Raw genomic sequence first — 57,671 nt, 5'->3', positions numbered from 1 at the left:
TTATTAGTACTTTTGATGCCGTGGGTAAAATGGTCGGTATCGATCTACTAAACGCTAAAAAATAAACTTAAATTTCTCAATTTTAAATAGGAATACAATAATGTCTACAGCACGTATCGCTGGCGTTGGAATGATTAAGTTCACCAAGCCAGGACAACAAGAACCTTATCGTGTAATGGCTTCTAAGGCCATTAAACTAGCATTGAGTGACGCTGGTATTAACTATAACCTGATACAACAAGCGTATGCTAGTTACATATATGGTGATAGTACCTGTGGCCAACATGCACTTTATGATGTTGGTATGACAGGAATTCCTGTGGTTAATGTCAACAATAACTGCTCATCAGGCTCAACTGCGCTTTATTTGGCACGTCAGGCAGTCGCTTCTGGCACCGTTGAATGTGCTCTGGCTTTTGGTTTCGAGGAAATGCAACCGGGCGCACTAGGCTCAGCTTGGGAAGACCGTGAAGACCCTTTTTCAAGTATGTTAGGTGCACTGGTAAAAGTAGCACCAGAAACACCGCAAGGTCCAGTAGCGCTAAGAATGTTTGGCCAAGCAGGTACGGCTTATATTGATAAGTATGATGCGAATCCAAATATTTTCGCCAAGGTTTCCTCGAAAACCCGTAGCCATGCGATTAAAAACCCGTATTCATTATTTACCACGGCGCTTACCGTACAAGACGTGATGGATTCGCCTTCTATTTTCCCTCCTTATTTAACCCGTTTTATGGCCTGTCCACCTACGTGTGGCGCAGCCGCAGTAGTCGTTTGTAGCGAAGCCTTTGCTAAAAAACATAATGTTAATGCCGATGTTGAAATTATTGGCCAGTCAATGGCAACCGATTTAGCCAATACTTGGGACAATCCAATTGATTTGGTCGGCGCAAAAATGACTGCTAAAGCCGCTAATGATGTGTATGAACAATCAGGTATTAGTCCACTGGATGTTGATGTTGTTGAACTACATGATTGTTTCACCCCAAATGAAGTCATCAGCTATGAAGGGCTAGGTTTATGTCCTGAAGGTGGCGCTGAAAAATTTATTTGTGATGGGGATAATACCCATGGAGGTCAAGTTGTGGTTAATCCATCGGGTGGTTTAATGTCGAAAGGGCACCCTATTGGTGCGACTGGTTTAGCACAATGCACCGAGCTGGTTTGGCATCTTCGTGGTGATGCAGGTGACCGTCAGGTTCAGGGCGCGCGTGTGGCATTACAGCACAACATAGGGCTGGGTGGTGCTGTTGTTGTGACCATGTATCGCAAGGTATAAAAGGGCTTTAGAAACGTTTTATGCTGCGTTATTGATTTTGAGAAGGGATCAACCATTCTCTTCAATCAATGCCTTGCCTAAAGGCGTTTCTAATTCCAGCTGAATCATGCATTTTCAAGTGGAACGGGTATATACCCAATGAATAAGGATTATAAAATGTTAGACCGTAGCAAAGTAGGTCATGAATTTACTTCCTTTAGCACAGATGTTGAAAAAGGACGGCTGAAATTTTTCGCCAAAGCGATTGGTGAAAAAAACTCGCTATATAGCGATGAACTGGTGGCACGTGCTGCTGGTTACAAAAACATTCCTGCACCACCAACGTTTCCTTTCGTGCTGGATTTGGAGGGACCTGAATTTTGGCCTGTGCTGGATTTATTGAATATGGATATTGGTCGGGTTCTGCACGGCTCTCAGGAATTTGAATACCTAGGCATGATTTATGCGGGCGATACCATCACAGTAACCTCGATACTGAAAGATATGTTTGATAAAAAGGCTGGCGCCCTTGAGTTTATTGTGATGGAAAGCTCGTATACAAATCAACATGGTGAGCTGGTTTCTAAGGCTGTTAATACGTTAGTTTACCGTACCCCTTAAGTGAGAGGAATGTGAAAATGTCTGATATTAAAATAGGGACTAAAATCCCATCATTGAATTTACCGCCGATCTCTCGTGTTACGCTAGCACTTTATGCGGGTGCTTCGGGAGATCATAACCCAATACATATAGACAGTGACTTTGCCAAGAAAGCGGGTATGCCAGATGTGTTCGCGCACGGCATGTTATCTATGGCTTATTTGGGACGTATGCTTACCGACTGGAAGCCTCAGTCACAGCTGCGCAAGTTCAGCAATCGTTTTGCGTCGATGACACAACTACAAGATGTGATTACCTGTAGTGGTAAGGTAGTTGAAATATTCGAAGAAAAGGGCGAGAGACGTGCCCGACTAGAAATTGTTGCAGCCAAGCGTGATGGTACTCAAACCTTAGTGGGCGAAGCGATAATTGCCTTGTAAGATAAAATGGCTGCCTTGTAAAAGAAACTGAAAGGGTTGTATCGCCGTTACACTACAGCGTTTTTTATTTGGTTTTTCACTCGTAACAAAACGGTTCTTAATCAAAACCAACGAAAGTTTGTTGTTTCAGTTTTTATGGTTGGGCATAGTTTTATTGTGAACGGTCGCTGTTAGGATGAACACTGATTTGCATAACCCCTAAAAGGGAGAAAGCAAAAAAGGTGACCTGATGATAGCCGCCCCCCTCAATAAACGCTCAAGCCATTTTGAGTCAAACTATAGGTGTGATAACAATGACTAATGATGATATAAGACATGAAGCGACAGCCGCAATTGCCCGGGGATCTTCAGACCCCTTAACTTTTGAACAAGTCACGTTGCAATCACCCAGAGCAGATGAAGTACTGATTAAAATTGTTGCTTCTGGGATATGCCATACGGATCTGGTTTGCCTTCATCAAGAATTACCTGTGCCACTTCCTATAGTGCTAGGACACGAAGGCGCAGGGATTGTTGTTGAGATAGGCAGCGCAGTGCAAGATCTAGTACCGGGTGACCATGTTGTTTTATCGTTTAATTCTTGCGGTCAATGTCCTTCTTGCGATAGCAAATTGCCTTCCTACTGTTACCATTTCATGGCGAATAACTTCAGCGGAAGTCGTAGCGATGGTACCGGCACCATGGAACAAAATGGTGCCGCGGTGAACGCTAATTTCTTCGGCCAATCCTCTTTTGCAACAATGGCCATTGCCAACGTTAGAAATACGGTGAAAGTTAGCAAAGAGCTGCCGCTCGAAATGCTTGCTCCATTGGGCTGTGGCATACAGACCGGTGCAGGGACTGTTTTGAACTCGTTGCCAGTGACCGAAAAGCATTCGCTTGCTATATTCGGCGGAGGGGCTGTTGGTCTCAGTGCACTGATGGCTGCCAAGTTAATAGGTGCAGCTCCTCTTGTTGTAGTCGAGCCTTTAGCAGACAGAAGAGCTTTGGCGCTAGAGCTTGGAGCCGATCATGTCATTGACCCATTTGCTGTGGAAAATGTTGTCGAAGAGATAAAAAAATTAGTCGGTGGAGTTGACTTTAGCCTAGAAATGACAGGCATTCCAGCAGTCGCCAAACAATGTATTGATGTCCTTAAGCCATTAGGAACTTGTGCACTCGTTGGTGCAGCACCCGCCGATGCTGAAATAAGCATTAATATCATGGAAATGCTCGTTACCGGAAGAAAGATCGTTGGCATAGTAGAAGGAGACGCTGAACCGAGAACGTTTATTCCTCAGCTCATTAAATATTATGAAGAAGGGCGTTTCCCTTTTGACCGCCTCATTGACTTCTTCCCTTTCGAATCGCTAAACGAAGCGATCAAAGCGCAGGAGAGCGGACAAAGTATCAAACCTGTCGTTCGTATGGTGTAGTCGCAGCAAGCATCAGCGTTGTGATATTTGTCATTGTTAATTTACATTCTACTTTTTAGTTACTGATTTTTATATTGGTTACCCCTTTAGGGCTGTTTTAATCGACAGCCCTTTTTTTGCCCATAGCTAAATTGCTGAGAGCTCAATAATGGTTTGTCTTTAGCTAAAACCAACGAAAGTTTGTTGTTTGATTTCCTATAGTTGAACATAATTTTTAATGAACAGTCGCTGGGAGTATCGCAGGGGGCTGTGAATTATTCAGTACATGATTTTAATTACTGAATAAGCGAAAAACGCAACTGATTTAAAATCCAGGCTTTAAATAAATTATGAACGTTATTCCAGTGTACTGTTGCAGAGGTGAAATATGAGTTACAAAATTTTAGAGTGTTTAGTCTGTGGATTTATCTACGATGAGGGTAAAGGTAATCCAAAAGAAGGAATCCCTGCAGGAACCCGTTGGCAAGATGTGCCTGATGATTGGAAATGTCCAGATTGTGGTGTAGGAAAGGAAGATTTTGAAATGGTGGCTATAAGCCGCATTGCTGTTGCCGTAAAAGAAAAGGTTGCTGAGGTTGCGATTGAATCAGCACCAGCCATAGCGGCTGTGTCGGCAGTTCCTAAAATTGACTGGAATCGTAGACCCGTTGTTATTATTGGTACTGGATTAGCGGGTTACCATTTGGCGCGTGAGTTCAGAAAACAAGACAGAGAAACACCGCTGATAATGCTAACTGCTGATGATGGTCGTTTCTATTCTAAACCCATGATCTCGACAGCTTTTGCTAAAGCCAAACAACCTGATCAACTTGCCAATGCTACGGCGGCTGATATGGCTGAGGAGTTACAGGCAGATATACGAATATTTAGTAAAGTGACAGAAATCGATGCTGATTTACAGATCTTAAAGGTAGGCGAAGACACTATTGAGTATGGAAAGCTTGTATTAGCTTCCGGTGCTAAATGTACTGAAGCGCCACTGACAGGAGATGGCTTGAGCCGAGTTTACAGTGTGAATAATTTATTAGATTACACTCGATTCCGTACCTCATTGGTTGGCAAGAAAAAGATATTAATTATTGGGGCAGGCTTAATTGGTTCGGAGTACGCCAATGATATGATCCAGTCTGGCTTCATGATTGAGGTTGTTGAGCCTATGCCTAGCGTACTCGGGACGTTATTGCCGGAACAGGCCTCACTTGCGGTTCAGGAAAGCCTTGAACAGGCAGGAGTACAATATCACTTTGGTACTGTGGTTGAGAAGGTGGATAAGTCTGGAAATGGCATTAAGGCGACGTTGGCTAATGGTACTGTTATTGAAGCAGATGCAGTGTTATCCGCTATTGGCGTTCGCCCTGACTTAACACTAGCTAATCTTACCAAATTGGATACTAATCGAGGTATCCTAACCGATCGTTCATTGCAAACCAGTGCTCAAAACATCTATGCGCTAGGCGATTGTGCCGAGGTAGATGGCAACTTGTTGTTTTATGTTGCACCGTTAATTGAAAGTGCCAGAGTGTTGGGTAAGGTGCTCAATGATCAGCAAGCTGAAGTACATTATGGTGTGATGCCTGTGATGATAAAAACGACCCTGTGCCCGGTGGTGGTATCGCCGCCACCGAGGGATGCAGAAGGGGAGTGGCATGTAACAGTTGACAGTTGTAATGTACTCGCAAGATTTATTACATCAGAAGGCAAGTTGCTTGGATTTGCGTTGACGGGTGATGCGACAAAAGAAAAGGATGCATTAAGTGCTGAGACACGACCACTAATGGTCTCTGTTTAATTTTATGCAGTCAAAATAATGGGTTGTGGTTTCTATTAGTCAAAAAAAGACTTAGAGAAGCTGCAACCTTTATTAGTTTGAAATAAGTGATTTTAGCTACCTGATACCTACGTTATTGATCAAATAGGTTGTTATACCAATTGCATTTAATAACTACCCACTTTTACTAGTTGAATTCTTTTAGCACAACAAGAGCAGATACTTAATGTAATTGATATTAGACTATAGGTAGTCAAACGAAGCGAAAGTGAAGAGACCTTGAACTGTAAGTAACTTTTACATTATAGTCTTAGATAAGTTTTCAAAAATAATGAATTATTGTCGATGTTAAATCAAGAAGAAAAACAAAACTCGCTGCATCAGACCACAGTTATACGCGGAAAACTCCTTAAACCTAAGGTATCTGAAAACCTTATTAATCGAGAGCTTGTTAACACTTTTACCGATAAAATTATGAAAGGCATAAGAGCAGCTCTAGTAGTAGCACCTGCTGGTTATGGCAAGTCTATACTACTAGCCCAGAGCTCAGATGTTTTAACAGATAAAGGTTATAACTGTAATTGGCTAAGCATTGATAATAAAGACAACGATCCTCTGAGGTTTCTATCCCTTTTAATCGCTTCGGTAGGCACACAAGATTCGTTTGAACGTCACTCTAATGCGAGTTACTTTGGTGCGGAACGTAAGATGGCGATCGATTATATTATCTCAGAGGTTGCTAATGATTTGGAAAATAATCCGTGTCGGTACGCATTTTTCCTCGATGACTATCATACAATCAGCAACCCGGAAGTTCATAGTATTCTGGAACGGTTAATCAATTATTCTCCACAGCAGACGGTCTTTGTTATTTCAAGTCGCAATGAACCTGGGTTGGCTCTTAATACGTTAAAAGTTCGCGAGGAGGTATTTCAGTTAACAAGGAATGATTTGGCCTTTGCGCTGGATGAGACCGAGAAGTTTCTTAATGCCTCCAAACAACTGGGACTTAACAGTAAGCTTGTATCCGCGCTTGCTAACCGAACTGAAGGTTGGGTGGCTGGGCTGCAATTAGCCTCTTTGGCATTGGTTGGAAGTTCTAATTATGAAAAATTTATTAATGAATTTACCGGCACTGATCGCGACGTCATGGACTATCTTGGTGAGGTAATTCTCGCTAGGCAAAGTGACGAAGTTAGGCGATTTTTACTGTGGTCATCAGTGCTTGAACGTATGAGTGCTGATCTGGTTAATTATGTACTTAACATAGACTCAGCCCAAATTATGCTTGAGCAGCTAGAGGATAAGAGCCTATTTATTATTCCACTTGATAGAAACCGTATCAGGTATCGTTATCATCATCTTTTTGGTGATTTTCTAAGGAATGTTTTAAATAAAGAATACCCAGGTAAAAGAGAAAAAATTTGTCGTCGGGCTTATACATGGTATGAAGAGCATGGTAATAATCATGAGGCGATAAACTATGCATTAATCGCCCAAGATTACAGCCAGGCTCTAGATCTGATTGCCCGTATCTCCAAAAAACTCTTACTCGAATCGGGTGAAAACTGGACGTTACTTAACTGGATACAACAGTTGCCTGATGGTTATGCATTGAACAGACCGGTAATCAGCGTGGCTTATTGCTGGTCGCTGGTTTTTTCTCGGCAATATCCTCAAGCCCGAGAACAAATGGCTTTGCTAGAGCGCCACTGTGAGCATAATGCGAACAAACTCAAACAGGTGGAGCTTGATCAACTGCGTAATACCATCAAATTAATTCTATGTCTTATTGAAGCCGCCAGTGATAACTCTGTGTATGCCAGCTCTTTGCTCAAAGAGTGGGTTGTAGAAAATCCTGCGGGTAAATTTCAGGACTTGCTCACCGCCGCTGTACTGCAGGCCTATAATTCATTGTCTACATTTGAGTTAGACTTGGGTGAAGTTGCGGCTAACAAAGCCATATCGGTTGGCGCGCAGAGTTCTATTGGTTATCTGGAGGCTTGGGCACATGCGGTTGCGGGTTTAATAAAAGTACAGCGGGCCAATCTGAACGGTGCAGTAAAACATTATATTAAGGGAATGAACTGTAATAACGAAAACGCCAATGAGTTCTCGTATATGGGGTCATTAAACGCCGTATTGCTTGCCGAGGTTTATTACGAACAAAATGAAGTAGCCAAGGCAGAAAAACTACTGGAAAATCGCTTTGAGTATATTGATAGCGAGGCTGTGGTGGAAGTAGCTTTTGCCGGTTACCGAGTGATGGCAAATATACAGTTATTGAAGTCTGGCCTTGATGAGGCCTTGGATGTTATTCATTTAGGCCAAGAGTCTGCCGATCGCATACGACTACCGAGACTTAAGGCAATGCTAGCAGCGGAGGAGATTCGCCACTTGCTACAATTCGGCAAGCGTAAAGAAGCACAAATAGTTGCCAAAGACCTTGGGTTCGATGAATCGAGAGCGCCATCATTAGATCAGGATTCTCGACAGGTTTTTCAGGAAATACAAGAGCTAGTTCGGGTAGAACTTAATATGCATAGCAACTTGCCGAAAAAGGCATTGGTTATTTTAAATACACAAATTTTACAGCGTGAAGAGACTGGGCGGCATCTTCGTTTAATGGAACTGTTGTTGCTACGTAGTAGGGCATTACATGCGCTTAAACTGACAGATGACGCGGTGGCTGATGTATCTCGGGCATTGGAACTTGCCGCGCAAGGTGGTTTTTACCGATTATTTCTTGATGCTGGTGGTGAAGTTCACCAGCTATTGCGACTTGTAATGAAAGGAGATACCAATAAGCAGAAGAAAAGTACGCTTATGTTTCTAGGTAAAATTAATGAATTATTACTTGCTGAACATGAAAAACAACAAAGTAAAAGTAAACATGACATGAAGCCTGATACTCTGCTTGAGCCAATGACCAAGCGAGAAAGACAGATGTTGGACTTTATTAAAACCGGAGAAACTAATAAGGATATTGCTGACAAGTTGTTTATTTCAGAACAGACTGTCAAATGGCATTTACATCAACTCTATAAAAAATTGGGTGTAAAAAATAGAACCAGTGCTATTGCCAAAGCTAGCGCTCTCTCGTTGATATAATTGATAACTAATTTTTAAGCCTTTAACGTATAAGTCTGACCTAGATTGGGAGTTCGCGACAGTCAAGCGACGCCAGTACTTATAGATATGTTGTCGAGTACAGATTATATCATTGCAGACAGAGGCTATGTTCGTGAAGCACTAAGAGAGCAATCACGCGATAAAATGCTATCCCTGTTATCCCAAGGAAGAAAAACTACAAAGTAGGTAATGATGATATCGATTGGTGTTTACACAAACACCAATATTGAGTTGAAAATTTATTTGCTTGGCTCAAGCAATACCCAAGCATAGCGACAAGATATGATAAATTAAAAAGAAACTATGTGAATGGTAGAATTATGGTAAGCGTATGGGGAATGGCGTCTAGCCTTGCTTGATATTCCAAGGCAGCAGGTGATCTAGGCTCTCTGGCTTTTTAGCCAGTTCATTTAAACAGGTTTGAAAATAGTTATCGACCAACAATCCATTGGCTTTGGCCGTTTCAACAAAGCTATAAAGCATGGCGCTCGCCCTAGCACCGCGTCCGGTGTTTGAGAACAGCCAATTTTACGACCAATTACAAACGGCTTTACTGCTCGCTCAGCACGATTATTATCGATATTGATACGCCCATCTTTAAGGTAGGTTTCGAGTTTGTGGGTTTGGTTATGCCAATAGGTTAACGCTTCGGCTAGTTTACTTTTCGGCGGGATTTTTTCTTTATTGTTCGTTACCCACAAATTTATTTTATCGAGTATTGGTTTTGACTTTTCTTGCCGTACTTGGTGTTTTTCACCCCAGCCTTTTGTTTTTATCGCCGCCTCAATACCATAGAGCTTACCGATTAAATTTAATATCACATCCGCTTTACCTGTTTTATTTTTACCTTGCACGGTTTTCGCATCAATGAATTTACGACGCGCATGCGCCATACAGCCTGCTAATATTGCCTTTGTTTTTCCGTACGCAGCATAACCATCAACTTGTAAGTAATTGCTATAACCTTCAAGAAACGTTATTGGGCATTGCGCTGCTCGGCTGTTGTGATAATCATACAAGACGATGTTCGTTGTCTTATTGTTGTTCAACTTATCCTCTCCACAACAATACACCCACATATAACTAGTGCTTTTTTCTTCTCGAATAACCTTCAACGGCGTTTCATCTGCATGGATCACCCTTTGTGCAAGCAACTCGCTTTTTAATACGTTATACAGTGGTATCAGTAACTCACTGCAACGCATTAACCAATCTGACATCGTTTGACGACTTAACATTATGCCATAGTCCTTAAACATACTTTCTTGTCGATAAAGCGGTAAACCATATTGGTATTTGGCCGTGATAAGTTGGCTGAGTAAACTGGCCGTAGCAATGCCTTTTGGGATAGGCGTTGAAGGCATTGGTGCGGTTTTAATGTGATTCGCTGTACCTGTTTTCTCACATTGTTTACAAGCATATTTGGGGCGAACGGTTTCAATAACCTTAATGTGTGCGGGGTCGAACTCAAGCTTTTCGCTACGTGCTTCACCGATTTTATGTAAGCGGCTTTGACAGCAATCACAGACTTGCTCATCAATAGGTAAATCTATTGTCACGACTTTACGTGGTAAGTCTTTAGGAAGAGGCTTTCGTTTCGGCTTGTTTTTAATGATGTGTGTTTGCTTGCTATCAACCTCTGCTAAGAGCATTTTATCTGCTTCATCCAAGGTTTCTTCCGCTTCATTGAAGATTTCACCACCGCCAGGGCTTTGCTCTGAGCTTTTGCCAAACTGTTTACGCTTGGCTATTTCATAGCGCTCAATAAACTGATTAATTTGAATGGCCTGCTCAGTGATGGTTTTATCTTTTTCTACTAACGCTTTATCTTTTTCTGTCATAGCCTGCTGCAACTCAAGTAACATTTCCTTGAGTTTTTCTGGGTCGTTGGGCAATGAGTTGGCATCAATCTTCATGCCCACAGTTTAGCAACTTTTTTATCTGTGCTCTGCTTTGTACGTCAAATAATATAAGGGTTTGTGGACACGATCGTTGACTGTCAATGTGATCGCATTAGGCCAACATTAGATCGTCGATTCATAGTGTAATGGCTCGTGACCGACCACATCATAACCTGAGAGTAACCAAGTCAACTGCTGCTCAGTTAATTCAAACGCTTGGCTTGATACTTTACTCGGCCATTTGAATTTCTGTTTTTCCAGCCGCTTATACCACAGCGCAAAACCTGTTTTATCCCAATAGAGAATTTTGAGTTTGTCTTTAGCTTTATTACAAAAAACAAACAACGTACCAGTGTAAGCATCGTATTCAAGCTCGTCCTCGACGATACCCACTAAACCATTTATTGATTTGCGAAAATCGACCACATCTCGGTGTAAAAAGACTTCGGGTACTTCTAGAAACATCTTCATTAAGCCAACGCTCGTAATACTTGGCCTAAGTAGGTTGCACTAGTATTTGAAGGGAGCCTTAATGTTGCTTTACCGAACGTCAGTTCAATCGGGTGTTGCTCTGCTATCAACTCAACTTGTTGGGTGACTTTGGTACGAACAAAACTACTTGATGTGATACCCAACTTTTTACGAAACACATAAAAACTGGAAGTTGCTAATTGATGCTCACGGCAATAATCAATGATGGTTTGACCGCTAGTTTGTTGTTCATTAAGAATAGTTCGCCATTGCTCCTGGCTTCGAGTGGTTTCATAAGTTACTCCAAATAATTGTTTGAAGTAACTTAACTTGATCGCGACTTATTGTTTAGATGCACTTTGCCAGACGCTTACGAATTATGAGCTTGAAAGGTCACAGGTGCTAGTCAATGCGATCAAAATTTTAAACATCCAATGAATAATGTATTAAAAAACTATGCAAATTAAAACGCCACTAAAAAGTAGCGTTTTAATAATAATCATCCATTTACTGTGTTTTTTAAGCTAGAATAAACTGCTTCCAACAATGAAAGAGTGAAGCTTAACAACAATAAAATTTCAAATTAAGCTTCTACTTGTAAAATCACCGTATTAGCTTTTTTAGTGTACTCTTCCATTTTATCAAAGTTCAAGTAACGATAAGTATCAGCAGCAGTAACATCTATTTGAGACGCGTACTCCTTATACTCAGCAGGACTTGGTAGCTTACCTAATATAGCACCAACACCGGCAAGTTCTGCAGACGTTAAGTAAACGTTTGCGCCATTACCTAAACGGTTAGGGAAGTTACGTGTTGAGGTAGACAATACTGTCGTATTATCGCCTACACGTGCTTGGTTACCCATACACAATGAACAACCAGGCGTTTCTACTCGTGCACCAGCTTTACCAAAAATATTGAAATAACCTTCCGCTTTAAGTTGGGCACTGTCCATTTTAGTCGGTGGTGTAACCCACATACGTGTTGGCAATGAACCCCCACTCTTATTAAGGAAAGTTTCAATCAATTTACCCGCAGCACGGAAATGACCAATGTTAGTCATACATGAGCCAATGAATACTTCATCAATTTTAACCCCTGCAACTTCGGATAATAATCTTGCATCATCTGGATCATTAGGACAACAAACAATTGGCTCTTTAATATCAGCTAAATTAATTTCAATAATATGCGCATATTCAGCATCTGCATCAGCTGTCATTAATGAAGGATTAGCTAACCATGCTTCCATACCTTTAATACGACGAGTAATAGTACGAACATCAGCGTAACCTTCACTGATCATCCATTTAAGCATGACAATGTTAGACGTTAAGTATTCAGCAACGGCATCTTCTTCAAGTTTGATTGAACAACCTGCAGCAGAACGCTCAGCAGACGCATCAGATAATTCAAAAGCTTGCTCAACAGATAAACCTTTAAGGCCTTCAATTTCTAATACACGCCCTGAAAACTCATTCACTTTACCTGCTTTTTCAACCGTTAATAAACCGTTTTTTATACCATAGTAAGGGATTGCATGCACTAGATCACGTAAGGTGATACCGGGTTGCATTTCACCCTTAAAGCGAACCAATACTGATTCAGGCATATCAAGTGGCATAACCCCCGTTGCGGCTGCAAAAGCCACTAAACCAGAGCCCGCAGGGAAAGATATACCTAATGGGAAACGTGTATGAGAATCACCACCCGTGCCTACCGTATCGGGTAATAACATTCGGTTTAACCAAGAATGAATCACACCATCACCTGGGCGAAGTGATACACCGCCACGATTCATCATAAAATCAGGTAATGTATGATGGGTAATAACATCAACAGGCTTAGGATAAGCTGAGGTATGACAGAAAGACTGCATGGTTAAATCAGCAGAGAAACCTAAACAGGCTAAATCTTTAAGCTCATCACGTGTCATCGGCCCCGTAGTATCTTGCGAGCCTACCGTCGTCATTTTAGGTTCACAATATTGACCGGGGCGAACGCCATCAACATCACATGCTTTACCTACCATTTTCTGTGCAAGAGTAAACCCTTTAGAAGAGGCGGCAGGATCAACAGGTGTTGCAAATAAATCAGTCGTTTCTAAACCTAATGCTTCACGAGCTCGACCGGTTAAACCACGGCCAATAATAAGCGGAATACGTCCACCAGCTTGAACTTCGTCAAATAATACCGGGCTAAGTTTAAATGTTGAAATCACCTCACCAGCAGCATTTTTAACAACACCGTCGTAGGGATAAATGTCAATGACATCACCCATGTGCATTGCTTGCACGTCTAATTCAATGGGTAAAGCACCTGAATCTTCCATCGTGTTATAGAAGATAGGCGCAATTTTCCCGCCTAAACAGACACCGCCACCACGTTTGTTAGGGATACAAGGAATATCATCGCCCATATACCATAACACAGAGTTAGCCGCTGATTTACGAGAAGAGCCTGTACCAACAACATCACCAACATAGGCTAATGGAATGCCCTCTTTTAGCAGCGCTTCAATTTGCTTGATTGGACCAATATGGCCATCTTTTTCAGGGTTAATACCTTCACGAGCAATTTTAAGCATTGCTTTAGCATGTAATGGAACATCAGGACGAGACCAAGCGTCTGGAGCGGGTGATAAATCATCCGTGTTCGTTTCACCAGTCACTTTAAAGACTTTAACGGTGATTTTTTTCGCGACTTTTTCTTTTGATGTAAACCATTCTGCGTCAGCCCACGCTTGCATAACCTGTTTAGCTGCAGCGTTACCTGCTTCAGCTTTTTCTTGTACATCATGGAAGGCGTCAAACATAAGTAAAGTATGTGATAAGCCTTTAGCCGCCGTTGCTGATAATGCATCGTCGTCTAACAGATCAATCATTGGTTGAATGTTATAACCGCCCAACATGGTGCCTAATAATTGCGTGGCTTTTTCAGGCGTTAAGATAGATGAAGTCGTTTCACCCTTAGTAACGGCTGCTAAAAATCCCGCTTTAATGTAAGCGGCCTCATCAACACCGGCGGGTACACGATTTGTTAATAAATCAATTAAAAAATCTCCTTCACCTATTGGTGGGTTTTTAACTAATTCAACTAATGCTGCTGTTTGTTCAGCGTCTAAAGCTTTAGGCACAAGACCTTCAGCTGCACGTTCTATTACGTGGTTACGATATTTTTGAAGCACGACATTCACCTTTTATGATTGGACTCGATTATTTGGTTATCAAGATTAGTCTCTGAGATTAAAATTATCGATACCTTGCTACTATTTGTATTTAAGTCTAAGCGTGGCAGGGATATTTATATTAAGTTATTTAGTTTTTACCAATATTATTTTGTGTTTTAAAACGTTACAATTCCATCTTTCTTAAGAGCATTTATTTTGCTGTTGTTAAAGCCAAGTTGGGTGAGTATTTGCTTGCCATCGGCACCAACCTCACCGCCCACTTGTTGATACTGTGTTTGGTACATTGAAAACTTAATGGGACAGCCTAGTTGCTTTTGCATGCCTGATTGCGGGTGTGGCACATCGACAATCATACCTCGGGCGACTATCTGTGGATGCTCGCTGGCTTCTTTTAGGTTAAGTACTGGCTCGACGCATAAATCATGCTTGATAAATATTGCCTGCCATTGAGCATAAGTTTTTTGTTTAAAAGCGTGAATAAAACTGTCTTTAATGTGTTGTTGAACTGAGGTTTTGTTAGTGATTGGAAGCAGGTGCTCTAAACCGAGGAGTTGGCACAGACCACTAAAAAATTTAGGCTCTAAGCTACCTATGGATAGGTAACGAGCATCGCTAGTCTGGTAATAATCATAAAAAGTACCACCATTAAACGGATGTGATTCAGCCTTTGGTACATCATTACCAGCGAGTGTTCCTGCAGCGCTCATTGCATTTAAGGCAAAGGCACAATCGGTCATGCTGATATCAATCATTTGACCTTCTCCCGTGCGTTGACGGTGATGTAGAGCTGTTAATATACCAATAACCCCATGAAGAGAACCTCCGGCAATATCGGCTATTTGAATTCCCTGAGGCGTTGGAGATTGTTCTTTTCTTCTGGAATAACTGCTAATACCAGCGATGGCAAGATAATTTAAATCATGTCCAGCACGACTCTTGTAAGGCCCTGTTTGACCATAACCCGTGATTGCACAATAAATTATTTTCGGGTTTATTGCTTTTAGGACCTCATAACCAATACCGAGTCTGTCCATTACGCCAGGCCTAAACTGTTCAAGCACCACATCATACTCTTTGACTAACGCTTTGATTATTTCAATGGCTTCTGGTTGTTTTAAATCCAGTGCTATTGATTTTTTTGAACGATTCAAATATTGATGCGCGACAGAAGAGCCTTCTACTTTGGGTGTCATTTCTCGTACCAAATCAACCCGAGTTGGAGATTCAACCCGTAAAACCTTCGCCCCGAGATCAGCGAGCATCATTGAAGCGTAAGGGCCAGGAAGTAAGGTGGATAGATCCAAGACTTTAACATCACTCAACATAAAGCGCTCCAATAAAAAATGAAAGAATAGCAAAAAAAAGGAGGGGCAATTTCCCCCTCCTAAAAGGAAAGGGTTACTTATTTAGGCTCCATTCGAATAGCGCCATCAAGTCGAATAACTTCGCCGTTGAGATAACTATTGGTAATGATGTGAGCTGCCAAATCAGCATACTCAACAGGATCGCCAAAACGCTTAGGACTTTGTACCATGTTGATAAGCGGTTCGCGGATTTCGTCACTAAACCCTTTCATCATGGCGGTATCGAAAATACCCGGTGCTATGGTCATAATACGAATGCCAAGAGGAGCTAAATCACGGGCAATTGGCAGGGTCATCGCAACGATGCCACCTTTACTTGCGCTGTATGCTGCTTGGCCGACTTGACCTTCGAATGCTGCAACCGATGCTGTGTTGATAATGACACCACGCTCACCTTTTGCATCAGGCTCGTTTTTAGCCATTTGCTCAGCCGCTAAACGTAGCACGTTAAAGCTACCAACCAAGTTAATATTAATAACCTGCGAAAATTTCTCTAAGGCTAAAGCGCCATTGCGACCAACGGTTTTACCGCCAGGAGCAATGCCTGCGCAGTTAATACACGCGTGAATAGTGCCAAACGCATCAACTGCTTGTTTAATGCCGGTGGCAACAGAAATTTCGTCGGTAACGTTTACTTTGGCAAAAATGGCATTATTACCTAAGCTGGCGACGAGTGTTTTTCCTGTCTCTTCGTTTAAATCAAAAGCAACAATTTTTGCACCTTTTTTGGCTAATTCTTGGCAAGTGACTAACCCTAAGCCAGAAGCTCCGCCTGTTACGACAACAACTTTGTTATTTAAATCCATGATAAATCCTTAAATTAGTTAATTTCGCGTAACAATTCTCGAGCGATAATCACTCGTTGAATCTCGCTGGTGCCTTCATAAATGGTTGCCACGCGAACATCACGAGCATAACGCTCTAGTGGATAGTCTTTAATGTAACCTGCGCCGCCCATTAGTTGCAGTGCGGTGTAACAGACCTGATTGGCTTTTTCTGAAGCAAATAGTTTAGCCATTGACGCTTCTTTACCAAATGGTAGCCCTTTATCTTTTTTATCCGCTGAGTTCATTAATAATAAACGTGCCGCTTCTAAATCGGTATAAGCATCGGCTAGCATCCATTGGATACCTTGAAAACTAGTGATTTTTTGACCAAATTGTTGACGTTCATTTACATATTCACGGGCAAAATCGATGGCAGCTAATCCTATACCTAATGATTGTGAACCAACACCGATGCGGCCACCAGCCAGTTCAGAAACCGCCACTTTAAAGCCTTGGTTTAGCGTACCCATTAACGCCTCTTTAGGCAGTCGACAGTTGTCAAATACTACTTCGTTAGTAGACGAGGCATGTTGGCCCATTTTCTTTTCAGCTGGCGATATAATCAGGCCAGGCGCATCGGCTTCAACTAAGAAACATGAAATACCTTTACCTTTTGGCGCACTTGGATCAGTTACCGCCCATAATACAAAGACACCGGCATATTCAGCGCTAGTGATATATTGCTTAGCCCCATTGATTACCCATTCATCTCCCTCTAAAACGGCTTTAGTTTTCATGCCTGAGGGATCTGAACCCGCACCAGACTCGGTCAAACAAAAACCACCAGCGGCGTATTCACCACTGCAAAGTTTGGGTAGATATTTTTGTTTTTGTGCTTCATTGGCTACAGATTGAATCACTTCACCAACCATATTGGTAACAGACATAGTTACTGCTGTTGAAGCACAGGCGCGTGAAATTTCAGTCATTGCTAGGCTAAAGACTACCGTACCAGCTTCAGCGCCACCGTATTGTGAGCTAACATTTAGCCCCATAAAGCCAAGCTCAGCGAGTTTTTTTAAATTGCTTAAGAACAGCTGGCGATCACCATGTTGATCGAGTTTTTCAGACACAGGTGCAAGTTCAGTTTGTGCGAACTTAGCGGCCATCTCTTGAATCATGGCTTGGTCTTCGGTTAGTGAAAGATCCATAATATTTCTCTTCTAAATTTATTTTAATAATAGGTTTTTAAAATATAGGGGTTAAAGTATTTCGATTGTAATAGCCGTCGCTTCACCGCCACCAATACACAAGGCCGCAACACCGCGCTTTTTACCTAAACGCTTAAGCGCATAGATTAAGCTGATGATAATGCGTGAACCCGATGAGCCAAGAGGGTGACCAAGGGCACAGGCGCCACCATGAATGTTAACTTGTTTCGGGTCGAGCTTAAGCTCTTGTGTTGCCAACATAGTTACCGCTGCAAAGGCTTCATTAATTTCCCATAAATCCACATCGTTGATTGACCAATTGGCTTTATCTAGTACTTTCTTTATTGCACCAATTGGCGCAATAACAAACTCGCTTGGCGCTTGTGCTTGAGTCGAGTGCCCTTTGATACGAACTAATGGCGTTAAACCTTGCTCTGTTGCTTGGCTCTCGCGCATTAACACAACAGCGGAGGCGCCATCTGAAATTGAACTGGCATTGGCCGCCGTCACTGTGCCATCTTTCTTAAATGCAGGACGCAGAGTCGGAATTTTAGAAATGAGGATTACACCTCATCCTTTCTATTTTCGTGGGGTGCTGTTTCTACAAACCCCCAGAGTTTGTAGTTTTATTATCACGATTAACTGGCGTAAATTCTGAGTTTTTTTCATAATTAATAGGCGTAAGCCCAAAAGATTTTTGTATAGCAGGATTATATGCTGCAATCTCATCGTACTTTAGGTGCCAGATTTTTATATAGTTATAAAAAGGTGCCGTCGGCCAAAGGTGATGGATTAGATGATAATTTTGGTAGACGAAAATGGGAGTTAATAACCATTCCCAGCCGCGTCTGATAGTAGAAGCCTGATATTCGTTTTCTTCAGCGGAAATATCGCCTGGATAATGGGGAAGAAATACAAAAATTAAGGCAATCATTGCAAGTGCTACCCGGGTAGGTAAAAACCACAAAAATAGTAGCTCCATGCCGAAACCAAAATAAATCAATGTTGAAATTACGGTTGTGAAAACTGCTAGGTTGATAAAGAGCGACTTTGAATGACGTTCTTTCTGTTTACCACCATCACGAAAAAAACAGTACAGATAGTAGAGATCGAAGTTGGCCCAGCGTACAGGTATAGTCCACCATTTACCATGGTGGATAAACTGATCCGGATCTCTTTCGTCGCTGGTAAATCTATGATGTTGAAAATGAGCCCAGCGTCCAATCTCAAAAGGAGCAGCTGGAATCAAAAGCATCATAGAGAAGCGGCCGAGAAAGTCATTGACGAAGTTATTGCTGGACAGTGCACGATGCATGGCTTCATGCATAATGGTAAACAGTAAATACAAGCCGACACCATTGGTAAGCGTGGCTACCCACAGAGGCATTTCGCCACTTAATGCCATATATGAACCACCGGCCATAACTGCTAGGCCGAGCAGGAACAGTCCGAATGCTGGCAACGAAAGTGCAGGGGTTTTCTTAAGTTCAAGAAAGTATTCTTCTTTACTTGCTAGTTTTGATGTTATTACTTCGCTAGACATGATTGGTTACTCCAAAAATCTATAATTATTTACGTTAAGGAAAAGGGAATTGTTAACTTATATCCCTGCTATCCGTTTTTGTGCTGTTTGGTATTCGCGCTCAAGTCGCGATATAACTTCTTTGGCTGGAAGGAGCTCTTTGACTGCGCCAATACCATGACCACAGCCCCAAATATCCCGCCAGGCCTTCGCATCGGTACTTTCATTTGAGCTGAAATTCATTTTTGACGGGTCACTCTCAGGCAGATTGTCGGGATCCATGCCGGCCGCCTCAATGGAAGGGCGTAGGTAGTTTCCGTGTACCCCGGTGAACAGATTACTGTAAACAATGTCTGAGGAAGCATGATCTATTACCGCTTGTTTATATTCGTCAGAGGCGTTTGCTTCCTTGGTTGCAATAAAGGTTGAGCCCATATAGGCCATATCTGCCCCCATTGCTAGTGCAGCCAGTATTGAATCCCCAGTGGCAATAGAGCCTGACAATAACAGTGGACCATCAAACCATTCGCGGATTTCTTGTATCAAGGCGAAAGGCGACGTGGTACCAGCATGCCCTCCGGCTCCGGCTGCTACCGCAATAAGCCCGTCAACGCCTTGGGATACTGCTTTTTTTGCATATTTATTATTGATTACATCGTGAAACACTAAGCCACCGTAAGAGTGAACTGTATCAATGACGGACGCTTTGCATCCCAGCGAGGTAATTACGATAGGCACTTTATACTTAACGCAAAGCGCTAGATCGTGTTCCAGACGATCATTAGAGTTATGGACGATTTGATTCACTGCATAAGGTGCTGCTCGTCTTTCTGGGTCAGATGCATTGTGTTTCTCTAGTTCGCTGGAGATTCTTTGCAACCAAACGTCCAACTCCTCAGCAGGGCGAGCATTAAGTGCAGGAAAAGATCCAACAATGCCCATCTTGCATTGGGCGATAACAAGATCTGGATTGGATAGGATAAACATAGGGGCAGCCACAACGGGCAACGATATATTTTCTGCTAATGATATTGGTAGTGCCATATCAATTCTCCGAAATAAAAACGATATTTTAGCTAACTAGAAATGGCCCTAGTGGCAACCATCTCTTTGTTAGCATTTAAAATTTGTGCTGGTTTGGCTTAAATTAAGCTTCAGTAACTTTTTGCTCTAACATGGCACGCATGGCATCGGTATATGGAGGTCGCATGAATCCGGCTATTTCCTCTACAGGAGACTGCGAATAAACCGCCTTTAAGTGAGAGAACTCGCGAAAACCATCAATACCGTGGTAATGACCCATACCACTTGCTCCAACGCCACCAAAAGGAAGCTGATCGCAGATCACCTGCACAACAACATCGTTTATAGTCATGCCACCGGATAAAACATCATCACGTAAGCGTGCTTTGTTTGCGTCATCCTCTCCAAAATAATAGAGCGCTAGCGGATTATCTTGGCCATTTAAGTACTCAACAACTTCATCTATCTGGTGGTACGTTTTTATTGGAAGTAAAGGACCAAATATTTCATCTTTCATCACGGCTGCATTTTCTGAAGGATTTACCAGCAATCGTGGTAACAGTTTACGGTTGACTGATTCGTCATAGATTTCGTTTGCTGGGTTTAATGTTATAACTTCGACACCTTGATCTGCTGCGTCATCAATGAGTGATTGTATTCTACGGAAATGGTTTTGATTGACTATTGACGTATAGTCTGGATTATTTTCGATGGTTGGATACAATATTTTGGTCGCTTTTTCCAACTCTTCGAGAAAAGCCGAAAGCATTTCTTCAGGCACAAATACGTAATCTGGGCACACACAAACTTGGCCAGAATTAAATAGTTTTCCTGTCATTAAACGAGCTGCAACAACTTGTAAATCAGCATCCTTATCGATAATTACGGGTGATTTTCCGCCTAACTCTAACGTCACAGGCGCTAGATTATCCGATGCGGCACGCATAACATGACGACCGTTATCCGTTGAGCCGGTAAATACTATGTGGTTGAAGGGAAGTTTGGTAAATTGCTCAGAAATATTATTACCCAATATAACAGTAACCTCTGTTGGATCGAAAAACTCCGCCACCATTTCACCAATTAATTCCGCGGTCTTTGGGGTAACTGAAGAGGGTTTTATCATGGCTCTATTACCAGCTGCAAGTACACTAACCAGTGGTCCTATAACCAAATGAACCGGAAAATTCCACGGGCCTATGATGCCGACAACACCTTTAGGCATATAACGAACCTCTGCGGTAGCTCCAGCCTCGGCAGCAGGGCTAATTGCTTTTCTTTGTTCTGGCTTCATCCACTGCGCCAATCTAACGATGGCATCTTTAGCATGCTCGATTGTAGCAAAAATCTCGGTCATTCGAGAAAGCTCGTAGGAACGATTGCCAAAATCTTCTGAAACGGTATTACAAATTTTTCGGTCAAATTTTTTGATCATTGCCAACAGGCGATCTAAACGGTCAATTCGGATTTCTAAGTCAGGAAAGCCAGCCTGCTTAAATGATTCCTGCTGATTTTTTAGCAGCGAATGCATGCTGCTTTTGTCAACTATTACACTCATATCAATTACTCTCTTTAGTATTACCATTTAAAAAAAGGATTGCCCCGAAAGGACAATAATTCATTACATACAAGACTGCCAAATGTCAGATAGAATGGAAACCAACGAAAGTTTGTTTTGAAAATCAACTATTATGTTATTTGGTTCATGATGTAGACCAATGATCTTGAATAATATCGATTGCTTAGAGATTAAATATCAAAAAAATTGAGCGCAATAAGGCCTAACCACCAATTTGCTAGGAAAAATGAAGAACAACCCCCCATAAATACCCAATGAATTATAAACGTATGTGTTAACGCTTTAAGTTAATGACATTGAAGTGCCCAGAGATATGAGTATTAGTTAATTGGGCAGTATTTTATAGTTGAAATAAATTTACTTTTCTGGTGCTCGGGGCGAAAGCGCCATACAAAAACTCTTCTAATGTTAGCTATCGGGACTTCCTAGACTTTTCTAGACAAAAATGAGTCAGAGAAAAGATACTGACTTGAATACAAATCCGTGGTCAGTTTTACTTGATCACTACAAGAAAGAGTTCCCCAGTATGTTGAGTAATGCGCTCAACATACATTACTTCCATTACTAATACTTTATCAGCCCAATCAAGCATCTCAACACTGCACCGTTGAGTATCATATTGTTTGCAATACTTTTCACTTAAGCCCACAGATTGAAATTTATGCTTGTTATTAACTGATCGAAAATAATCTTCAGACGTGCGGGAACGATGTAAGTTAGCGGTGCAAAGAAGAAGGATATTCATCATATTGGCTACAAAAGTTTGTAAGCGGTGGCTAGGTTGTTTTGGATGGCGTGGCTAAATATTTTCGGAACGCTGGTGAATAGTCGTCGGAGCAGACAATTATGAGAATTTATTGACATAATTCCCCCTCACAAACTCAATTAATACATCGGTAACAAAATAAACGCGCCTTGTCAAGTTAATGCTTTGAAAAATATAGTTATTTTCTTTACATGATTATTTATTAGACTATAATCCTCCTTGTAGCGACTTTAAAGGAGAAAAATATGAAGTCGAAAATCAGTAGTGTAAAAGCCACGAAAAAATATAAGGAATGGCAGAAAAAAAATGAAAAGTCTGGTCAATACCAACCTTTTCTGACGGTTCAGAAAGTTCGTAAAATTAGCCGCAGGCATATGCTATTTTGCAATAAGCAAAAACGTATAATTCATCTATTATCAGATGGTGAAACTAGAACTTATATCGGATTAATACGTGAAAGAAACGTCGTAGAAATACATGAACAATGTCCTCTCGATATTCAGCAAACACTAAACCTTTCTATAGAGAAAAACATACTTCACCCTCGATGTTATATAACTAACCAAGCGTATGTCATGTCAACCGACTTTGTTGTTAGATATATAGATTTTGATTCAGGTAAAACTTGGCGAGTAGCTTATACCTTCAAGTATCGTAATGACCTGTATGACTCTAATGGTTACGTTAACAAAAGCTCTCGTACATGGCAGAAACTATCACTCGAAGCTGCATACTGGGCAAAAGAAGGCATCAAATATAAAATTCTAGACGAGACTATTTTTAACAAAGAAATGATCTTTAACATCAATTGGTTTGCCACTGAGAGTCAACTTGAGGTTGAGAAAGAAGAGTTAATTTTATTTACAGGGGCTTTTAAGTCTTTGTGGGAACTAGATCCTCGGCAGACCATTGAAAATATAATCATAAAAGTTGCTGATCAATTAAGTCTAACCTTTCAAAAATCTCAAAGCCTTTTCAAGTACAGTGCTTACCACCAATTACTTTCCATCAGTATTGAACAGCCTTTAGGCCTATCTTCAAAGGTGGACTTATTATGAGTGTTGTACAAGGACAGTTTTATAAAAACAAAACCAATTCGCAATTATTTAGGATTTGTCATGTTAGCTATGCTCACCGATGTGTTGCCTATGTTGATTGGAATATAGTACTCAACAAAACACATCAGAAAAAACCATTAGTTTGTAGTATCGAAGAAGTAGTTGGTGGGATTTTAAATAAAGAATGGATCTTGGATAAAGGCCCTCAGTTATCCCCGTTGATTACTAAATCGGATAAAGCACTTATTGATGATGGGAGAATAAGTTGGATAGAAAAACGTGATGTACAATATAGAAATATTCAACCGCTTACAAATGATCAATTTATTGAAAAGCATCTATATGAAAATGGGATCAGAAAGCATGTTCTACAACTTATTGAGAGTAGTGACTGGAAATCTGAAGGTGCATTTTATAATGCATTGAACAAGTATATTACTTTTGGTATGTCACCCAATGCTTTGTTGCCTGTCGGTTATGCAAAATGCGGTTTAAATTTTACGGATAACAAAACAGGAGAAGTAAATATTAAGCGAGGACGAATAAATAATATTTTAAAGAAAAATGGTCAATTAAGCGAAAATGAAAATAGACTTAAAAATAATGTGACCAGAGGTATAACCGCAGAGGATAAGAAAAATATTAAACAGTTGATCTGTTCTCTAAAACATCTTAAGAAGATAACTTATGCATATTTATATCGTCAATATATGAAGAAGTACGCCTTAGTATATATAACAAAAGAAGTTGAAGGCGAAATGAGAGAAGCAGTAATACCAATGGATCGTAGTGATAATATTTCTCTATCTCAATTCCGTTATCACGTTCAGAAGATCTTTACCCCTACAGAGTTTCTGAAATTAAAGCACGGTAATATAAAATTTACTAAAGATATTGAACCTAAACAAGGCGTAGCAAGAGATGGAGTTATTGGTGCAACATTTCAGTATGAGATTGATGCAACAATTGCTGATATATATGTTCGAGATCCTTCAAACAGGAGCGAGATTTCAAGTCTAGGACGGCCAACCTTTTATATCGTTATAGATAACACTTCAAGCATGATTACAGGTTTTTATCTAGGTTTTGAAAAACCAAACTGGGCAGGAGCGGCAGAAGCCTTACTTAGTGTTTGTGAAGATAAAGTAAAGCTGGCTAAAAAATTTGGTGTTTATATTGATGCATCTGATTGGCCTTGTAGGCATCTCCCTGTCAGAATTATGGCTGATAATGGAGTTGAGTATACCGAAAAAAACATCTCATCTTTATTATTATCAGAGATTGGTATTTCTGGCGCTGGTTTCGCTCCCATTTACCAAGGGAATTGCAAAGGGACTTGTGAGCGATTACTCGGAAAAATGGGCATTCAGGCCTTTACCAATGAATCAGGAGGGGTAGTAAAAGAACCAAGGAGAGAAGATCAACACGCATCAAACCTTGCCTTGTGGGATATTGATACCCTGACGGCATCTTTAATTAAAGCAATTCTAGTTCACAATAAATTTGCCGTGAGGGATTACTTACATACCAAGGATATGGCTATAGATAGAGTTGGTATCACACCAAATGATATTTTTACCTATTCACTTAAAAGAGAGATGAACGGTGGGAATCTTGTTGCAGATGAAGATATGGATAAAATTCGCTGGGCACTTCTTCAAGAAAGAGAAGCAACAGTTCGCCACGACGGAATATTGTTAGATGGTCTTTGGTATAAGGGATTATATGCAACTGAAGCTGGTTGGTACAACAGGGCTAAATTTAAAAAAAGCTTTAAAATTCAGGTAAAAAGAAGCAATGCTCTTCCTAGCTTGATTTGGTATCGAAATGACCATAATGAAATCATAATCTTTGAGCTTGATAGACACAAGTCAGGGCAGTTTGATAGCCCTAGGATAGAAATATCACAACATACTCAATATGAATACCGTGTAGAAAAAGAATTGCAGCAGCAAGAGCTTGAGCAGCAGGAGGCGATACTTGCTAAAGAAGTTGATGATTTAAGGAATGAAAATTATAAAGACTCGAAAGGAGTTAAACGCTCAACCAGAAAGTCACCTGCCCAAGGAGTTAAAGTTAGGGAAGCATCTAGAAGAGACTATGAAAGGCATAAAAGAGAAACTGAAAATGCTCAACGTTTTGGTGGAGGTAGTCAGTCAACTGAAATGTTACCGACAGATGATGATTACTCAATTCAAGAAGAGATCAATAACAACCTGCTAAAGGGGGGCGAAAATGAGTAATAATCCTTTGCAAGCCTTTACAAAGTATTTAAAAAATCCAGCTGAACTTCTTAATGACTTGGCAAAGCCACTAGCAGCAAATAGTTCGTTTGAAGAGCAATGGATAAATGATGCTGTATCATCAATTTCATTGAGGAAGATTTATATCCCTCATGGTAAGTTACTGTATTTATATCAAAAAATTGTTGGGGTTATTTTGTATGGCTATGAACAAAAAGAAATTGATAGTAATGTTATAGTTCGGTTATTAGTTCATTTAATTGAAAAAGGAAAAGCAAAGGATAAAGCTTTGTTTTCATTAAACTCATATGACACCACCTTACCTTCAATTTTTGTGAGTGGAATTTCTGGAGTTGGTAAGACTAAAACAATTAAAACCGTACTTAGTAATATACCTCAAGTCATAGAGCACTATGACCCAGTTACAGAAGGTATAACTCATAAACAAGTCGTTTGGTTATCATTTAACTGCTCTCCCTCGATGTCTATGAAAGGTTTTGTGCTAAATTTCTTCAAAGCAATTGATGATATTTTAAATACTGGTTATTATAAAGAATGGAGCGTTAAGTCACGGGGGACAAGTGTTGATCAACATACCATCGAAATGCAAAAAGTTACTCTCATTCATTCTATCGGGCTAATACATGTAGATGAACTCCAATTTCTAATTAATAAAAGTTCAATTAAAGACTCTGCATCAATAAGTAAAGTTGAGGCTACGTTTAATGAAGTTAAAGTGCCTATGCTGCTTTCATGCACAGCGCAAGGTGTTGCATGGCTTAAAAATAATGAAAGTTTAGTTCAACATCAAGAGATAACGCTCGTTAGACGGCTTTGCTCTGATGCACATATTGAGTTTCATCCCATTGATTATGACTCCCAGTTTTTTAATCAGTTTATTGAGAATTTTTTTGAAAATAACACTTCAGATAAATGTACCAAGGCACCTGAAGGTTTTAAAACGTTATTTATAAAACTAACAGCAGGATTAATTGCTGCAATGACTCGTTTGGCAAGTTTGTACATCGAAATGATTAAACTTAGAGGGGTTATTAACTTTTATGATAATGGTGAGTTGCTTAGAGTATTTCATAATAACTTTAAATTATATGAGCCTGCTTTAGAAGCACTAAGAAATAAGCGGTTCGTTGACTTTGAATCTGAATATCTTGCAGCTCAAAAACGCTCAGGTGATACTGGTAAGGAAAGTCATCAGGTAGAATCTCCTGAGGTAGTAATCAAAAATGTTCAATTATCGGCACCAATAAAACACTTACAAAAACTTAATACTTTGACTAAGGATATAGGGGTAAGTTTTGATGATATATGATGACATTCAAGGCTTTGCTTATCAATTCCCTATTCATTCTAGAGAGCACTTCTTAGGGTACTTTTTTAGGCTAAAGCAGTTGATATCCAATAACGTAGATATTGAACTAAATTTGGTTAAAAGAGAGCTTTCATTAAAAGTAACCAGTAGTGACTCACAAAATAAAGTGTGTAACTTTTTAGAAAGAGTAACAAGAAAAGATGATATAGCTGCCTGTCATAGCTTGTACCCTTTTTATCAAAAATTTTATGCTATCGCTCTAAATGGGAATAAACACCGTTCATTGCCTAGGCAATCGGATAGTATTTTAAATGTGCGACGTTGGCGCTGGTGTTCATTATGCGTAGAAGAAGATAAGAAAGAATATGGTGTGAGCACTTGGCATACTAACCATCAAAACCCTTTAGTTCATAACTGTGATTTACATCAATACCAACTTTTAAGTCAGTGCCGTCATTGTCGTTTTGAAGTCACCTCGTTAGATAAGAACTATTCCCCACCTAAAGATAATAGATGTCCGGTGTGTGGAAAGGCGTTTTCGAACAATAAGACAGAAGAATATTGTTCGAATAGACTTTGGCTAGACTCAATTTCTCAACGATTACTCTGTTCGACCAAAATGATTGATCTTAATTCTATTAAGGGCCAAGTTCGTAATGAAATAGGAGTTGAACAAATTAAGTTACATTACCAACCTAAAGAAAAAGAGTTAATGCGAAAAGCTAGACTTGATTACTTTAACACTTGTCACTCAAAGGGGGTGAGGGTTATGTTTCAATTTAATACCCCTTTTATTACTTTTCAAGATCCTCCTGCCGCTTTTTCACTGACTAAAGTTGTTTATTGGGAGCCATTACTGCCCCCCATAGTCTACTTGCTTCTCATGAGAACTTTTTTACCAGAATCTAAAATAGAAAGCTTGTTGTTTGATTTGTAAATAAAGGAGGGAGCATGTGGCTAAATGAGATGATTTACCCTGATGAAAGCTTATATAGTATTTCATCTCGCTTAGTTTTAATTCAGCCATCACCAACGTTTGCTAGTGCATACGAGTACCTGTGGGGGAATCGAAATGTACAGTTAGATGCCGTATTTCCATCGAATCTACCTCAATTATCTCAACTGACAAATAAGCCGGTTTATTACTTAATTGAACATCATTCGATGGTCAATTATTACCGAGCTTTTTCTGAACCAGATAAGTTTTCAAATGCTTTGTCTAGATTAATAAAAGGTGACGCAAAGCATATGTCAGCTATGTTCTCAATTGTGGCTAACTGCCTAGCAGAGAGTAAAACTCTAAAGTATTGCCCCGTTTGTTCTGCGGGTGATGCTAGTGAGTTTGGTATTGCTTATTGGCATCGTAGTCATCAATTGCCTGCTGTTGAAATCTGTATTAAACATCACGTAAAGCTAATCGATGTACCTCGTAGCCGTAAAGTACCAATATTACCTCCTCAGTCAGGTTATGGTTTAGCAGATGAAGACATAAATGCTGATGAACATTGGTGGTGTAAAATCAGTACAGATTTATTATTTAATAAACCAGCTATCTATATAGAACAAAATAAATTCATCAAGTGTCTGATGGTGCGTTTGTACTACAAAGGCTTTATAACGTCATCTTTTCATATTAGACAACATGAGTGGGGCTTCGCTATCCAGAGGTACTGGGAAGGGATTAAAGAGCAACCATTGATACATCAGGCTATCAATAGTGTATCAGGCGCAAATTATTTTCCTCAATATGTATCGTACCGAAAAACAGGCCATTTTCACCCGGTTAAATATTTACTCATAATCGGTCATTTATTTGAGGGTTTTGAAGATTTTGTTGATTCATACAATAGCTGTGAGGAAGAACTGATTTTTATACTTTCTAGACGATATTGTAAAAGATTACCACGCAACGAAATCCATACGAATGAATCTCAGGTAGTTGAGAAGTTAAATGAAGGGAACTCCTTAAGAGCTGTTGCTAAAATTTTTCATCGAAGTGTTCTCTTTATTAAAAAAACAGCTGAAATACATGGTGTTTCAATCAATCGTAGAGAACAGGTGCTTTTCGCCAAAGAACGTCATCAGGTCATGCTGCGGTTGTCTGCCTATGAATCGACAGAGAAAATAGCTAAGGCATTTGGTGTGTCCCAAACTGCTATTGAGCATATTTTATCGTCAGCGCCAGATGTTGTTTTAAAAAGGAAAGAGCAACGCTTTATCATTAAACGAGATATCGAAAGAAATTTACTTATTAAGTTCTTAGTGAACAATCCTAATTGTTTAAGGAATACAGTAAGAAAAACGATAACTAGTACTTATCTTTGGTTATTCAAGAATGATAAAAAGTGGTTTTATTTAAACTTGCCAGATGCAGTACCTAGAAGTGAGAGAAGGAATAATCGCATAGGTAAGATGCCTAAAATAGACTTAGATGAATGATAAAGACTAACTAAAGCAACTGTTTAATAAGTGAAGGTTCTTGAACTAAATTGAATTTTAAGACATCAGATTGAAACTCACTAAATAGTTGTCAATACTGAGAAAAGTAACGCTCACTTTGTGGCATTAGTGATAGTAAACTTAATTAGTCGGTTTTGAGTTTTTGTTAAAAAACTGAAAGTTAATAAGATTCTAGTTATTAATAATATAGGCTTTCACAAACTTAATTAAGCGTTATAGCTATAATTCAAAGACTTTACATTATGGTTTTACAAACTTAATTAAAAAGTAATGGTTTTAAGTTTATGATTTTATAATTCTCTGTTTTACAAACTTAATTCCGATATGACATTGTTGTGAGGATCATTAATTAAGTTGGTTAACGATTTAATGAAGTTGGTTAACTTTCATTAATTTGATAAAGAAAAAGACAAACTGAGGTTTGTCTTTTTTTATAACTGCTTTTCATCAAACCTCGGTTACTCTTTTAAGGGCTAGGTATAAAATTTTTTAGTAGACATGAAAACCTAGCTTTTTAAACTTTTCTATTTCTTCTGTACTAAGGCTCTTTACAGCCCATATCAATCGATGTCGTGGTCTAGAAGAGGCAACATAAGCAAACCTTGCAGATTCTGTGTCTGGACTACCTAGCCAACTTTTCCAGTGAGAACCCGGTTGCCCTCCATATCTAGCCGTTGAAATCAACATTGTCACATCATGGGTTTCACCTTTAACTCCATGAATGGTTGCTTTTCTATGTACATACTTTGAACCTCTAACTTCACCAAAAAAATCACGCACAACTTCTTTTGTCTGTCCTCGTGGAGCACTTAGGCATACTGAATTCAATGGCTCTATAGCACATTTAATTTCATCATTAACAAAATCGTTACTGCTCAAACGTAAGCGTATAGCTAACAGGAGGTGCTGTTAGCTATACGCTTACGAAACACCCTGAGATAAAGTCTTTATTCAAGTACTACCCAATTGGCAAAAATCAGTTGAATGCTCTTGCGCAAGGCAAACTGTGGTATGCCAAACCAGCTAGTTTTAATGATCCATTTGACACTCGCTTTTATATAGATGGTCGAGTTTATACATACGAACAAGAGCTCGACGCTAATAAATTAAAAGAAGTCTTTGGTAACGACATGTCTGATGCAATTGTGACTAAAAAGGTATCTTTAAAAAGTAAGTTGGAGACATTCAAAAAAGAAATTGAAGAGCTTGGAATACTATCTTTAGCGTCAAGTAATAAAAATTTATTGATGTGGTCGCATTACGGAGATGAGCATTACAGTATGTGCTTGGAATTTGTCCGTGAATCTGGAAATAAATTAGCAAATGATATTGAAACGCGGCCTATTCATTACACTGATAATCATCCTACGTTAACCCCAAAAGCACTTTTAGATAGTGATAAAAAAATGTCTAGTAAAAGGCGAATACTGTACGCTAAATCTAAGCACTGGGAATATGAAGATGAATGGAGACATATTGTTGAAGCGGGAAATCAACTATACCCTTGGCCAGCACCTCTCAAAGCTGTTTATTTCGGTTGTAAAGTAGAGATGCAGGATATCAACTTAGTCCAGAAAATTATCAACAACAAAAAGGTTAAATACTACAAAGCAGATTTAAATAAATCTACATTTGGATTAAAATTCAATGCTATATAACTTCTGATTTATCCCTTAAAGCAATTAAAAATTATCTCGCCAGTCAGATTCTCGCTAAAACCTCCTAGACAAAATATTCTCCTAACACCCAATACAGGGTTAACCAAAAGGAAATATACAATGTCTAAATCAAAAAGTACTCCAATCATTCCAAACCTACCAAGTCAAACCGGCCGTCCATCGGGCGGTGGTCGTGGGAATGGTGTACCTAAAGGAAGTGGAAATAGCGTACCAAAAGGTAAGTAAGGATTAATAGCGTTTTGGTGCGGTTTTAACCGCACCTATTTAAGGATATAAATATGCGAAAATTTAGTAGTGATAAAGATATAAACAAACTAGTTAAAAAATTGTGTAAACTTGGCTGGGAATATAAGAATAGAAAAAAACATGGAGCTTTATTAACTCCTAAAGGAAAAAAGATAACAGTGCCTTCGTCTCCAAGCGATAGGCGAGCATTTAAAAATTTTTCAAGTGATATTCGAACAATACTTTGCAAGGAGTGCAGCTATGCCTAACTTTCCCTATCCAACTTATATAGAAATTGTGAGAGCTTTGTCTAAATGCTTTGGTGTAAAAAATTCAAATAAAACTCTTGATGATAAAGCTTTCGATAAATCGGCAGACTTTTGCCAGGTTTCAGAATTAATAGAAGAAGCCTTCCTGCCTATCTCAAAATACCTTGGACAAGATTTAGCGACTCGAATCAAAAGTTATATCACAGATTTTTTTGATGAGTACAATTCGATAATTTCAAACATTTATGCTGACGGTATTAGTCGAAAGAAAATGCTAGATATATTATCAAGCTCTACATTTTCTAAAAATATTTTAAGCTCTTATACTAAAGAGCTGTCCTTAGTCTCAGGGCCAAATCCAATTTTATTTTTTTCATTTGATAATAGCTGTATACCACAAGTGCTGAAATGGATAGAAGACAAAGAACCTGGTTGGTCAAAATTTGTAGAAAGGTTAGATAAGGTAAATCGAGATAAAGTTAAGAGTTGGGAAAACGAAGACCATATACCCTCAATTCAATCAATAGGGTTAATTCAGTCATGGTCAAACGGCCCTTTACCTGAGCAAATAAATTGGGTAAGAGTTCGAGTATTATTATGGTTAGCTTCGGTTATGGATAGAAGTAATCGTGAATATGATATAGCTAACCTTATCGAAACTTGTCGGCTTAGTTCATGGGGAGTTAATAGTGATTCAGATGTTGGCAAAAATATTTATAAGACTCAAAAACTCTTTAAGCTTGAAGCATCAAAAATATTGCCGAAAATCTCAGTTGTTCAACAAGGGCTGAAAAGAACTGTTTCCAAAGATACTAATGCACAAGAGCACTTTAGGGATATTCTGAATGAGCTAAGAGCTGCAATCTATAACGATGAAAAAGGTTACCATATTACATACTGGATAGATTGGCATGAAGCTCGATGGGCGGTATTCAGTGGTGATTTGGTAAAAGCTGTAGAGTTATATAAATCAGCATTTGATAGTTGTTTATTTCGAGCGGGAATAAATCAAAAGTTTATAATTGAAGAGGCGTTAGTTGTTGCTTCATGTGCTAAGTCTCCAGATCGCGTATTTCTTAAGAAATTGAAAAGCGCACTATTAACTTTCAAATATGATATTCCATCAATAAACAAAACCAAGTCCTCAAATAAATTCTCAGACTTTATTGAACAATGGGAGATTGAGAATTGGAGAGCAGGATTTAAATTGGTTTTCCCTGATATAGGAGCATTTCCTAATACATCTAGAGAAGTGCCAGAAGCAAAAGTAGGGCCTATTTTATCTATGGGGAATGAAGATATTACCCCTGATTACGATAACGTAAATAAAAAAGTTAAAGTCGGAGAAACGTGGAAAAAGACTTGGCCTCAGTTAGCTTGGTTTATATATCAAGAAGATAAGGCGGTTGTTAGTAAGCTCTTGGATGAAGGGGCTTCTGTAAATGTTTCAAGCAGCTCAGGCGATACCCCATTAATAATGAGTTTAGAATGTATGGATGTACTTGCTACTCCATATGCATCTTTGGATGTGAGCTTTTTTCATAAGGTAAGTAAAGTCATACATAATAAGGATATTGTTAATCAAACAACTCAAAAGAAAAAGTTACTTGCGATAATATCTGCTGTGCAATCAGGACGTCTTGATATTGTAAGGAAAGTTATTGAAATGGGGGCAGATGTTGATAAACGTGGAATGACTGATAACCAAACGGCACTTAATGTGTGTATTAAGCTAATTGGTATGATTAAGGACCCTTCAAAATATTGGAAAGAGCAACTTAGCATGGAAGTTACTCCTGAAGTGTTAGACTCATATAGAAGACATACAGCTGGTATATCTGGCTTTAGCTTGAATCATCAAGCTAGTGCTTTAGGTAAACAAAATGGAGATCCTATTTTTCAACAAGCTATGAATTCTATAATCAACCTTCAAAAAGAAAGGGTCGAAAAATACTACGGTATAGAGGAGCTAAGGGAAATTTCTGAATATCTGATAGATGTATCCGCTGATGTTAATTCAGAACATTCATCTCCTATCAAGGGGTACACACCCATGATGTTAGCTGCTGAGTTGGATGAGGTCGATATTTTCAAAACAATGTTAGTTAAACAAGGGAACCCAAGAAAGACTTATTTTTGCAAGAATACTCATAAATTTGTGGATTGCTGGGATATAGCTGAATACTTTGATTCAAAACTTGTTTTAGCACTATTGAATGATATTAAATTTGCCTTTCCAAAGGAGCTAAATACGGCAGGGTTTCATTAACCAACTTAATTAATAAAGTGCCTTAGTATTCACAACTCTTTCCTGATGAATTAACCAACTTCCATTATTAGAAAGTAGTGAAAACCTTAAAATAAACAGCCCCTGAATTAACCAACTTCATTAACGATCCTCAGTTGATCACGACTATTCAAGTTGGAAACCGATCAGATCTAGTTGGAAACCGCTAATCTAGTTGGAAACTCTAACTAAAGAATATTGAAAGGCGAATCAGAAATGGTTCGCCTTTTTATTTGTTAACTATGACCCAATATATTTAGTATTACCTTTTTTCTGCAAAGTATTTCAAGTTTATACCAATTTCATTAAGTTATTGCCCACTTGTGCTGGTTAAAATACACCAAGACTACGGTGCTCTCAATCACAATAGCCAGCTATTGCTCAATCAAGCGTCTTGCCCTGATGCATTTTCTCTGCGCACAACAAGATCACAAATTTAATGAAAGTGGTATTAGACAAAGCCATTTGAAGGTTACCCATCTGAATAATAAGTTGCGTTCATCTATATGCAGGCACGATAGTATGATCCAAAACGTCTTCTCCATGCGCATTGGAGAAATTCCAGCTAAAAATCTTGCCATATATTTTCTAATGAATTAACTACTAGCTTAAACGATGTAATGCCCTTTTATATGGGAGTCTATATTATTTTTCGAGGTGTGTTACTAAGACGTCTTAGTAACACACCATCTATTATAATAAACACTAAATAAATGCACTTAAATATTTGAATTTATTGGTTTTTATTTGCCTTTGTTCAGGTTGTATTACTGAGAGGTCTTAGTAACACGCCCTAATATACATGTGAGTTAGCATTACTAGTTTCTAATGCCTTGAAAGTATGGGATATTAATGTAAATTAAATGTTATTTATGATGCGAGTATTACTAAGACGTGAACTAAACCGCTTCGCGGGGAGTGCAGCTCCCTGACATTTCTCTGTATTCCAGCCACACTTAACTTGCTACATCACTCACTTTTGGAGGCATGTAAAGAAACTGTTCAAGCAATCGTTTGTTTCTTGATAGTCTGTTTCGTTGTGGGAGTCACATCTTGCGCGTCAAAAATAGGTAGTAATAGGTTACAGGGTGAACTAAAGTAGAAAAATAGATAATGGATTGATCGAATCAGAGTTGATGCTGAAGAGTGTTTAAAAAGGAAATTATTTAACTCGAAGTCCCCCTGAAAAACAATACCCATATTGCATAACTAGTGCCAACTTAGACGTTCTGAGAACGGCTCAGTCCAACAGGACATTTATCTCTCATGCTTCGACAAGAGATAAATGCTTAATTGTTATGCCTCTCCACATCCAACGAGTAATGTATGTCTGAAAAAGTAGTCCACTCATCGATTAAACCAATAGTAATGACATTCTTAGAACAGCTAATGAGAAATCACTTAGGTCCTATATATCATTATGTTAAGAATAACCCTGAGCTAATAAAAACAGTAACGGGTTTCTTGTTAGCTCATGAGAAGATTGTAATTTATATTGGCAGAACTCACATCGGTGTCGAATATATAGGTTCTGAATCATTAACAGAGTTAAAAGAAGAATCAAATATTGAAATTCAATACCATGACTATTCAACTAAAGATTGCAATCTACTTGAGTTAATCATCGGGTTTGAATATGACTCTACAGGAAGAATAAGAATGCCTCTTCCTCCGATAAACGAGGATTTATTATTACCAACAAATAGGGGTTGGGACAAACTCTCAGATCTCGGCTGGAATTTTGCCGCCCAAGATAGCATTATGGCGTTTAACACTCCATGTCCGGAACCAACAGATGGACAGTTTACTCGTATAATTAACGGTATGTTTTTTGATGCGGACGAGTCAGGTTTAAAAACAAGAAGAATTAAGTGGTTAGATTTGATTCCTATTAAATTTAAAGAAAATGACGATGAAACAGAAATAATTTCATTTAATTTATCACCAATGCAGCGTTTTGTTGAACATGATGCCCGTTATATTTATCCAATGCCCCAAGATTATAGGGCTGTACAACTTCCCAAAATAAATAAATTCATCGAAAAATGGGGAGATGACAATAGCTCAGAAACAGATATAACTAACTTCTTATCTCAAAAAGACAACGAATTTATCTTATCGATGAAATTTGGTGCAACTGAAATTCACTCGGAGCTAACTTGTGAATGGCAGAGCGAAAATAAAAATAATATAAGACCTGATTTTTTTGTAGTGCAGCCCAATGGATACGCAGATATCATTGAATTTAAACTTCCTCACTTATCTAAAAAAACTGTTGTAGGTACAAAGAACAGAGAGACTTTTGGAGCATGGCTTAATTCCTACATATCTCAAACGCGAGTTTACTCAAGCTATTTTGATGATCCAAATAATCGAACATGGTTTGAAAAGAAGTATGGCTTTAAAGTTCATAAGCCTCGTAGGGTCTTAGTGGTTGGTAGAAGAAATGATTTTGATTCCGATGTATGGCGAGAAATAATGCATGACTATAAAGATATAGACATATTAACATTTGACGACTTAGTCGATGGGGTAGCCGTACAGTTTTACAAGGCATAACAAGTTACTCAAACGGACGCTAAACAGTTGGCTAGCGCTCGTTCCTCGCAATTTTGGCCAACAATTTCGCGCCGCTTAGTAAGGCGTTGGTCCCCCAATCAAGGATGGAGTGTAAATTGAAAACTGATGCTAAATTATCAAGTTGTCGTAATTATAGATTCGCATTGTGGCGAACGTGGGATGACTCAAAGCCTTTCGCAATGATTATTGGTTTAAACCCTTCAACCGCAGATGAATTCGAAAATGATCCAACTATTACTCGTTGTATAAACTTCGCGAAATCTTGGGGTTATGGTGGTGTTTGCATGGCAAATTTATTTGCCTATCGTGCAACTGAGCCAAGCGATATGAAATCCCATAATGATCCAATTGGTGCTGAAAATGATATGTGGCTTACAAAGCTTTCAAAAGGTGCTGCCATTGTAAGAAAAATAACATGGCCACCCAAAATAACATGGCCACCCAACCTTTTTGGCTATATCTTTAACTGCTTCAACTCATTCCTGCCGTTCATCTTCAATCGGAACGTTTATTTTTGGCTATATTAAGAAACCGTGGCTGATATGTCTTAACAACTTCTCTTAGTCGTTTCTAATTAAATTTGATCGTATGAGACCGAAGATCTTTTGTGCTGTTTAGAAGATTTTTATCCAAAGGTTGTCGCGCGGGATATGCATTTATTATTGAATATAACAATAAGGTATAGCGTTATTAACGCAGAGTAAGTTTAGGTTGGAACTTGACGCTACCGTCAAAATCAACGGCTATCAGATTTTTTTGGTTTCGTAGTACAGCAAGCACATCGCCATGGTAGCCATTACGCACAAACAGAAGCATCGCTCCAAAGCGCTCCAGCTGGTCAACCTCGTAATGCTGGATCAAAGTGAGACCATTGTATACTTCGTTTGATGTGACGCGTCCACGACGTTCGTATGATGATGACATATATAGATCTCCCAGTAATGATAGACGTATGACATCAAAAAAAGACTGTCAATGTTAAAAGTATTAACAATTATAGGTTCGATGTACGGAAAGGACCAATCCGATGAGCTAAGCAATTATTATGAGTATGTGCATAGTCATATGTTTCGACCTACTGGCACTCTATCACTCGTTTTTATTGTTATTCCTAATCGCCAAAAATATCAGCCATTTTTAAATGGCATTAAAAGATAGTCATAAGTTAAATTTTTTTATTCCGCTTTACTCAATAAGCCATGCCAATCCCGTGTGTCAGGATTGTTGTCGCCTCAATTAATTTTATAAATAAACAGGGTGCGGTAAGTTAAAGCAAGTGGATTATCAAAGGTCTTCAAGTCAATTTAAAGCAGCAATATTAACTAAGCTCAGTCAAAGTGGCTTGTCAGTTCGAAAGTTTGCAGAGCAAGAAGGCATTAACCTTTCAACCCTGTATAGTTGGCAAAAGCATTTTAATACCTCAGGTTTAAACGTGTCAAAAGTGAGTTCGTCAGATAAATGGCCAAGTCATAGTCATATCAACGACACTGAATTTTCATTAACCGCCGAGCAACCAAACAACCTTGAACCACTGTTACCGTGGAATATTGATCGCAGGTAGTGCCGTTACCTATACGCTTACGATTATTCCCCCCTATATCTTAAGTTGTTTTTTCTTCTTAAGGACAGAAAAATATAAAACTGTCTTTACTTGTCTGTTTTTATCTTGTAAGGACAAAATATGTATGAAAATGTCCTTTAAATCACTATTTTTGTCCTTTAGGACGCTGACTTTGTCCTTAAGGATTTGATTTTTGTCCTTTAAGGCGTACCATAAGGACAGTTTCATTAATTTTGTCCTTAAGTTATGAGTAAAAAAGCACTTCTTGAACAAGAAAAATCATCAATTTTAGCCCATATTGCTGAAATAGGTGAGCCTATGAGGCTAGGCGAAATAGAGAAAACACTTCCTCTCTCTATTAACAAGAAAACCTTGCAAAGACGCATATGGTCTATGGTTGAAGAAGGGTTGCTGTTATCTGGTGGGGAGAAAAGCCATACTAAGTACTATGTCGATAAGGACATAAATGAACTTAAAAGTGTCCCTAAGGAACAGGTTGAGGACACTTATGGGGAAAATGTAAGGACAAAAAGCGAAGATAAAGACAAAAACCCTATCTTTTCGAGTGATGCGATGTCCTTATTGGGTTATTTAGATACACCTTCTTATGCTCGAAAAAGATCGAGTTACCAATTTGCGTTAGTCGATAACTATATTCCTAATCAAACTCAGTATGTGCCTGAGACAATGAGAGTTCGATTGTATGAAGCTGGCAAGCGGTTTAATGAACAGTTTGCCGCAGGTACATACGCTAAAAAAATCAGTCAGAGATTACTGATTGACTTATCCTATAACTCTAGTCGATTAGAAGGAAATACGTATTCAAAAATCGATACGCAAAAGCTGATAGAGCAAGGTTTAACGGCTGAAGGTAAAGTTCACAAAGAAACTGTGATGATAATGAATCACAAGGAAGCGATAGAATTCTTAATTGAAAATGCAGAAGAAATTGTACTTATCCCATTTACAATCAGAAATATTCACTCATTGTTATCACAAGATTTGCTAGCAAACCCAAAGGCTTGCGGGAATATTAGAGAAGTGGAAGTGGGTATTAGCCAGTCAGCCTATACGCCTATAAGCAATCCTCAACAATTAGAAGAATATTTATTACTTATCCTGCGTAAAGCAGATAAAATTGAAGATCCATTTGAAAAGAGCTTTTTTTTATTGATACACCTTTCTTACTTACAAGCCTTTGAAGACGTAAATAAACGCACTGCTCGACTGTCGTGTAATATTCCATTCATTCAGCATAATTTGTGTCCTCTGAGTTTTATTGATGTCCCCCAAGAAGACTACTTTAAGTCTTTGTTGTATTTCTACGAGACAAACCAGGTTGGGCCTGCGCTTGAGCTTTTTGAATGGGCATATTTACGCTCATGTGAGCAGTATGATGTTGTAACTGAGTTATTGGGTGAAATAGATACTTACCGAATACAATATCGAGCTGGTAGAAAAATTGCGATGGGCCATATTATTCGCCAAAAACTTGATGAGGCTACGGCCACTCGATATCTTGAGCAATACTGTATAGATAATAATATTCCATCAGAAGATAAGTTTATCAGTATGACACTCAGTGACCTTGCACAACTGCATGAAGGCTCAATTATTGGGTTAGGCATCACAGAAAGAATATTTATTGAGTGGAAAAGCGCTAACTAAAAAATTTCAGCTCTAACCCACTAGTTAAACAACATGGGGTGGCTATGTATTTATCCATGCTCGTTTAGATACAAAGTGGACATTAGTAATACTTAATATCCGTTAATAGTGACAGATAAATGTCTAACTTATTGGTGGCAATATATGAGGATGGCGGCTGTCAGTTTAAAACTATGGTAGCAATGCTGTCAGACGACAGCTGGTTCGACATAATGGCTCAGTATCAAAGCCTCGACCATGCCAAAATTATCATGAATGACTTTATTGCTAATGTCAGGGAATCAGCGACACTTGACGTGGTTTTGTTAGACTGGAACTGTTCATGAACGATGCTTATCGTTAACTTCCAATTTCAGCGTAACGTGCAAAACTAAACATTACTCCTGAATCTATAGCAAAAGAAAGCTCAAATTTTTGATGATTTGAGCTTTCTTTTGGCCTAACTTATTTTGTATTTTAGTTTTGCTTGGTGTTACTTTTTCACAAGGACTCGTCTAACTTCTTTTCTACTGTCTAGCCTAATCATCGGAAACCGTTACTTTGTTTGCAAAGTAGTTGACTTTAGGCTCAGCGCCTATAGTGAAGTCTTCGCCATTAACTGTAACAACGATGGTGGCGTTCATCAGATACTGGTCATTATCGATATTCGAGGACTCTGCATATTTTAACGCAGCCAACGTACTATCATGCGCGTAGACTTCATGTTCTTCATTGTTTTCAAGGCTTACAAGAAATAAAGAACAGGTACAAGAGTCGCTATAGAAGTCGTATACGTTGTAGTCGTCGCATCGGTCGCACTTGTGCAGAGGTAAGTACTGTGTGCCAGTCATAGCTTGATAGCTTCAGTTGTAACCAAGTTACTGATAGTTCGCTGAGTTCGCCATTCTACCGGCATTACTTTGCAGCTAATTAATAGTCGTAAGTTGTATTTTTTTGTCATCATAAATTCCTTTTTTTTTAGTATGAACGCATTGATACGCTTAATGCTCAGCTAAACGTCAGAGTTCTCGCGTGAGCTTTATTGGCTCTGTGCTCAGTTTTAATCGCTTAACACAAAAGGTTAATGTGCTTTAAAAACCATCATCACAGGTCTAACGGTTTTGACACAACCATCTATATCGCGCAAGCTACCACGCTGCTGCTTTCGTATCAAAGACTTCATCACATTCAGTTTAATTATAGTTTTTTGTGATTTTTCGTTGTATCTTATTACTGTTTTTTCATCTTTTCTCCTGAGCCTCTTTAACGATGGACGTGCAGCTATTTTGGTAGAATATCTACTTCCTTTATCCAAATCTAAATGCATGTAGTTTTTTTACCTTTAACTACATTAGGCCAATTTTGATTTGCTAGCACAACTTCCCCCAATGACATTATATCCGATTGGTTAGAGTCAATCAAAAGCTTCGAGTTATCTTCATTGCTAACACTGCCATTGGCAAAACAATAAATAATAAAAATAACATTAAAAATAACATGGCCACCCATATTTTTTGGCTAAATAACGTACACTCAGCTACGCTTTAATTACCCTTTCAAAATGGTAATTAAAGATGGCCAGACCAAGAAAAACCATTGTTAGTTTAGATGACACACCTTATTATCACTGTTGCTCGCGTGTGGTACGTAAAGCCTTTCTGTGTGGTATCGATAACTCAACAGGTGAGGATTTTGAACATCGGCGGGAATGGGTTGATTCTCGTATTCTTGAACTTGCCACCATCTTTGCCATTGATATATGTGCCTACGCAGTCATGAGCAATCATCTGCATGTAGTCGTTAAAGTCGATGCAGATAAAGTAAAACACTGGTCAGATAAAGACGTGATTATGCAATGGCACAAAGGCTTTAAAGGGACATTACTGACACAGAAGTTTGTTAAAGGTGAAGACCTAAACAAATTTGAATGTAAAACAGTGAATGATTGTATAACGCAATACCGACAACGCTTAGTCGATATCAGTTGGTTTATGCGCTCCTTGAGTGAGCCGATTGCCCGAATGGCCAATAAAGAAGATAAGTGCACTGGCAGATTTTGGGAAGGACGGTTTAAATCCCAAGCGCTACTAGACGAAGCGGCAGTTCTGAGCTGCATGGCTTATGTCGACTTGAATCCTATCCGCGCCAAAATGGCCTCCATGCCAGAAACGTCAGATTACACCAGCATTCAACGCCGAATAAACTCAGCGATAAAGGGTCAACAACCAGCAGAATTATTGCCTTTTGTGGGGAATGAGCGTGTAAACATGCCTAATGGTTTAATGTTCAATGTAAAAGACTACATAGCGCTGGTTGAAGATACCGGGCGAATTATTCGAGAGGATAAGCGTGGTGTAATTAGTTCAAGCAGCCAAGCTATTCTTAATAGACTAAACATTCCCGCCGAGAACTGGTTAAAAATCACCACAGAGTTTGGTTCATTATTTAAAGGTGCTGTCGGGGCTTTACCTGCTTTAACGGAATATTGTGAGCATCTAGAGCGAAAGCGACGACAAGGCGCAGCAAACTGCCAACGCTGGTTTTGTGCCTAAACGCTAACTTTTACATCCCATAACGTCACTTTAGGCTTGATTTATATCAAGCTTTTCTGCTGTTTTAAATCGACCATATTTCTGATGGATTGACCATCGAGTACTCATTGGTTAAATCATCCTGTTGAATTTCCTCGTTGTGAAAATGATAAAAGGTGATCTCAACTAAAATAGAAGGGGTTATGTTGTTACTTTAAAAAATGGGTGGCTACGTATTTTTTCAGAGCGAAAGCGACGACAAGGCGCAGCAAACTGCCAGCGCTGGTTTTGTGCCTAAACGCTAACTTTTAAATCCCATAACGTCACTTTAGGCTTGATTTATATCAAGCTTTTCTGCTGTTTTAAATCGACCATATTTCTGATGGATTGGCCATCGAATGCTAATTGGTTAAATCATCCTGTTGAATTTACTTGTTGTGAAGATGATAAAAGGTGATCGCAACTCAAATAGAAAGGGTTATGTTGTTACTTTAAAAAATGGGTGGCTACGTATTTTAGCTACGTATTTTAGAAATTTACTCTGCCCATGACTCTCCTATATTTTAAGAATAAAATAGCTCATTAGTAGATCTGTTCTCATTCCTTGTTTGCTAAAACAAGTTTGCGATCAAAGAATCACGCAAGTGCAGCGTATAAAATTAGCTTGAAGATTCAAGGCTAATAATGCTAATTAGTTTGGAGATCAAAATTTTCATCTTGCTGACTTTATACTATGTTTGATAAAGAAATTTAAATTTCTTATGGCATAACGAAACGAATGCAGCCTCTGTTTTACATTTTGTAGAAAAGGTATTCTCCACATGAAAAATATCAAATTAATCTATTTTATCATTCTGCTGTCTCTAACATTACTTTGGTTACTTGCAGACCCCATACTATTTTCATCATATAAGTTTTTTCCGCTGAGAAAATCTATGCTCAGCTACACCGGTATTATGGCCATTGCTGTTATGAGTATTGGTATGATCTTGGCAATTCGCCCTGTTATTATTGAACCTATGCTTAGTGGGCTTGATAAAACTTATCGTTTACATAAATGGTTGGGCGTCACAGGGCTTATCTTTTCAGTTTTACATTATCTATGGGCAATGGTACCCAAATGGTTAGTTGGCTGGGGCTTAATGGCTAAGCCTGCTCGTCATAGATCAAATGAAGAAACGAACACCCTATTACTTTTCTTTAAAGAACAACATGGTCTTGCTGAATCAATAGGTGAATGGGCCTTTTATGCTCTGATATTATTTATTGTTTTAGCCTTGGTTAAATGGTTTCCGTATCGATACTTTTTCAAAACTCATCGATTTATCGCTGTTATTTATCTATTTTTAGTTTTTCATTCGATCATACTTATGAAAGTTGATTATTGGGATGAGGGCATAGCTTGGTTGACGGCATTATTAATGATTGGTGGAACCGTTGCTGCATTTCTCTCCTTGTTACGAAAAATTGGTGTTTCTAGACGTTCTGTGGGCAACATCGAAAATATAAACTATCACAGTGACAATCGAGTATTGGGTCTCAGTATTAACCTAGAAAATAGTTGGAGTGGGCATCAGGCCGGACAATTTGCCTTTGTTACCTTTGATAAAGCAGAAGGGCCTCATCCTTTTACTATATCATCAGCATGGAAGAACGACGCTCGGATTGAATTTCTTATCAAAGGCCTAGGTGACTATACAAAAACGCTACCGAGTATTTTAAAAGTAGGAGACAAGGTTGAAATTGAAGGGCCTTATGGGCAGTTTGATTTTAGTAACGGTAAACCTAGGCAAATTTGGGTTGCAGGAGGGATAGGTATTACGCCATTTATCGCCCGTATTGAGGCTTTAGCTGCAAAAAAAACTGATAAACAAACTAGTAAATGTATAGATTTGTTTTATTGCACCAACGAACCTGATGAATCTTTCATTAACGCACTCAAAAATTCTTCAGAGGTGGCAGGTGTAAAACTTCATGTTTTAGTCGCTAATAAAGACGGACTATTAAACACAGACCAAATATGCGACCAAATACCTGATTGGCAAGATTCAACTATTTGGTTTTGCGGACCAAAAGAGTTTGGCAAAAAATTGCGCGCAGGCTTCTTAAAGAAAGGGCTTATAAACGATGACTTTCATCAAGAGTTATTTGATATGAGATAGTGAAAATTTCACTATACGTTAATTGATGTTTAATCAAATCAGTTAAAAATTCAAGGATCAAATTGAGCCGTAAACGGGTAGGCGTTCATCACCTAATTCACTATCAATGGGCTCAGAGTCATTGGTAACGACTAACAGTAAACTAGGTTTAACGTTAACTTAACCTAGTTTAACCTATCTTAACTTAGAGGGATTAGTGAATAATTTGGCAAGACTACGCGTTTAGAAAATCATTAACGCTGACCCCATTAATCGACTAATATGGGCTAGGTTCTTCGGGATTCTGTTGAGTTTTAAAGCGTTTATGAAGCCATAAATATTGAGCAGGGTATTGACGAATAACCGACTCTAACCAAGTATTATAATTTTCAGCATCTTCTTCTTCACAACCTGTGTTAGGTAATGGCTCATAAAATTCTAATACGTATTGTTGGCTGTACCCTTTTCTATGATAACTATACGGAATAACTTTTGCCTTACCCGCTTTGGCTAAAAAAGTTAGACCCGTAATAGTGGCAGCTGTTCGTCCAAAAAAGGGTGAAAAGGTGCTGTGCTTTCTACCGTAATCTTGATCAGGGGCATACCACAATATTTCACCACGGCGCATACAGCTAATAAATCCTTTAACATTTTTTTTGTGATAAGCATTTTTAACAAAACGATAACGACCACGCATCATTACTGCATTCATCAATTTATTGTTTAAAGGTCGATAACTCACATTTAAATCGCAAACTAAGCTTGTTAATGCTCCGGCAAGATCGAGAATACTAAAATGTGCTCCCGCTAATAATATGCCTGTACCATTAGCATTTTCACGTTCAAGAATTTCTTGGCCACGAACTTCAATACGGGATTTAAATTTGTTTATATTGCGAAACCATGACGTACCACTGTCGAGATAACCTTGCATGTTTTCATGGAAAATAGCTCTTACTAAGGCACTTTTTTCTTCAGCACTTTTTTCACTGAAACAAATATCTACATTAACCTGAACAACATTTCGACGGCTTTTGGCTAGATGAAAAGCCAAAAAAGCAAAACCTCGACTAACTTGCCATTGCAACTTAAACGGTAAAAAACTGCATGTATATAAAAAGCTAATCAGGAACCAAGTTCCCCAATATTGTGGATGTAAGTATTCAAATTTAAGCAAATTTACATCTTCAGTTTGATTCAACTTGGTTTGACTTGTCATAATTTCTCTTAAGGGTTCGCCACTAAATAAACACCATACTAGTTGTACGATTGTCTTTTTTATTACTAGGAGTATATTTCTGCGTAGGCTAACAATAGCAGCGATTAAATACAATAAAATATATCAGCAACAATTATTCATATATGGTTATGGAAAGGCTAATAATTTCTCTACCAGCTGATACTCAATTTTAGCCTTTATAATAATATCCATTGATAGTTCCCATTGACAGCTATACCTAAGATACTGGAACGGGCGAGGTTTAATACTATTTTTTAGCTAGGAGTAAAAACTATAGTTCAAGACCAACGAGGCCAATAACAACTAGCCAAAAAGCGAAAAAAAGCTTGAGCTTGGTCGCTGACAAATGAGTGACTAGTGTTTTAGCTAAAATACCGCCGATTATCGCGCCAGGGCCGGCAAATAAGACCACTTGCCAATACACCTGAAAATTAACCAAAGTATAATGCCAAATACCTGTCCAGACAGTAATTGCTGAAACAATAACCGCAGCAGAGACCGCCAAGCTAATCTCAAAGCGGCGAAGAATTAAATATACCGCCAGTAATTCACCCACGCCCACAGACAACCACGCCGTGATGGCGCCACCACTTAAACCAATAACTGACAAGGCTAACCAATCAAACCATTTAATTTGGCTACGTTCGCGTTTGGGCTTAATAGCATAAACCGTTAAAATAATGGCGCAGCCTAATATTAACGAAAACCAGCTGAAGCTATGATGTAAAGAGGAGGGAGATGCAATACCAAAACTTTGAACGGCTCCAATGCCGACTATGGCGGCAATACTGGTGATCACAATAATGCGTTTAAAACCTTGCCATAAACGCAGATCCGTTTTTTCAGTTTGATAGTGATTCCACCATGTTATCGCGCCCGCGGTCATCCCAAAACACTGGATAGCAAAGCTAGTGGCAACTGATTGAGTATCAGTAAAGCCTAATTCTTTGAACATGGGAATAAAAACCACACCACCACCAGCGCCCGTTGCGTTGGCAAAAATAGCGCCTATTATTCCTAACAAGCTGAATAAGGCGTAATCCATTAATTCAGTTATTTTAGCTGGGGCGAGATAAAACCAAAGTAACCAGGCGCCGAAAAATAAACAGATAAATTTTGCATTGGATAAACGAATAGGATTATTCATCTAGATGACAGTTGACGAATTAAAGTCATTAAAGTTCACCAGCGATAAAAGTGATGGCTGGTGTCGATAAACCGCGATTAAATGCATAATTTTTGCCTAATATATGGCTATTCAGCCAAGCTTTTGAAGTTGCGGTGAGCGTTGAAATATTGAGGTCGTTGACGATTAAGCGGGTGTCACTTTTAGCGACTTTACTTAACATTTGTCGTGCCAACCCGTAAGGCTCTTGGTAATAAACACTAATGGCTTTAAGTATACTTAGGCTAAACAAAAACCAGGCAGCGTATAGATTTATGTCAGTAAATAGCACTAATGATATGCCAAACAGCGACAGAAAAATAGCTTTAAAATAAGCCGAAATTGCATGTTCGCAGGTCATAAGCTCACTAGAACATTCAGCGGCATGAGCTTTGTCTGAAGTAAACATAGTGGGACAAGAAAAGGGTGTAGTCATAATGCTCGCTAAAAACTAAAAACTAAAAACTAAAAACGCTAGTTTAGCGACTCCCTATTGCTGATGGTAGGTATTTTCAATAAATGAGTCACGAAAGTTCTTTCATCCAGTATCAATTTTTTTGTGCAAAGGCTATTACTTAGATATAGTCAAACATATCTTTACTGTGTCATATTTGGTGCCTTACTATTTGAAGTTCTGCTAATGGAAATTGCCATGAGTTATCGTTATGTTTTAGTCAGTCTACTGTTGAGTGTTTCTTTTTGTGCTCACGCCAAACCTGAACCGGCCCAAGTAGAGGTCTATCCAAAGAACTCTGCTGAAGTTACCCTGTTATCTGATGGTCAACGTTTACCTGCTATTTATTACGGTGCGCAGGGTAAGGGGCCTCATCCTACCATTATATTATTACATGGATATCCTGGGAATGAGAAAAATTTGGATGTTGCACAAGGCATGCGAGACGCTGGGTGGAATGTAATATTTTTCCATTATAGAGGCGCTTGGGGGGCAGAGGGTGATTTTTCATTTACTGGCTCGGAGCAAGATGTAACGGCGGTAACGAAATTCTTTCAACAAGCCAAAAATGCCAAGAAGTTTAAAATAGATCCTAATAAAATATCCTATATTGGGCACAGCATGGGTGGACACATGGCGGTTGCAGGCCTATTTGATAATCCTGAAGTTGCTTGTGGTGTGGTGTACGACGGGGCAAATATTGGCGTTACATTTAAAAGTGACGATGAAAAAGTTAAAAATATGTGGGCTGCGTATGCAGATTCGTTGTTTATGCTGCGTGGGTGGTCTGGTGAGGTTGCCACTAGAGAGTTAGTCGAGAAGGGGGAGCAATTAGATTTAATCACCAGAGCTCATGAAATTGGTATTCGTCCCATACTATTTATTCCCGCAGACAGTGACGTTATCCCAATTGCGGAGATAAATACTCTAGCTAACGCCATGCGTCAAGTCAAAGGTAATAATGTAAATTATAGGTTGATCAAAGACGATCATAGTTTTAATAATAACCGTTCAAAGCTTCTTAAAGTAACAGAAGAATTTTTAAATTCAAACTGTCGATAAATAAGCATAAATGTAAGTATTAATGTCAGCATCAATGGCTCTAACCCCATTGATGCAGTTCTCGTTTTATTCGGTTTTTACAACGTAAGTATAGCGTCCTCCCCCCTATCAATAATAAATAGATCCTATTAAAAATATAAATGTTTGATAAATTGTATCAAAACATGTAGATTTTATTTTCATCATAAATGAGATGTTAGCTTTCTCTATTAATAAGGATTCTGTATGAATAAAAATGCAGCCACAGCTTTTAAGCAGTTAGTAGAGACAGCTCCTATTCTATGTTACGTTGCAGATAAAAATTTAAAGTTCACCTATATCAATCCATTCTTTTCAAAAATTCATAATATATCTCAACAAGAAGCCGTTGAATTACACATATCAGAAGTTATTGGACTAGAAGGTTTTAATGGAAACTTGAAGCATTACAACCAAGTGTTGACGGGTGAAACGGTTAAATTTAATACCTCCTTCACTAAACTTGATGGTAACTCGCACTATTGCTACGCAATTTACGAGCCTTTGATGGAAAAGGGAGAGGTTGCAGGTTTCACCGGAGTGGTTATAGACACTACTGCTGAACATGAGCTAGATCGATTATCTAAAACTGATTTATTAACACAATTAAGTAATCGCAGGGAATTCGAATATGATATAGCTAACATATTAAAGAGCGATGTAACATTTAACTATGGGATGCTTATTTTGGACGTTGATTTTTTCAAAAAAATCAACGATAAACTAGGCCATGATATGGGCGATAACGCATTAATAAAGTTGGGTAACTTACTAGAAAAAATTATTGAATTTCCTAGTAAAGTTTTTCGGATCGGTGGCGAAGAATTTGTGATTCTCCTTTATGATCTCAAAGGAGCAGATGAACTTAGACGACAAGCTGATTATGTCTGTGGGAAAGTCGCCTCTTCAGTCGTTATTGAAGGGGAAAATATTACAGTAAGTATTGGTGCTATTTTATTTAAAGCGGGAGATGATCGTTCCCTCATACTTAAGAAGGCAGATATTGCGCTTTATGCGAGTAAAAACAATGGGCGAAACCAAGTGCATATTTCAAACTCAAGCTAACGCCCAACTTAAGTATCAATGGGGTCAAAGTCATTGATACTTGGCTACTAGTGAATTAGGTTTAACGCTAATTTAGTTCACATGGATTAGTGAATAATATAGCAAGACTTCCGCGTTTAAATTTACCTAATATTTCACCACATGTTGCTCAACGCGGCAGTAATCGTCAATTATGATTTTTCGCCGAACTTATTGTTCATTATTTCACCAGTACATTTCACCAAAAAATTTCTTAAAATACAAGACGCAACAAATAAGGCTTGGTGCTAGGTAGTGAACGATTTTAAGCTCAAATAGCACAACAAACAGGTAGAAAAGCATGTCCCTTAACTAGGGGGCTGATAAAAAATCATTTATATATCATGAAAGTAAATAAATAATTAATGAAAGTCATTAACTCTGACCCTATTGATATTGTTAACTCTGACCCCATTGATGATATTGATAGATTGATAGACAAGTCGATAACATAAAAACAACTGATTGATAATAGAACAAAATGGAGAGTTAATTACTATGGGAATAATACAATGATACAGATTAAAAATATTAAATCACAGCTAAGCTTAATTACATCAGCTATCGCTTTATCTGGTTTATCAGCAATGGCATTTACCCCGAGTGCTTTGGCAGAAGAGGCTAAGGTGGATGAAAACATAGAAACAATTAGTGTTGTTGGCTCAAGACGATTAGGGCGGAGTGTTGAAGATAGCCCTGTCCCCATCGACATTATAGACGCTGATGCAATTATGAATACGGGGCTTACTGAAACCAATCAAATTTTAGGAACATTACTCCCCAGCTTTAACTTTCCTCAACCTTCAATTACCGATGGTACCGACCATGTTCGACCTGCACAATTAAGAGGCTTGGCACCGGATCACACCTTAGTATTAATTAATGGTAAGCGTCGACACAGCAGTGCTTTATTAAATTTAAATGGTTCTTCTGGACGAGGTTCATCAGCTGTCGATATGAACGCCATTCCTGCTAATGCCATTGAGCGAATTGAAGTATTGCGTGATGGCGCTGCGGCTCAATATGGTTCAGATGCCATTGCTGGCGTCATTAATATTGTCCTTAAAAGTGCTAATAGTGGCGGCTCAGCATCGGTAACCTATGGTGCTAATGTCTCTACAATGGATGGAGTGCCCACTTTAAAGTCAGTGGGTGTTGGTGATGATGGTGACTTAGCGTTTGTTGAGGGTGGGGATCGCAAAGTCACTGATGGTCAAACATTAACATTAAGAGTTAACTCAGGTTTTGCGCTGGGTGAAGATGGTTTCGTCAATGTATCAGCAGAGCTTCGTAATCGCCATGCGGCCAATCGCGCTGATTATGACCAACGAGAAAATTACGCACGACTTGATGACGGTAGTCTAGACCCACGCGAATTAACAACGAATAGATATAATCACACCTACGGGAATGGCGAGGTGGACGACATCGCACTGTTTGTTAATAGTGGCTACTACCTTAACGAAAATGCTGAACTTTATGCCTTTGGCTCTTATAGCGGCCGAGAAGGTGAGGGAGGTGGATTTTATCGCCGCGCACAAGACAGTCGTAATATACAAAGTATTTACCCTGATGGTTTTTTACCGGTAATTACGTCAGATATTGCTGATTATTCTTTAGCTGCCGGAGTACGCGGTTATATCAATGATTATAATTATGATTTATCAGCAGTTTACGGTAAAGATGAGTTTCAATTTGGCGTCACTAATAGCTTAAATACCTCATTTGGTCCGTCGAGCCAGACTGAATTTGATGCCGGTACATTAACTTATGATCAACTGACATTAAATGCAGATTTTAGCAAAGAAGTCGATGTTGATATGTTTGACAGTAGCCTCAATGTTGCTTTTGGTTTTGAATATAGAAACGAGGGCTATCAAATTGAAGCCGGTGAAACGGCATCTTACGAACGTGGTACTTTTGGTAGTGGCGGTGCGGTAACTGATCCGATAAATGGTCCATTTGGCTCTGCGGGCTCACAAGTTTTCCCTGGATTTACACCCGCATCAGCAGGCGACAATAGCCGTCATAATGTCAGTGCCTATATTGATCTAGAAGCTGATATTACTGAAATATGGAATTTAACAGTAGCGACACGTTATGAAGATTATTCTGATTTTGGCTCTACGGTGAGTGGTAAAGTTGCTAATAGGATCTCATTAACTGATGAGTTTGCACTGCGCTTTTCGGCTTCAACAGGTTTTAGAGCCCCTTCTTTACAGCAACAACATTTTACCTCTATTTCCACAGTTTTCGTTGATGCTGTACCAACAGAAACAGGTACATTTTCGCCAAACAGTAATGTGGCTAAGGCGCTAGGTTCTCCGGGCTTAGACGCTGAAGATGCCATGAGTATTGGCGGCGGCTTTACTTGGACACCATTGGCTGAATTTAGCTTGTCGGTAGACTATTACCGCATTGATATTGACAATCGCATTGTCTTATCAAACAATTTATCAGGCCCTGAAGTAGAGACTTTATTAGCAGGTAGTGGTGCCAACCGTGCACGATTTTTCTTAAATGCTATCGATAGTACAACTAAAGGTGTTGATGTAGTTGCAACCTATTCTATGGATATGGCAGAGAGGGGTAATTTATTACTTAATGCCGGTTTTAACTACAATAAAAATGAAGTAACTCATGTTATCGATCCACCAACGGTATTACAAAATGCAGGATTTGATCAGGATAATTTATTTTCTGGTAATGAATTGCGTCGATTTGAAGTTGGCTCACCAAAAAGTAAATTGAACCTTAGTGCAACCTGGAATAAAGATAGTTGGTATGCCACGCTAAGAACGACACGTTATGGTGAAACACAAGACCCATCTGACAACCCTGCTCGCAATGAAGTGTTACCTGAAAAGTGGGTGACTGATCTTGATGTGAGTTACGCGTTAACAGAAAGCGTTAAGTTTACTTTAGGGGCGAATAATATTTTTGATGTTTACCCTGATACAACGCGCGAGTTGGTTGAAGATGTAACCACCTTTTCTCGATTGTTCTCTTACTCTAGCTTTTCGCCTTTCGGTTTTACCGGACGATATGTTTATGGAAAAATTAGTGTAACTTTTTAGCGGTAATCTAAAAGCTTGAGTGGTATTCGCTGCTCAAGCTTTTTCTTTACATTGATATAATTAACAAGTATTAATGGCATAAGCGTCTAAGGGAGGTTGACGAATTTTGAGCCATATTTTTAGCTTGTTAATTAACGAATTCAATTTATTCTTCATTACTTCCCAATGCTTTTTAATAACCTTACCGACTTACCTCAATTATTAACGGGGTTAGCTATCAATGGAGTCATTTATGTTGTTGATTTTTCATTGATACTGGACCCAACTGAGGGGTAGGAAAGTCTAGATCCTAGGATAATTATTTTGAGTAAAAAAATTGTTATTGCTGGTGCTGGTATTGGTGGTTTGTGCGCCGCGTTAGCATTGGCTAAAAACAAATTTGAGGTGACTGTTTACGAACGAAACTCTCAACTGGGCGAAGTAGGCGCTGGCATACAGCTTAGCCCTAATGCCATGCATGTATTACAAACACTTGGTATAGCAGACGAAGTTAAAGCCAAGGCTTTTAGTCCAGATGCAGCAGTGATGCGTCATTATAAAACGGGCAAACCATACTTTACTGTGCCTTTGGGGGATAACGCCAGACAAAAATATGGTGCGGATTACCTGCATGTTCACCGTGCTGATTTACATACGGCGCTGTATAATGCCTGTGTAAATATGAAGGTAACTATTCACTTAGGTAAAACTATTCAAAGTTACCAGCAAACCCAGCAAAATCTAACCATTGAATTTGACAACAATGACAGTATCGAAGCTGACTTGTTAATCGGTGCAGATGGTATCAAGTCAAATATCCAAGCATGTATGTTAGGCAAAAAACCAGCTGAATTTACTGGACAAGTCGCTTGGCGTGGTGTGGTCGAAGCAAGTAAACTCCCCAAAGGATTAATTAAACCCAATGCCAACCTATGGGTAGGACCGGGCAAACATTTCGTTAGCTATTATCTGCGTGGCGGCGACTTAATCAATTTTGTTGCCGTGCAAGAACGTAAAGATTGGCAAAAAGAATCGTGGAATGAGCCCGGTAATATCAATGAATTGCGCGAGACTTTTAGTGATTGGCATCCTGAAATAAGAAAATTATTAAGTGCAACAGAGCAGTGTTTTTTATGGGCTTTGTTCGACAGAAAGCCCCTTGAACTATGGTCAGATCGAAAGGTCACACTTTTAGGTGATGCATGCCATCCCATGTTGCCATTTTTAGCTCAAGGTGCAGCGATGGCCATTGAGGATAGCTATGCCTTGGCATATTGTTTATCTCGTGATGCCAATAGTGAAAACGCGTTGCAAAGTTATCAAAATATACGTTTACCACGCACCCGTAACATTCAACTTAATGCCCGTAAAAATGCCGCCTTGTATCATATGAGTTCGCCAATGGAACAGGCCAAATTAGCGCTTGTTTCAGGATTATCCCGTATTGGCCTTAGCGATAGAATCGCAGCGAACAAGCTCGACTCTATCTATGCCTATAATATCGTTGAGCAGTTATCAAGGGAGTCAGTATCAATGGGTTCAGAGTCATAGATAACTGATAGAGTGTTAATAAAATCAATGTCGTTAGCGTGCTACAATAAATACATAATAAAATCGAGTAACTTAACTGACTCGTACGTTCCAAAGAAGAGAGTTATGCTTTAAGTCGTATATTTGTCATAGGCTTTTTAATCTTATGATTAACTGGCGCGCTTAACGTTATTATTAGTTTATATTAGTTTATTAATTTAAGGGATCTGCACAATGAATAAACTCACTCAAGTTGTTTTCACAAGTTTTATCTTGTTAACGGGTTGTGCCGGAAAAGCACCAAACCTAGGTATTGAGAATGGGCAATTAACCCAATGTCCAGATAAACCTAATTGTGTTAGTAGCTTTTCAAATAATGAAAAGCACTATATCAAGCCCATTATTATTAAGGACAAGAGGTTAGAAATCAAAAACGATATTGTGAACATTGTTAATGAATTAAAAAATTCAAAGGTCACAGTGGCCGAAAATAACTATGTTAGGGCTGAGTTTACGTCTAAAATGTTTGGCTTTGTTGATGATGTAGAATTTTATTTCCCAGAAACACAGTCTAAAGATACCAGCATACATGTTCGCTCAGGCTCTAGAGTGGGTTATTCAGACTTTAACGTTAATCGAGAGCGTATTGAAACAATTCGACTTAAATTTAAAACACTTAATATCAGCGGGTCTGATTCAATGTAATATCAATGGGATCAGAATATCAATGGGGTCATAGTCATAGATTCAGACTCCCATTGATTGCAAAATTTTTCAGTATTTGGCTCTCAATAGCATGTTTTTACAGCAGCTAGCCTTATTTTTTTTTTCTTATTTGATTAGCACATTCGGCTAAAACAATCGCGCCAGCGGTTGAAACATTGAGTGAGTTACCCATACCAAACATGGGAATGTGTATTTGTTGATGACTTAGTTTTAATGCGGCTTCACTCACGCCTTTACGTTCATTACCTAAAACTAATACGCACTTAGCAGGGTAAGTCACATCAGTATAATCAACTGACTCATGGCATAGTTCAACACTATAAACTGAATAACCCTCATCCAATAAAGTTTGTAAACTTGAGGTGGTATTATCGCTATATTCAACGCAAACCCATTTAGCTTCATTTCTAGAGGCTTTTTTCATCTTTTTATCTGAAATAGTGAGCGCGCCACAAACAATAACCTTGTCGATAGCAAAAGCATCAGCCAAGCGAATAAAAGCACCGATGTTGTAGCTATTAGTGACATTGTCTAGTACCACGACCAAAGGAATTTTTGGCTTGGTTAAGTATTCATCTCGAGTTGGCTTGCTTATTCTAAGGTCTTCTTTGCTAAGTTGTATTTTTGAATGCATTATTTCTACTCTGATTACTTACTATGACGACTTATTATGACTAAGTGCTGATGCTTTTCTCCCCCTACGGCCCCTATTTCTTAGCATATAGCTGGGCCGAGGATTGTGCGACTTTATCTAGCGAAGATCAAATGAATGTTTATAAGCCATTAAACCAATTTACTTCAAGCAGAAAAAAATTAACCAGACATCCATTGTTAATTGAAAAATATCAAGGCCTCTACTAGGATTTATTCACCAGTCAAAGTAAAAGGATTTTCTTCGTTAATTATTATTTCCAACTTTTAGACCACTGCTCCCCAAAAGGGCTCCAACATAAATAACAAATGGATATTATTATTATGAAAAAATTATTAGTTAGTGTGGCGCTATTATCTATGTCTAGTCTTTCTGCCTTAGCAGTGGAAAACATCAATGATACAGTGATATACGATGTCAAACGTGGTTTTGCAGAAACATTTTCTGTCTCTCAGTTCGAGCAGTTAGGTAAGTTTAGAGTGGTGTTAAAACCCATTAGAGGATCAGATTTTGACCGTGATAAACTTGTTTTAAAAGGTATTAGTAAAGGATTTTTGAATGCTGATTTTACCATAAATCATACTTTTGTTAACAAAGAGCGCACGGGTGTCTTATATACAGAAAATGACACGATCACTATGGTTTATACTGGTGATCCAACTTGTGAAAACGGGGCAGGTAACATACCTTTTGAGGTTGAAGAAACATTATATATCGTCGCTGGCACGGGCATTTATGCGGGTGTTGAACCCGGTGGTTTTATTGTGTTGAAGGGAGTAATAAACAACTGCCCATCTCTAGCTGAATTTGGTCAAAATAATTTTGAGGTAGTAGGTGGCTCTGTAACAATCACTCAGTAAGGTTTAAACGCTTGATTATACAAAGGGAAATACTCAGTATTTGAAGTGCATAATGACTAAGCAGCCATTGCTAACTCTAAAGTCAGCTATTAATTTGGCTGACTTTAGTCATTTAATTTCTTGCCAAATTTTGAGCTTTGCTATCGAGGTTATTATCTATAGAGGTAGTATCAATAGGGTCAGCGTTTTTGATAGGATTTTAATCATTACCTGTCCCGTCCTGAAATATGTTTAACATTTAGAACCTTATTAATAAAAGTATCCAACAGACTCATCAGTAAATGCACACAAGGTGATTATACTTAGCTTTTAAATTAACTTTTAAATTAACTTTTAAATTAGCAGCTAATTACTATCTTTAAGTTAACATTTTCATTGGTGGGCTTTTATTTCATCCTAATAGTTAAAAATTTTATCCACTTAAAGCTTTGTAGTTATGCTGTTGCTATAAAACTTAGCCGGGTGTCCAATTATTTTCTAGTGGTTTCTCTAACACCAACTTTCTGTAAAATGCATTGATAGCTAGCGCAATATACGGCAATATCATGCGATAAATAATTACTAAGAGAGCCTGATATGCCTGGATTGTTACCCAATATTGACCCTGATGGATTATTAGAATATTCCGTTGTTTACACCGATCGTTCCTTGAACCATATGTCTGGTTCATTCCAGCAGGTCATGCAAGATATTTCTGCCGATCTAAAATCCGTTTACCACGCCCATAGCGCTATTGTCGTTCCCGGTAGTGGCACCTTTGGTATGGAAGCCGTTGCTCGTCAATTTGCGCGTAACAAAAAAGTCTTGGTCGTTCGTAATGGCTGGTTTAGTTATCGCTGGAGCCAAATTTTTGAAATGGGCGATATCCCTAGCAGCGAAACCGTATTAAAAGCGCAACAAACCCGTGATGACGCCCAAGCACCATTTGCTCCGCCACCGATAGCCGAGGTAGTGGCCACTATTTTAGCTGAATCACCTGATGTCGTGTTTGCGCCACATGTAGAAACCTCTGCCGGTATCATGTTACCTGATGACTATATTCAAGCGATGGCAAAAGCTGTGCACCAAGTGGGTGGTATTATGGTGCTTGATTGTATTGCGTCAGGCACTATCTGGGTAGACATGCAAGCAACCGGTGTTGACGTCTTGATTAGTGCGCCACAAAAAGGTTGGAGTGCCTCACCCTGCTGTGGTTTAGTTATGCTCAGCGAACTGGCGCGCCAAGAGATAGAGTCAACCACCAGTGACAGTTTTGCTTGTGATCTGAAAAAATGGTTACAAATCATGGAAACTTATGAAAATGGAGGTCATGCCTATCACGCGACTATGCCAACGGATAGCTTGACGCGTTTTAGAGATATTATGCAAGAAACCAAAAGCTATGGTTTTGCCAAAGTATGCCAAGAA

At 38.9% G+C, this 57,671-nt stretch carries 45 protein-coding genes and 5 pseudogenes (2 of these 50 running past the window's edge); 32 read left to right on the top strand and 18 right to left on the bottom strand.

Features of this window, described 5'->3' with window-relative positions; genetic code table 11:
* From H4J59_RS01185 to H4J59_RS19245, 9 genes and pseudogenes are all read left to right on the top strand, one after another.
* A protein-coding gene (locus H4J59_RS01185; RefSeq protein WP_182236086.1) for an SDR family oxidoreductase crosses the window boundary here: on the top strand, positions 1-65 show its final stretch. Its footprint begins 856 nt before the window's first position; the window shows 65 of its 921 coding nt (coding positions 857-921); its start codon lies beyond the left edge, outside the window; its stop codon occupies positions 63-65.
* Positions 66-100: 35 nt separating this feature from the next.
* Positions 101-1,279 carry a lipid-transfer protein gene (locus H4J59_RS01180; RefSeq protein WP_182236078.1) on the top strand — a complete coding sequence of 393 codons (1,179 nt, stop codon included), beginning with the start codon at positions 101-103 and terminating at the stop codon, positions 1,277-1,279.
* Positions 1,280-1,435: 156 nt separating this feature from the next.
* The gene (locus H4J59_RS01175; protein WP_182236076.1) at positions 1,436-1,879 is read left to right on the top strand and encodes a MaoC family dehydratase N-terminal domain-containing protein; all 444 of its coding nucleotides are present in this window, start codon (positions 1,436-1,438) and stop codon (positions 1,877-1,879) included.
* A gap of 17 nt (positions 1,880-1,896) precedes the next feature.
* Positions 1,897-2,298 (top strand): MaoC family dehydratase, encoded by a 402-nt coding sequence (locus H4J59_RS01170; protein WP_182236074.1) that lies wholly within the window; start codon positions 1,897-1,899, stop codon positions 2,296-2,298.
* 293 nt (positions 2,299-2,591) lie between these two features.
* Positions 2,592-3,713: an NAD(P)-dependent alcohol dehydrogenase gene (locus H4J59_RS01165; RefSeq protein ID WP_182236072.1), complete on the top strand. Its 1,122-nt coding sequence runs from the start codon at positions 2,592-2,594 to the stop codon at positions 3,711-3,713.
* Positions 3,714-4,080: 367 nt separating this feature from the next.
* Positions 4,081-4,251, top strand: a pseudogene (locus tag H4J59_RS19150) (rubredoxin); the annotation flags it as partial.
* Entirely contained in the window at positions 4,237-5,502 is a 1,266-nt protein-coding gene (locus H4J59_RS01160) for an NAD(P)/FAD-dependent oxidoreductase (RefSeq protein WP_220469683.1), read from the top strand. The pseudogene H4J59_RS19150 and the gene H4J59_RS01160, both read left to right, overlap by 15 nt.
* A gap of 324 nt (positions 5,503-5,826) precedes the next feature.
* Positions 5,827-8,592, top strand: coding sequence for a LuxR C-terminal-related transcriptional regulator (locus tag H4J59_RS01155; RefSeq protein ID WP_182236068.1), 2,766 nt, complete (start codon positions 5,827-5,829; stop codon positions 8,590-8,592).
* Between the two features lie 51 nt (positions 8,593-8,643).
* Positions 8,644-8,972: pseudogene (locus tag H4J59_RS19245) on the top strand (transposase); the annotation flags it as partial.
* On the opposite strand, the pseudogene tnpC reads toward H4J59_RS19245, so the two are convergent.
* The 11 genes and pseudogenes from tnpC to H4J59_RS01100 form a co-directional block, all read right to left on the bottom strand.
* Positions 8,959-10,529 (bottom strand): annotated as a pseudogene (gene tnpC, locus H4J59_RS01150) (IS66 family transposase). The pseudogenes H4J59_RS19245 and tnpC sit on opposite strands and share 14 nt — an antisense overlap.
* A 108-nt stretch (positions 10,530-10,637) precedes the next feature.
* Complete coding sequence (gene tnpB, locus H4J59_RS01145) at positions 10,638-10,985, bottom strand: IS66 family insertion sequence element accessory protein TnpB (protein WP_182236066.1); 348 nt, start codon at positions 10,983-10,985, stop codon at positions 10,638-10,640.
* Entirely contained in the window at positions 10,985-11,320 is a 336-nt protein-coding gene (gene tnpA, locus H4J59_RS19750) for an IS66 family insertion sequence element accessory protein TnpA (protein WP_182236126.1), read from the bottom strand. The genes tnpB and tnpA (H4J59_RS19750) overlap by 1 nt, the downstream gene beginning before the upstream one ends.
* A gap of 248 nt (positions 11,321-11,568) precedes the next feature.
* Positions 11,569-14,172 carry a bifunctional aconitate hydratase 2/2-methylisocitrate dehydratase gene (gene acnB, locus H4J59_RS01135; protein ID WP_182236064.1) on the bottom strand — a complete coding sequence of 868 codons (2,604 nt, stop codon included), beginning with the start codon at positions 14,170-14,172 and terminating at the stop codon, positions 11,569-11,571.
* Positions 14,173-14,330: 158 nt separating this feature from the next.
* Complete coding sequence (locus H4J59_RS01130) at positions 14,331-15,500, bottom strand: CaiB/BaiF CoA-transferase family protein (RefSeq protein ID WP_182236062.1); 1,170 nt, start codon at positions 15,498-15,500, stop codon at positions 14,331-14,333.
* 77 nt (positions 15,501-15,577) lie between these two features.
* Positions 15,578-16,345 (bottom strand): 3-hydroxyacyl-CoA dehydrogenase, encoded by a 768-nt coding sequence (locus tag H4J59_RS01125; RefSeq protein ID WP_182236060.1) that lies wholly within the window; start codon positions 16,343-16,345, stop codon positions 15,578-15,580.
* A gap of 14 nt (positions 16,346-16,359) precedes the next feature.
* Positions 16,360-17,517: an acyl-CoA dehydrogenase family protein gene (locus H4J59_RS01120; RefSeq protein ID WP_182236058.1), complete on the bottom strand. Its 1,158-nt coding sequence runs from the start codon at positions 17,515-17,517 to the stop codon at positions 16,360-16,362.
* 51 nt (positions 17,518-17,568) lie between these two features.
* Positions 17,569-18,069: pseudogene (locus H4J59_RS01115) on the bottom strand (thiolase family protein); the annotation flags it as partial.
* Between the two features lie 49 nt (positions 18,070-18,118).
* The gene (locus H4J59_RS01110) at positions 18,119-19,060 is read right to left on the bottom strand and encodes a fatty acid desaturase (protein ID WP_182236056.1); all 942 of its coding nucleotides are present in this window, start codon (positions 19,058-19,060) and stop codon (positions 18,119-18,121) included.
* 57 nt (positions 19,061-19,117) lie between these two features.
* Positions 19,118-20,083 (bottom strand): nitronate monooxygenase family protein, encoded by a 966-nt coding sequence (locus H4J59_RS01105; protein WP_182236054.1) that lies wholly within the window; start codon positions 20,081-20,083, stop codon positions 19,118-19,120.
* Between the two features lie 103 nt (positions 20,084-20,186).
* Positions 20,187-21,620 carry a coniferyl aldehyde dehydrogenase gene (locus H4J59_RS01100; protein ID WP_182236052.1) on the bottom strand — a complete coding sequence of 478 codons (1,434 nt, stop codon included), beginning with the start codon at positions 21,618-21,620 and terminating at the stop codon, positions 20,187-20,189.
* 1,032 nt (positions 21,621-22,652) lie between these two features.
* On the opposite strand from H4J59_RS01100, the gene H4J59_RS01095 reads away from it, so the two are divergent.
* The 5 genes from H4J59_RS01095 to H4J59_RS01075 are packed head-to-tail and all read left to right on the top strand — an operon-like array spanning position 22,653 to position 29,477.
* On the top strand, positions 22,653-23,465 hold the full coding sequence (locus H4J59_RS01095) for a TnsA endonuclease N-terminal domain-containing protein (RefSeq protein WP_182236050.1): 813 nt from the start codon (positions 22,653-22,655) through the stop codon (positions 23,463-23,465).
* Positions 23,462-25,708, top strand: coding sequence for a hypothetical protein (locus H4J59_RS01090; RefSeq protein WP_182236048.1), 2,247 nt, complete (start codon positions 23,462-23,464; stop codon positions 25,706-25,708). The genes H4J59_RS01095 and H4J59_RS01090 overlap by 4 nt, the downstream gene beginning before the upstream one ends.
* Complete coding sequence (locus H4J59_RS01085; protein WP_182236046.1) at positions 25,701-27,038, top strand: AAA family ATPase; 1,338 nt, start codon at positions 25,701-25,703, stop codon at positions 27,036-27,038. The genes H4J59_RS01090 and H4J59_RS01085 overlap by 8 nt, the downstream gene beginning before the upstream one ends.
* Positions 27,028-27,975, top strand: a complete 948-nt coding sequence (locus tag H4J59_RS01080) for a TniQ family protein (RefSeq protein ID WP_259369338.1) — start codon at positions 27,028-27,030, stop codon at positions 27,973-27,975. The genes H4J59_RS01085 and H4J59_RS01080 overlap by 11 nt, the downstream gene beginning before the upstream one ends.
* Positions 27,976-27,989: 14 nt before the next feature.
* The gene (locus H4J59_RS01075) at positions 27,990-29,477 is read left to right on the top strand and encodes a TnsD family Tn7-like transposition protein (protein ID WP_182236043.1); all 1,488 of its coding nucleotides are present in this window, start codon (positions 27,990-27,992) and stop codon (positions 29,475-29,477) included.
* A gap of 510 nt (positions 29,478-29,987) precedes the next feature.
* Here H4J59_RS01075 and H4J59_RS01070 read toward each other — a convergent pair.
* On the bottom strand, positions 29,988-30,377 hold the full coding sequence (locus H4J59_RS01070; RefSeq protein ID WP_182236041.1) for a hypothetical protein: 390 nt from the start codon (positions 30,375-30,377) through the stop codon (positions 29,988-29,990).
* Between the two features lie 101 nt (positions 30,378-30,478).
* Here H4J59_RS01070 and H4J59_RS01065 point away from each other — a divergent pair, with 101 nt between their 5' ends.
* From H4J59_RS01065 to H4J59_RS01045, 6 genes are all read left to right on the top strand, one after another.
* A complete protein-coding gene (locus H4J59_RS01065; protein WP_220469677.1) occupies positions 30,479-31,156 on the top strand; it encodes a DUF2971 domain-containing protein in 678 nt (225 codons plus the stop codon).
* Positions 31,157-31,276: 120 nt separating this feature from the next.
* On the top strand, positions 31,277-31,402 hold the full coding sequence (locus H4J59_RS19240) for a hypothetical protein (protein WP_259369334.1): 126 nt from the start codon (positions 31,277-31,279) through the stop codon (positions 31,400-31,402).
* A gap of 53 nt (positions 31,403-31,455) precedes the next feature.
* Positions 31,456-31,671, top strand: coding sequence for a hypothetical protein (locus H4J59_RS01060; RefSeq protein WP_182236039.1), 216 nt, complete (start codon positions 31,456-31,458; stop codon positions 31,669-31,671).
* On the top strand, positions 31,664-33,940 hold the full coding sequence (locus tag H4J59_RS01055) for an ankyrin repeat domain-containing protein (protein WP_182236037.1): 2,277 nt from the start codon (positions 31,664-31,666) through the stop codon (positions 33,938-33,940). The genes H4J59_RS01060 and H4J59_RS01055 overlap by 8 nt, the downstream gene beginning before the upstream one ends.
* Before the next feature lie 1,344 nt (positions 33,941-35,284).
* Entirely contained in the window at positions 35,285-36,517 is a 1,233-nt protein-coding gene (locus H4J59_RS01050) for a Shedu anti-phage system protein SduA domain-containing protein (protein WP_182236035.1), read from the top strand.
* 116 nt (positions 36,518-36,633) lie between these two features.
* Positions 36,634-37,065 (top strand): DUF1643 domain-containing protein, encoded by a 432-nt coding sequence (locus H4J59_RS01045; protein WP_182236033.1) that lies wholly within the window; start codon positions 36,634-36,636, stop codon positions 37,063-37,065.
* 163 nt (positions 37,066-37,228) lie between these two features.
* Here H4J59_RS01045 and H4J59_RS01040 read toward each other — a convergent pair whose 3' ends face one another.
* Positions 37,229-37,462, bottom strand: a complete 234-nt coding sequence (locus tag H4J59_RS01040; RefSeq protein ID WP_182236031.1) for a hypothetical protein — start codon at positions 37,460-37,462, stop codon at positions 37,229-37,231.
* A 352-nt stretch (positions 37,463-37,814) separates the two neighbouring features.
* On the opposite strand from H4J59_RS01040, the pseudogene tnpA (H4J59_RS01035) reads away from it, so the two are divergent.
* From tnpA (H4J59_RS01035) to H4J59_RS01025, 3 genes and pseudogenes are all read left to right on the top strand, one after another.
* Positions 37,815-38,048, top strand: a pseudogene (tnpA, locus tag H4J59_RS01035) (IS66 family insertion sequence element accessory protein TnpA); the annotation flags it as partial.
* A gap of 297 nt (positions 38,049-38,345) precedes the next feature.
* Complete coding sequence (locus tag H4J59_RS01030; RefSeq protein ID WP_220469676.1) at positions 38,346-39,767, top strand: Fic family protein; 1,422 nt, start codon at positions 38,346-38,348, stop codon at positions 39,765-39,767.
* A 119-nt stretch (positions 39,768-39,886) separates the two neighbouring features.
* Positions 39,887-40,093: a hypothetical protein gene (locus H4J59_RS01025; protein ID WP_182236029.1), complete on the top strand. Its 207-nt coding sequence runs from the start codon at positions 39,887-39,889 to the stop codon at positions 40,091-40,093.
* A gap of 734 nt (positions 40,094-40,827) precedes the next feature.
* Here the strand turns inward: H4J59_RS01025 and H4J59_RS01020 are convergent.
* Positions 40,828-41,073, bottom strand: coding sequence for a hypothetical protein (locus tag H4J59_RS01020; RefSeq protein WP_182236027.1), 246 nt, complete (start codon positions 41,071-41,073; stop codon positions 40,828-40,830).
* 247 nt (positions 41,074-41,320) lie between these two features.
* Between H4J59_RS01020 and H4J59_RS01015 the strand changes: the two genes are divergently transcribed.
* Complete coding sequence (locus H4J59_RS01015; RefSeq protein WP_182236025.1) at positions 41,321-42,298, top strand: transposase; 978 nt, start codon at positions 41,321-41,323, stop codon at positions 42,296-42,298.
* 800 nt (positions 42,299-43,098) lie between these two features.
* On the top strand, positions 43,099-44,439 hold the full coding sequence (locus tag H4J59_RS01010) for a ferric reductase-like transmembrane domain-containing protein (protein ID WP_182236023.1): 1,341 nt from the start codon (positions 43,099-43,101) through the stop codon (positions 44,437-44,439).
* Between the two features lie 256 nt (positions 44,440-44,695).
* Here H4J59_RS01010 and H4J59_RS01005 read toward each other — a convergent pair whose 3' ends face one another.
* The 3 genes from H4J59_RS01005 to H4J59_RS00995 form a co-directional block, all read right to left on the bottom strand.
* A complete protein-coding gene (locus H4J59_RS01005) occupies positions 44,696-45,637 on the bottom strand; it encodes a lipid A biosynthesis acyltransferase (protein ID WP_182236021.1) in 942 nt (313 codons plus the stop codon).
* A 292-nt stretch (positions 45,638-45,929) separates the two neighbouring features.
* A complete protein-coding gene (locus tag H4J59_RS01000) occupies positions 45,930-46,805 on the bottom strand; it encodes a sulfite exporter TauE/SafE family protein (protein ID WP_182236019.1) in 876 nt (291 codons plus the stop codon).
* A gap of 28 nt (positions 46,806-46,833) precedes the next feature.
* The gene (locus H4J59_RS00995; protein ID WP_182236018.1) at positions 46,834-47,259 is read right to left on the bottom strand and encodes a hypothetical protein; all 426 of its coding nucleotides are present in this window, start codon (positions 47,257-47,259) and stop codon (positions 46,834-46,836) included.
* 216 nt (positions 47,260-47,475) lie between these two features.
* On the opposite strand from H4J59_RS00995, the gene H4J59_RS00990 reads away from it, so the two are divergent.
* The 5 genes from H4J59_RS00990 to H4J59_RS00970 all read left to right on the top strand — a co-directional run bounded on the left by H4J59_RS00990 (position 47,476) and on the right by H4J59_RS00970 (position 54,731).
* Positions 47,476-48,339 carry a S9 family peptidase gene (locus H4J59_RS00990; RefSeq protein WP_182236016.1) on the top strand — a complete coding sequence of 288 codons (864 nt, stop codon included), beginning with the start codon at positions 47,476-47,478 and terminating at the stop codon, positions 48,337-48,339.
* A gap of 225 nt (positions 48,340-48,564) precedes the next feature.
* Entirely contained in the window at positions 48,565-49,422 is an 858-nt protein-coding gene (locus H4J59_RS00985; RefSeq protein WP_182236014.1) for a sensor domain-containing diguanylate cyclase, read from the top strand.
* Positions 49,423-49,952: 530 nt separating this feature from the next.
* Positions 49,953-52,517, top strand: a complete 2,565-nt coding sequence (locus H4J59_RS00980) for a TonB-dependent siderophore receptor (protein ID WP_182236012.1) — start codon at positions 49,953-49,955, stop codon at positions 52,515-52,517.
* Positions 52,518-52,820: 303 nt separating this feature from the next.
* Positions 52,821-54,047 (top strand): FAD-dependent monooxygenase, encoded by a 1,227-nt coding sequence (locus H4J59_RS00975; protein WP_182236010.1) that lies wholly within the window; start codon positions 52,821-52,823, stop codon positions 54,045-54,047.
* A 213-nt stretch (positions 54,048-54,260) separates the two neighbouring features.
* Positions 54,261-54,731, top strand: a complete 471-nt coding sequence (locus tag H4J59_RS00970; protein ID WP_182236008.1) for a DUF1499 domain-containing protein — start codon at positions 54,261-54,263, stop codon at positions 54,729-54,731.
* Between the two features lie 112 nt (positions 54,732-54,843).
* Here the strand turns inward: H4J59_RS00970 and H4J59_RS00965 are convergent, their stop codons facing one another.
* Positions 54,844-55,386, bottom strand: a complete 543-nt coding sequence (locus H4J59_RS00965) for a TrmH family RNA methyltransferase (RefSeq protein ID WP_182236006.1) — start codon at positions 55,384-55,386, stop codon at positions 54,844-54,846.
* 341 nt (positions 55,387-55,727) lie between these two features.
* On the opposite strand from H4J59_RS00965, the gene H4J59_RS00960 reads away from it, so the two are divergent.
* Both H4J59_RS00960 and H4J59_RS00955 read left to right on the top strand, forming a co-directional pair.
* Positions 55,728-56,264, top strand: coding sequence for a hypothetical protein (locus H4J59_RS00960; protein ID WP_182236004.1), 537 nt, complete (start codon positions 55,728-55,730; stop codon positions 56,262-56,264).
* Between the two features lie 576 nt (positions 56,265-56,840).
* A protein-coding gene (locus H4J59_RS00955; protein ID WP_182236003.1) for an aminotransferase class V-fold PLP-dependent enzyme crosses the window boundary here: on the top strand, positions 56,841-57,671 show its 5' portion. The gene runs 297 nt beyond the window's last position; only the first 831 of its 1,128 coding nucleotides appear in the window; the start codon lies at positions 56,841-56,843; its stop codon lies off the right edge, out of view.

The sequence above is a fragment of the Colwellia sp. MB02u-10 genome, from assembly GCF_014077185.1.
Lineage (GTDB): Bacteria > Pseudomonadota > Gammaproteobacteria > Enterobacterales > Alteromonadaceae > Cognaticolwellia.
Note: the sequence above shows the minus strand (reverse complement) of the source record. Positions and strands in the feature narration are given on the sequence as shown.

Coding starts and splice junctions, on each gene's coding strand:
- H4J59_RS01180 (WP_182236078.1), top strand. CDS start 101: ATGTCTACAGCACGTATCGCTGGCGTTGGAATGATTAAGTTCACCAAG.
- H4J59_RS01175 (WP_182236076.1), top strand. CDS start 1,436: ATGTTAGACCGTAGCAAAGTAGGTCATGAATTTACTTCCTTTAGCACA.
- H4J59_RS01170 (WP_182236074.1), top strand. CDS start 1,897: ATGTCTGATATTAAAATAGGGACTAAAATCCCATCATTGAATTTACCG.
- H4J59_RS01165 (WP_182236072.1), top strand. CDS start 2,592: ATGACTAATGATGATATAAGACATGAAGCGACAGCCGCAATTGCCCGG.
- H4J59_RS01160 (WP_220469683.1), top strand. CDS start 4,237: ATGGTGGCTATAAGCCGCATTGCTGTTGCCGTAAAAGAAAAGGTTGCT.
- H4J59_RS01155 (WP_182236068.1), top strand. CDS start 5,827: ATGTTAAATCAAGAAGAAAAACAAAACTCGCTGCATCAGACCACAGTT.
- tnpB (WP_182236066.1), bottom strand. CDS start 10,985: ATGAAGATGTTTCTAGAAGTACCCGAAGTCTTTTTACACCGAGATGTG.
- H4J59_RS01130 (WP_182236062.1), bottom strand. CDS start 15,500: ATGTTGAGTGATGTTAAAGTCTTGGATCTATCCACCTTACTTCCTGGC.
- H4J59_RS01125 (WP_182236060.1), bottom strand. CDS start 16,345: ATGGATTTAAATAACAAAGTTGTTGTCGTAACAGGCGGAGCTTCTGGC.
- H4J59_RS01120 (WP_182236058.1), bottom strand. CDS start 17,517: ATGGATCTTTCACTAACCGAAGACCAAGCCATGATTCAAGAGATGGCC.
- H4J59_RS01110 (WP_182236056.1), bottom strand. CDS start 19,060: ATGTCTAGCGAAGTAATAACATCAAAACTAGCAAGTAAAGAAGAATAC.
- H4J59_RS01105 (WP_182236054.1), bottom strand. CDS start 20,083: ATGGCACTACCAATATCATTAGCAGAAAATATATCGTTGCCCGTTGTG.
- H4J59_RS01100 (WP_182236052.1), bottom strand. CDS start 21,620: ATGAGTGTAATAGTTGACAAAAGCAGCATGCATTCGCTGCTAAAAAAT.
- H4J59_RS01095 (WP_182236050.1), top strand. CDS start 22,653: ATGAAGTCGAAAATCAGTAGTGTAAAAGCCACGAAAAAATATAAGGAA.
- H4J59_RS01090 (WP_182236048.1), top strand. CDS start 23,462: ATGAGTGTTGTACAAGGACAGTTTTATAAAAACAAAACCAATTCGCAA.
- H4J59_RS01085 (WP_182236046.1), top strand. CDS start 25,701: ATGAGTAATAATCCTTTGCAAGCCTTTACAAAGTATTTAAAAAATCCA.
- H4J59_RS01080 (WP_259369338.1), top strand. CDS start 27,028: ATGATATATGATGACATTCAAGGCTTTGCTTATCAATTCCCTATTCAT.
- H4J59_RS01075 (WP_182236043.1), top strand. CDS start 27,990: ATGTGGCTAAATGAGATGATTTACCCTGATGAAAGCTTATATAGTATT.
- H4J59_RS19240 (WP_259369334.1), top strand. CDS start 31,277: ATGTCTAAATCAAAAAGTACTCCAATCATTCCAAACCTACCAAGTCAA.
- H4J59_RS01060 (WP_182236039.1), top strand. CDS start 31,456: ATGCGAAAATTTAGTAGTGATAAAGATATAAACAAACTAGTTAAAAAA.
- H4J59_RS01055 (WP_182236037.1), top strand. CDS start 31,664: ATGCCTAACTTTCCCTATCCAACTTATATAGAAATTGTGAGAGCTTTG.
- H4J59_RS01050 (WP_182236035.1), top strand. CDS start 35,285: ATGTCTGAAAAAGTAGTCCACTCATCGATTAAACCAATAGTAATGACA.
- H4J59_RS01040 (WP_182236031.1), bottom strand. CDS start 37,462: ATGTCATCATCATACGAACGTCGTGGACGCGTCACATCAAACGAAGTA.
- H4J59_RS01030 (WP_220469676.1), top strand. CDS start 38,346: ATGAGTAAAAAAGCACTTCTTGAACAAGAAAAATCATCAATTTTAGCC.
- H4J59_RS01025 (WP_182236029.1), top strand. CDS start 39,887: ATGTCTAACTTATTGGTGGCAATATATGAGGATGGCGGCTGTCAGTTT.
- H4J59_RS01020 (WP_182236027.1), bottom strand. CDS start 41,073: ATGCATTTAGATTTGGATAAAGGAAGTAGATATTCTACCAAAATAGCT.
- H4J59_RS01015 (WP_182236025.1), top strand. CDS start 41,321: ATGGCCAGACCAAGAAAAACCATTGTTAGTTTAGATGACACACCTTAT.
- H4J59_RS01010 (WP_182236023.1), top strand. CDS start 43,099: ATGAAAAATATCAAATTAATCTATTTTATCATTCTGCTGTCTCTAACA.
- H4J59_RS01005 (WP_182236021.1), bottom strand. CDS start 45,637: ATGACAAGTCAAACCAAGTTGAATCAAACTGAAGATGTAAATTTGCTT.
- H4J59_RS01000 (WP_182236019.1), bottom strand. CDS start 46,805: ATGAATAATCCTATTCGTTTATCCAATGCAAAATTTATCTGTTTATTT.
- H4J59_RS00995 (WP_182236018.1), bottom strand. CDS start 47,259: ATGACTACACCCTTTTCTTGTCCCACTATGTTTACTTCAGACAAAGCT.
- H4J59_RS00990 (WP_182236016.1), top strand. CDS start 47,476: ATGAGTTATCGTTATGTTTTAGTCAGTCTACTGTTGAGTGTTTCTTTT.
- H4J59_RS00985 (WP_182236014.1), top strand. CDS start 48,565: ATGAATAAAAATGCAGCCACAGCTTTTAAGCAGTTAGTAGAGACAGCT.
- H4J59_RS00980 (WP_182236012.1), top strand. CDS start 49,953: ATGATACAGATTAAAAATATTAAATCACAGCTAAGCTTAATTACATCA.
- H4J59_RS00970 (WP_182236008.1), top strand. CDS start 54,261: ATGAATAAACTCACTCAAGTTGTTTTCACAAGTTTTATCTTGTTAACG.
- H4J59_RS00965 (WP_182236006.1), bottom strand. CDS start 55,386: ATGCATTCAAAAATACAACTTAGCAAAGAAGACCTTAGAATAAGCAAG.
- H4J59_RS00960 (WP_182236004.1), top strand. CDS start 55,728: ATGAAAAAATTATTAGTTAGTGTGGCGCTATTATCTATGTCTAGTCTT.